The organism is Amycolatopsis sp. (assembly GCF_036008905.1).
GTDB lineage: Bacteria > Actinomycetota > Actinomycetes > Mycobacteriales > Pseudonocardiaceae > Amycolatopsis.
Map to the genome: position 1 here is coordinate 1 of NZ_DASYMU010000151.1, position 56,809 is coordinate 56,809.

Sequence of the window (56,809 nt, forward strand, 5' to 3'; positions counted from 1 at the left end):
GACCAAGAAAACCACCAAAGCCAAACCCAACGGTTAAAACTCAAGGGTCCGTTCATGCCACTTTTTTGGCTTAGGGGCGCGCTAGAAGACGACGGTTTTGTTGCCGTGGACCAGAACCCGGCTCTCCAGGTGCCAGCGGAGGCCGCGCGCCAGCGTCACCTTTTCGATGTCGCGGCCCTTGCGGACCATGTCCACCACCGAATCCCCGTGGTCGACGCGGATGACGTCCTGCTCGACGATCGGGCCGGCGTCGAGGTCCGCGGTGACGTAGTGGCAGGTCGCGCCGACGAGCTTCACGCCGCGTTTGTGCGCCTGGTGGTACGGCTTCGCGCCGATGAACGACGGCAGGAAGCTGTGGTGGATGTTCAGCGCGCGCCCGGCCCAGGCCTCGCACAGTTCGGCGGGCAGCACCTGCATGAAGCGGGCGAGCACGACGGCGTGCGGTTCGTGTTCGTCGACGAGTTTCGCGACGTGGGCGAAGGCTTCGGCCTTGCCGTCGGCGGGGAAGGGCACGTGGTGGAACGGGATGCCGTGCGCGCGGGTGATGTCGCCGAGCGACGCGTGGTTGCCGATCACCGCGCGGACGTCGACGTCTAGTTCCCCGGCGGCGACGCGGCCGAGCAGGTCGTAGAGGCAGTGGCCTTCCTTCGACACCAGGATCACCACGCGGCGGCGCTCGTCGGTGTCGTCCACCTTCCACGTCGACTCTGACGACAGCGACGCGGCGACCTCGGCGAAGCGGCTTCGCAGCTCTTCGACGTCGAAAGCCAGCGAGTTCGCGCGGACCACCTGGCGGGTGAAGAACCAGCCGGTGTCGGGGTCGGTGTGGTAACTCGCCTCCACGATCCAGCCGCCCGACTCGGCCAGGAACCCGGCGATCCGGGCCACGATGCCGGTGCGGTCCGGGCAGGCGAAGGTGATCACGTATCGGTGTTCAGAGGGAGGCACGGTCCGACATCTTTCCTTGTCGCGGCGTGCGCGGTCGAAGCCGCCTGCCGAACTCGATGCCCGCGACCAGCGCCAGCCCGATCCCGAACGAGAGCAGCAGGCCCTTTTCCGGCTCGTCGGCGAAGGTCGCGCCGCCCGCGTAACCGATGAGCACGCTGTACACGGCCCAGAGCGCCGCGCCCGCCGCGTCGAGCGGCACGAAGCGGCGAAGCGGGTAGCGCAGGGAGCCGGTCGCCAGCGCGCTGGCCACGCGGCCGCCGGGAACGTAGCGGGCGGCGATGATCAGCAGCACCGCGTGTTGCTCGATCCGTGTACGCGCCCACTCGTACCGCTGCCGGCCGCTCGGGCCGCGCTGGAGACGGGCGATCACGCGAGGTCCGGCGCTCCGGCCGATCGAGTACCCGAGGCAGTCGCCCGCCCATGCGCCGAGGGCGGCGACCAGCGCGAGCAACGCCAGCCGTGCCGGGTCATGTCCGAGGAGCACGGCGACGACGAGCACGGTCGTTTCGCTCGGCATGAACGGCAGCAGCGCGTCCAACCCGGACACACCGAACACGATCACCCACAACCACGGCGACCCCAACCTGTCCCCAACGATCTCGGCAACCTGCCCCAGTACCTCCACTCACCCATGGTGATCACCCAAAGCCACCCCCAGGTAACCCTCCGGCGCCCCCCACGTGAACACCACCCGCGAATATGTCGACACTTTCCCCAGCTCCGAACTTCAGAACATGTCGACATATTCGGAGGTTTTGCGCACTCGTGTGGCTGGTGGGGCTCCTGGGGTGAGTTTCTTCCGAATATGTCCACAACTTTTCGCGATAAGTTGTCGACATATTCGGGGGTTCAGGAGGGGGTGACGGAGGGGTAGGGGAAGGTGAGTTCGCCGAGGCGCCAGCGGGCGGGGGTGCCGAGGACGGGCCAGCCGCGGTCGACGAGCATGTGGATGGTTTCCATCCAGCGGGCGCGGGCGCCGAAGGCCTGGTGTGGCGCGGCGGCGGCCCAGCAAGTGTCCAAAGTAGACATAAGGTCGTGGACGCGTTCGCCGGGGACGTTCCGGTGGATGAGCGCCTTGGGGAGTCGTTCGGCCATTGTGGACGGACGGTCCAGTGTGGAAACCTTGCAGGACAACGTGAGCGTCTGCGGACCGTCTGCGGAGACCGTGATCCACGTACACAGCCGGCCGATCTCGTCGCAGGTACCTTCGACGAGTAAGCCGCCGGGCGCGAGCCGGTCGAGCATCACCTGCCAGGCGTCGGCGACCTCGTCCTCGGCGTACTGCCGCAGCACGTTGAACGCCCGCACGAGCACCGGCCGCGTCCCCGCCAGCTCGAACCCGCCGCGGCGAAAGTCGAGCCACGGCTTTTCGACCGCGCTCTGCGCGAAGGCGACCCGCTCGGCGTCCAGCTCCAGCCCGAGCACGCGGACGTCCGGATGCGCGGCTCGCAGCCTGCGACCCATCTCGACCGTCGTCACCGGGGACGCGCCGTACCCGAGATCCACCACGAGCGGGTCTGTCGTGCGCCGGAGAAGCGCGCCAACGGCCCGGTCGCCGGTCATCCAGCGGTCGACGCGCCGGAGCCGGTTCGGGTTGGTGGTGCCGCGGGTCGGCGCTCCGAGGAGCGCCCCCGGTTTCAGCCTCGGTCGGCCAGCCACTTCGCGGTGAATTCGGCTTCGTGCTGGAGCAGCTTGGTGACCTGTTCGGCGATGACGCTCTCCAGCTTCGCGCCGAACAGTGGGATACGGACCTTGACCTCGCCGAACGTGCGCAAAATGGTCTTGTCGTCCACGCGGGTCAGCGTGGTCTTCGCGGTGATCTCGCCGGGGACGCCGTTGACCGTGGCGTTCGCGGTACCGACATAGCCGTGCTCGTCGGCCTGCCAGACCTGGTCGCGGTGGACGATCAGGTCGCCCTTGTGCAGCGTCCGCACGGCCTGCGGCAGCTGTTCCGCGCCGATGCCCTGCGTCAGCTTGTACTTGACACCGTCCGGGGTCACCGTGTGCTCCTGCAGACCGCCGTGCTTGCCGCCGAGCTGGCTGAGCCGCGCGCGCAGCACGGACTCGTCAGACGAGGCGGCGTACACCTCACTGACGGCCTGCGTGAACTCTGCGCGGTGGTCGATACGGGATCCCATGTCCCGGACAGTACCGTTTGATGTTGTGAGCACTGTCGAAACTCCTACCCAGGCGACGCTGTCGAACCACACCACGCTGCGCCTCGGCGGTCCGGCGCGCCGATTCGCCGAGGCCGGGACGGCCGAGCTGCTCGTCGAGCTGGTGCGGGAGCTCGACGACGCCGGCGAGCCGCTGCTGCTGCTCGGCGGCGGTTCCAACCTCGTGGTGGGCGACGCCGGTTTCGACGGCACCGTGGTCCGCGTGGCCAACTCCGGCTGGCAGTTGGGCGACAACGGCATCCTCGACGTCGAGGCCGGGCAGAACTGGGACGAGTTCGTCGCGGCGACGGTCGAGGCAGGCGTCGGCGGGTTGGAGTGTCTCTCCGGGATCCCGGGCTCGGTCGGCGCGACCCCGATCCAGAACGTCGGCGCGTACGGCTGTGAGATCGCCGACTCCCTGCTCTCGATCGACCTCTACGACCGCCGCACCGGCGAGCGCCGCACGCTGAGCGCCGCGGAACTCGGCTTCGCGTACCGGACCAGCGTCCTGAAGGGCACCGACGCCGGAGTGGTCCTGAAAGTCCGATTCGGCCTCAAGGTGGACGGCCTGTCCTCGCCGATCCGCTACGCCGAACTGGCGCGGACGCTCGGCGTCGAGATCGGCACCCGGGTTCCCGCCGCCGACGCGCGCGCGGCCGTGCTCGAACTCCGCCGCGGCAAGGGCATGGTCCTCGACGCCGGCGACCACGACACCTGGAGTGCGGGCTCGTTCTTCACGAACCCGATCGTGCCCGCGGCCGATGCCCCCGCGGTGCTCGCGCGGATCACCGACGTCGTCGGCCCGGACGTCCGCGTGCCCGAATACCCGGCGGACGGCGGCGTGAAGCTCTCGGCCGCGTGGCTGATCGAGCGCGCCGGATTCGCCAAAGGACACCAAGGCCCCGGCGGCCGGGTTTCGCTTTCGACCAAGCACGCCTTGGCATTGACCAACCGCGGTTCGGCGTCTACAGCGGATTTGCTGGCACTCGCCGCCGAGGTTCGCGACGGCGTAATCGCCCGTTTCGGCGTCGAATTGCACCCGGAACCTCTCTTGATCAACTGCGCGCTGTAAGGCGTGCCCTAGTCTCCTTCACGGTCCATACATAATGCGGCCGTCCATTTCGGGTGAAGGAATTCTCAAATGTCCGTGTTCATCGTCGGCCTTAGCTGTGTGGCCGGCGCGGCAGCGATCATGGCCGCTATAACCTATTTCCTGCGGAAAAGTAAGTCACCCGATGAGGTGGAAGGCAGTGAGAACAACACGTTGTCGGGTCAGGTGTTCGGCATCGTCGGCGGTCTGCACGCGGTGCTCATCGCCTTCATTCTCATCGGCCTGCTCGACAACGCGAATTCGGCGAGCGACGAATCCTATCGCGAGGCAGGCGGCCTGATCGCGGTCGATTGGGCGGCCAAATCCCTGCCCACCGACGCCCGCGTCAAAATTCAACAGCTCACCCGCGCCTATGCCACCACGGTGAGCGAAAAAGAATGGCCCCGAATGGCTGACGGCGACAAGGTGGAAAAGCCGGGCTGGACGCAGCTGGAGCAGTTGAGCACGGTCGTGTCCGGCGTCGAGGTCTCCGAAGACTGGCAGAAGAGCCGTCAGCAGGAAGCGACCGAAAAGCTTTGGGACGTCTACGAAGCCCGCCAGGAACGGCTCAACGCGGTCAACAACGGCGGTGTCAGCCCGGTCATCTGGTTCGCGCTCGCGCTGGGCACCCTGCTGACCGTCGGGCTGCCGCTGCTCTTCGGCGGGACGAAGCTGCGCACGCACATCATCGTGGTCTCCACCCTGACGGCGACGCTGACGCTCCTCCTGTTCGCGATCTACCAGCTGCAGAATCCCTTCACCGGGGGAGCCGCGGTGGGTCCTGACGCGTTCCAGTCCGTACTGGAACGTCTGAAGTGAGCGCGGTGCTCGGCGTCGCGGCACTGCTGTTCGTCCTCGCGCCCCCGTCGACGCAGCCCGCGCTTCCCGACGAGTGCCGGAACCTTCAAGTCGCCGGGATCGAGATCACCGACGAACTGGCCCTCGGGCCGCTGGAGGTCGACCTGCACGAGCGGTGCGCCGCCGCGGCAGCCACCTCGTCAACGGGTGCCACGCCCTCACCTTTAGCGGGCAAAACGTCGCCGGTGTCCGCGACGCCGAGCGTTCCGCCCACGAGTGGTTCGTCGAGCACCAAGCCGTCGACGTCCGCACCGAAGACGCCACCAGTGCCGAAAGCCGCGCCTGTGCCCAAGCCGGAGTCGAACCCGGTCAGCCCGGCCAAGGCCCGCGCGCTGGCCAAGGCGGACGGGACGGAGAAGAAACGGCGCTGGGCGTTGGTCACGCTGCTCCTCGTCGTCGGCACCGGCGTGGTCATGCACCGTCGCTCCGCGTGAAGTGCCAGGCAACTCACAGGTACTTATGGGGCGGACCATGGCATCCTGGGATCCGCGGGACATATGCGGCAACCGACCACGGTCCCCGCGCGTCCACTGTTCGTGTGGTTCCGAAGGGGCGGATCGGGCCGCAAGTAACGTCGGAGCGCTCGCTAGCTATTTCTGCGTAGAAGCGCAGGTGGGGTGCCAACGGGAGGTTTGACGGTGATCGAACGGCGCACGGTGTTCAAGGCCGCGCTGGCTGTGGGGGCTTCGGTGCTCCTTGCTGCCTGTTCCAGTGACGGCGACAGTGTCGCGGGCACCCCTCAGCCAGCGGGACCTGCTGCCGACACGCCGTCGAAGGCCAAGATCACCGCGGAACCGGCGATCGACGCCAAGGACGCCGAGGTCGCGAAGCCCGTGGTGGTGAAGGTCACCGAAGGCAAGCTCACCGAGGTCAAGGTCTCCTCGGGTGGCAAGGACGTCAAGGGCGAGCTCGCCGCCGACGGTTTGAGCTGGACCAGCTCGGAGTCGCTCGGCTACGGCAAGACGTACACCTACGCCGCGAAAGCGAACGACGCCGAAAACAAGCCGGCCGAGCTGACGGGCAACTTCACCACGCTGAAGCCCGCCAAGGAGGTCCGCGCGACGGTCAACCCGTCGGACAACGCCGAGGTCGGCGTCGGCATGCCGGTCAAGGTCGAGTTCGCCTCGCCGGTGAAGGATCGGGCCGCGGCCGAAAAGGCGCTCTCGGTGAAGTGCTCCGGGGACGCCGAAGGCTCGTGGGGCTGGCTGAGCGACTCGGTGGTCTGTTACCGGACCAAGGACTACTGGCCCGCCAACAGCACCGTCACGGTCGAGGCGAAGCTCTACGGCGTCGACCTCGGCGGCGGCAGCTTCGGCAAGTCCGACGTCAGCACCAAGTTCAAGATCGGCCGCAACCAGGTCGTCAAGATCCACACGCCGGACCACGCCATGAACGTCACCCGCGACGGCGCGGCGCACAAGAGCTACCCGTGCTCCAACGGCCTCGACTCCGAGCAGGCCCGGAACACGCCGAACGGCACGTTCATCGTGATGGAGAAGAAGCCCGCCGCGGTCTTCAACAACGAGCAGTACCACTACACGAACGTCAACAAGAAATGGGCCTGCCGGATCTCCAACCACGGCGAGTTCATCCACGAGAACCAGGACAACGCGGCCAACATCGGCAAGGCGAACACCTCGCACGGCTGCGTCAACCTGCTCGAAGCCGACGCCAAGCACTACTTCGACTCGGCGCTGATCGGCGACCCGGTGGAGATCAGCGGCTCCACCCTGGCCAGCCCGGTCAACTCCGACGTCAAGGTCTGGTTCTTCGACTGGAAATCCTGGCAGAGCAAGTCCGCGATCAAGTGAACACCGAGGTCAGCGCAGCCGGCGTCCGGCTCGGGCTGCGGGTCGAAGGCATGGCCAACTCGCGGCCGATCGTGTTCGTGCACGGCTGGGCGCAGGCGTCGTCGGCGTGGGCTCCGCAGTTCGCGGACCCCGCGCTGACCGAGCGGTTCCGGCTGGTCGCGATGGACCTGCGCGGCCACGGGGCGTCCGACGTCCCGGCCGAGGGCTACGACGACCCGCGCAACTGGGCGGCAGACCTGTCCGCGGTGCTCGACTTCGCGGGTGAAGGCGCGATCGTCGTCGGCTGGTCGTACGGCGGGCTCGTCATCGCCGACTACCTGCGCACTTACGGCTCAGAACGGCTGGCCGGGATCGTGCTGGCCGGCGCGATCACGGAGATCGGCCGCGGGCGCCGGGGCGGCAAGATCGGGCCGGCCATGCGAACGGCGCTGCCCGCCGCGTTGTCCGACGATCCGCAGGTCGCGGTGCCCGCGCTGGTCGAGTTCAGCCGGGACATGGCGGTAAAGGCCGTGCCCGGCGGCTTCGCCCAGGCGTTGCTCGGCCACAGTTTGGCCGTGCCGCCTTCGGTGCGCGGGGCGCTGTTTCGGCGTGACATCGGCAGCGAGGACGTGCTCGCCGCCGTCGACGTGCCCACGTTGGTGATTCACGGGACCGCGGATCCTGTCGTGGATCCGAGTGCGGGAGAATTCGCGGCTGGGAAGATTCCGGGTGCCTCCACACGTTGGTTCGAAGGGGTGGGGCATCTGCCCTTCGTCGAAGCCGCGCCGGAGTTCACTACGGCGCTGCGGCAGTTCGCCGACGAAGCGACCACGTAGCACTTACAGGAGTGACCGAGTGACCATCTCCCTTCACGGGTTTCGTCATGCGCCGAGCCGGGTGGCGGTGATGTCGGTACACACGTCGCCACTGGAGCAGCCGGGTACCGGCGACGCCGGCGGCATGAACGTCTACATCAGCCAGACGGCAATGGAGATGGCGAGACGCGGGATCCAGGTCGAGGTGTTCACCAGGGCGACGTCGTCCGAGCAGCCACCGGTCGCGGAACTCGCGCCTGGCGTGCTGGTCCGGCACATCCCCGCCGGTCCGTTCGAGCCGCTCGGCCGCGACGAGTTGCCGGCGCAGCTGTGCGCGTTCACCTCCGGGGTACTGCGGGCCGAGGCGTTCCACGAGCCTGGGTACTACGACGTCATCGCCTCGCACTACTGGCTGTCCGGCCAGGTCGGCTGGCTCGCGCGGGATCGCTGGGGCGTGCCGCTCGTGCACACCGCGCATACGCTGGCGAAGGTGAAGAACGCCGCGCTCGCCGAAGGGGACACCCCTGAGCCGAGGACGCGGGTGATCGGCGAAGAGCAGGTCGTCGCCGAGGCGGACATGCTGGTCGCGAACACCGCTGTCGAGGCACGTGAGCTGGTCGGGCTGTACGACGCCGATCCGCGCGGGGTGGCCACGGTGTCGCCGGGGGTGGATCTCGAACGCTTTTCGCCCGGTTCCAAGACCGCCGCCCGTGATGCGCTCGGGCTTCCGCATGACGCCGTCGTGCTGGCGTTCGCGGGCCGGATCCAGCCGCTCAAGGCGCCGGACGTGCTGCTCTACGCGGCCGCCGAGCTGCTCGAACGGCGTCCGGAGTTGCGGGAACGGCTCGTCGTGATGATCGTCGGCGGGCCTTCGGGCACCGGTCTCGAACAGCCGCAGGCCCTGCGTGAGCTGGCCGTTTCCCTGGGCATCGAGCGGCAGACGCGGTTCCTGCCGCCGCAGCCGGGCGAGTCGCTGGTGAACGTCTACCGCGCGGCGGACGTCGTCGCCGTGCCGAGCTACAACGAGTCCTTCGGGCTGGTCGCGCTCGAGGCGCAGGCGTGCGGGACGCCGGTGGTCGCCGCGGAGGTCGGCGGGCTGCCGGTCGCGGTGGTGCACGGGGTTTCCGGGCTTTTGGTGCCCTCGCACAAGGCGTCGGACTGGGCGGGTGCGCTGGCGAGTGCGGCGCTGCGGCCGGACAGGCACGCGGAGCTGTCCGCCAACGCGGTGCTCCACGCGCGTCGTTTTTCCTGGCGCCGCACCACGGACGCGCTCTTGGAGACCTACGCGCAGGCGACGGGTTCGTTCCGCCGCGCGCTCGAACTGCGGGACGAGGTCGCGGTGTGAGTATCGACAAGATCATTCAGTCCACTTTGGACAACATGGAGCTGAAGTACGAAAAACGCGGCGAGGGCAAGTACTTCGTCACCTTGCCCGGCACCAAGAAACTGCAGACGAGTTGCTGGATGATCGCGGGCGACCACGCGTTCGCCGTCGAAGCCTTCGTCTGCCGCCGTCCCGACGAAGCGCATGAAGAGGTCTACCGGTTTCTGTTGCGCCGCAACGCCAGGCTGTACGGCGTGCACTACACGATCGACGAGTCCGGGGACATCTACCTCGTCGGAAAGTTCGGCCTGGACACGGTTTCCGGGGACGAGCTCGACAAGATCCTCGGCCAGGTACTGGAAGCGGCCGACGGCGATTTCAACACGTTGCTGGAGATCGGCTTCGCGAGTTCGATCAAGCGTGAATGGGACTGGCGGGTCTCGCGCGGCGAATCGCTGGCGAACCTGCAGGCGTTCAAGCATCTCGTCGAACCGGACAGTGGTTACGAACCGGGATCGGTGACCAACTCGTGACAGATCACGTGCAACCGCGCTGAGCCGCTGCGCCGTCTCACTCGCACCACTGGAGGGAGACAGGCAGATGAGATCGAGACTTGTGGCGGGACTGGTGCTGGCACTCGGGGTCGGCGCCGGGCTCGCGGGATGTTCGGCCGACAGCGGGACGTCGGTGAGTTCGGGTGCCTACTCGGGCGCGGATGCCAAGCAGATGGCGCCCGAGGGCGCGTCCGGTCAGGTGAGCACGCCCAGCCCGGCGAACGACAAGGCCCCTGCGGTGGCCTCCGGGCAGATCGCCACCGAACGCAAACTCGTGCGGTCGGCGAAGATCGGGCTGACCGCGCCGGACGTGAAGTCCGCCGTCGACCAGGCGCGGCAGATCGCGGTCATGGCGGGCGGGTTCACCGGCGCCGAGCGCACGGAGTCCGACTCGGCGTCGCTGACGCTGTCCGTGCCCGCCGACAAACTCGACGCGGTGCTCGGCCAGCTCACGAGCGTGCCGGGGACGACGGTGAAGACGCGCGAGCAGACCGCGCAGGACGTCACCGACCAGACCGTCGACGTCGAAGCACGCTTGACCACGCAGCGCGCGAGTGTCGAGCGGGTGCGCGCTTTGCTGGCGCGGGCGACTTCCGTGAGCGAGATCACGTCGATCGAAGGGGAGTTGACTTCGCGGGAAAGCGAGCTGGAGTCACTCCAGCGTCGGCGTGACTCGCTGGCGGGCAGCGTGGCGATGTCGACGGTGACGTTGAGTGTGAATGCCGAGTCCGCGCCGGTGGCGCCGCCGCCGGACCGCTCAGGGTTCCTCGGCGGTCTTGCCGGTGGCTGGGATGCGTTCCTGGGCTTCGGCGGTGGCCTGCTGACCGTGGTGGGCGCTGTGGCGCCGTTCCTGCTGCTGATCGGCGTGCCCGTCGCCGCCGTGGTCTGGTGGTTCCGCCGCCGGCGGCCCGCCCCCGCTGCTCCCGAATAGCCGCCATCTGTCGACAGATGGCGATCTCTTGGCGCCTAAGAGACCACGTGATGTCGACATCTCGCGGGGAGCCCCGAGGGGGTTTTAGGCGGGACGGCTCGAGAGGAGGGGGGAGTCGCGATCTCGAGCCGTCCCACTGAAGTTCCCGCCACAGTGGACCGGTTGGCGAGGGGGGTGCCAACGGGGCCGGCGGGTCCACGGCTCGGCAGGGGGGAGTCGAGCCGTGGTCCTTGTGTCCGCCGGGCCGGGGAGTGCGTGGAATCCGACCGAGCGGGACGGTAGTCAACCTGTCAGATCCCCACCTGTAATCACAAGACTACTCACTACTCCATTCGAGTGAATTTTTGAAACGGCGTTAACGGTCCGCGTTTTCGGAGTGCCGTGTCAGCGCTTTATTGCAGGTCACAAGCCAGATGAGTGAAGGTGTTACTCATGGGTAACGCACTCTCGGTAGATCGACGTCGATGGAATGCCTTAGTCGGGGTTCTGGCAGGCTGACGCTCATGGGCGACCTTGGGACCTTGGTACTGCTGCGACACGGCCAGAGCACGTGGAACGCGGAAAACCTGTTCACCGGCTGGGTGGACGTGCCTCTCTCGGAGCAGGGGGAGGGAGAAGCGCGCCGCGGCGGCCAGCTGCTGGCCGACGCCGGCCTGCTGCCGGACGTCGTGCACACCTCGCTGATGCGACGCGCGATTTCGACGGCCAACCTGGCCCTCGACGCGGCCGACCGGCACTGGATCCCGGTGCGGCGCGACTGGCGGCTCAACGAGCGGCACTACGGCGCGCTGCAGGGCAAGAACAAGAAGCAGACCCTCGACGAGTTCGGCGAGGAGCAGTTCATGCTCTGGCGCCGCTCCTACGACACCCCGCCGCCGCCCATCGCGCTCGGCGACGAGTTCGGCCAGGACGCCGACCCGCGCTACGCCGATCTCGGTGACGCGATGCCGCGCACGGAATGCCTCAAGGACGTCGTCGAGCGGATGCTCCCGTACTGGGATTCCGCGATCGTTCCCGACCTCCGGGCCGGGAAGAACGTGCTGGTCGCGGCGCACGGCAACTCGCTGCGCGCGCTCGTCAAGCACCTCGACGGCATCTCCGACTCCGACATCGCCGGACTGAACATCCCGACCGGTATCCCGCTGCGCTACGACCTCACCGAGGACCTCAAGCCGATCACCGCGGGCGGCCTGTACCTCGACCCCGTCGCCGCCAAGGAAGCAGCGGCAGCCGTCGCGAACCAGGGCCGCTAGCCCGCCAGGCTCAGGCGGCCGCGGTGACCGGCTGGATGGCGCTCACCTTCCAGGCGTCGCCGACCCGGACCAGGCTCAGCCTGAGCGAAAGCACCCGTGGCGGATCGGGCACAGCCGCCCGGGTGGTGGTGATCGAAGCCGCGACCAGGACGCTGGCCTTCGTGGCGTCGGCGCTGGTGGCCACGCAGAGCGGGTCCGGCACGACATTCGCCTTGACGGAGCTGGTCTTGAACGGTTCCAGCAGGTTGTCGCGATCGGTGCGGTACTGGGAGAGCAGCGGATCGGCCGACGCGGCCACCCAACGGGCGTACATGCGTTCCGTGTCCGCCGAATCGGCGTAGAGCAGGTCCGCGACCAGCGAGCGCGCCGCCGTGACAGCCGTGTCCCGATCGAAGCCGGGCCCGGGCCGGCTCGGGAGCGCTGGCGACGGCTTGTCGATCGGGTTCACCTTCATCGCGCTGATCCGCCACGACCCGTTCTCGCGGACGGCGTCGAGCCGCAGCTGGGCCAGCCCGGTGGTCGCCTGGCCGCTCCCGGTGTTGGTGCTGTGCTGGGTGACGAAGGCCAGCAGCGTCGCGGTATCCGAGCGCAGCGTGGCGACACCCACGTCCGTCGCCTTGGTCTCGACCTTCATCGAGGTGGTTTTCGCGGCTTGCCACACCGCCTCGAAGAGGTTTTTCATCTCGTCGGCGGCCGTCCCGGTCAGGTATTTCCGGACCGCGGCCGTCTGGGCCTCAGCGTTCGTGCTGTCGTAACTGAACACCGCTTCCGCGGCTTCCCGGACCGCCGCGGTGACCTGTTGCGTGGCGGCGGTGTCGACCAGCGCGAGGTTCGGTGCCGGTGACGCCGTGCCCGCCACCGGCGCCGAGCAGCCCGCGAGCGTCAGGACGAGCAGGCCCGCGAGGGTTGCCTTCTTCAAATGAGTCCCAGTTCTCGTGCACGCGCGCCCGCTTGAAAGCGCGAAGAGGCGTCCAACGCTGTCATGAGCTCGGCGACGCGACGCCGGTAGGTGCGCACTCCCAAGCCGAGCGTCCTGGCCGCGGTTTCGTCCTTGCAGCCCGACGCGAGCAGCTCGAGGATCTGTGGCGCGAGCAGGCGGATCTCCGCGATCCGGGCGTCGTAGACGGCCAGTTCGGTCGCCGCGCCCCAGGCGACTTCGAACAGCGAGAGCACGCCTTGCACGGTGTCGGGATTCGAGATGACGCTGTACGAACGCACGCCGTCGGTCAGCCCGCCCGCCAGGATCGCGACACGGTTGTCCAGCAGGATCGTCTCGTTGATGTCGACCCGCGTGATCTTGATCGTCGCGCCCATGTCCTGGACTTCGCGCAGATGCGCCGCCCCGCTCGGATCGAGCAGGACGCCGGGCCGGTAGATCTTGCGAATCCGCCTGCCGGCCACCCGTTCGAGGGGCGCCCGGCGTGGCCGGGACGTCGACCAGGTGTGCAGGTCGTTCGCGGCGCAGGCCATGTCGGTCACGCCCTCGAACAGGTGGCCCGCCCGGTCGAACAACTCCTGCTCACCGTGGACCACCACGACGTCGCTCACCGTCTTCATACCTCCAGTGTCCTCCAAAACTGGCAACAAGTTGCCGATCGATGACACCGTTTACGCCCGGCGCCAACCTTGGCCCATGACCAACGAAACGATCACCGCCGCCGCCGGCACCTGGAAGCTCGGCCAGTTCACCGTCAACCGGCTCGGCTTCGGCGCGATGCGCCTGATGAGCCGCGCGGACGGTGGCCCGTCGGACCGAGACCGCGCCATCAGCGTGCTGCGCCGGGCCGTCGAGCTCGGCGTGAACCACATCGACACCGCCGCCTTCTACTTCTCCCCGCTGCGTTCGGCGAACGAACTCGTCAACACCGCGCTCGCGCCCTACGGCGACGACCTGGTGATCGCCACCAAGGTCGGTCCTGGCCGGGGCCCTTCCGGCGACTGGGTGCCCATGGCCACCCCCGAACAGCTGCGCGGGCAGGTCGAGGAGAACCTCCGCCAGCTCGGCCGCGACCGCATCGACGTGGTCAACCTGCGCATCGGCGAAGGGCTGGAGCGGGGCGCCGGCTCGCTGGCCGACCGGTTCGGCGCGCTCTCCGAGCTGCGGGACGAGGGCCTGATCGGTGAGCTCGGCATCTCCAACGTCCAGCCGGCGCACCTCGCCGAGGCGCAGGCCATCGCGCCGGTCGTCTGCGTGCAGAACCAGTACGGCCTGACGGCCCGGCGCGAGGACGACGAACTCGTGCGTCTCTGTGCTGAACAAGGCGTCGCTTTCGTCCCGTTCTTCGCCGTCGCGAGCGGTGCCGAGGACGAGCGGGTCGACGCCGTCGCGAAGGCGCACGGCGTCTCCGCGGCTCAGGTCCGGCTCGCCTGGACGTTGCATCAGGGACCGAACGTGCTCGCCATTCCGGGCACCGGCGACCCGGCACATCTGGAGCAGAACGTGGCCGCCGGAGCGCTCGAACTGACCGATGCCGAACTCGCCGCGCTGAACTCGATCGCGAAGCCGTGATCAGCGCAGATGTCGCCGTTCGGTCTCGAAAGGATGAACTAGGCCTGACGGTGGAGCGAACAAGTACCCCACAGGTGTCACGGCCGTCACGAGAACGCATCCAGTACTAGGCCAACAGGCCACCTTCACGCTTACGATCCACTTGTGACCGCGCCTGTCTCAATCGCAATGGCCATCGGCGCATTGATCGTCGGCGTCGGTATCGGGTTCCTGATCGCCCGGACCAGGACGAAACGCGCCGAGCGTGCGCCCGTCGGACCGAGCGTCGCAGAACTGCTGCAACGCTTGGTGCGTTCCTCCAACAGCGGTGTCGTCGTCCTCAACAGATTCGGCGACATGGTGCTGCACAACCCGCGTGCCTACGAGCTCGGCCTGGTGGGGGTCAGCCAGGCCGACCCTCGTGCGCGGCAAGCCGCCGAGCACGTCGTCGAGACCGACGAGACGATGGAAATCGACCTTTCGCCGCTGGAAGCCCGCGGCCGTCAGCCGGAGGCCGTACTCGGGGAGGTACGGCCGCTCGGCGACGGCTTCACCGTGGTGGAAGCCGTGGACCACTCCGAAGCCGTCCGGCTCGAAGCCACGCGGCGTGACTTCGTCGCCAACGTCTCGCACGAGCTCAAGACCCCGGTCGGCGCGATCGCGCTGCTCAGCGAGGCCGTGCTGGACGCGGCCGAAGACGTCGAAGAGGTCCGCCGGTTCGGCAGCAAGATCCTTCGTGAGTCCACGCGGCTCGGTCATCTCGTCACCGAGCTGATCGCGCTTTCGCGACTTCAGGGCGCCGAGCGTCTGCCCGATCTCAACGTCGTCGAGGTCGACGCCGTGGTCCGCGAGGCTCTGGGCCGCACGGCGCTGTCGGCGGAGTCGGCCGAGATCGCCGTGACCACCGACGCCCCGAGCGGATTGCTCATCGAGGGCGACCGCACGCTTCTGGTCACCGCGTTGTCGAACCTGCTCGAAAACGCCGTCGCCTACTCGACGGCCGCCAGCCCGGTCTCGGTCAGCAGGCGCCTGGTCAACGGGCAGGTCGAGATCGCGGTGACCGACCGCGGCATCGGCATCGCCGAGGAAGACCAGCAGCGCGTGTTCGAGCGGTTCTACCGCGCGGACAAGGCGCGCTCGCGGGCCACCGGCGGCACCGGGCTGGGCCTGGCGATCGTCAAGCACGTCGCGGCCAACCACGGCGGTTCGGTGAGTCTGTGGAGCAGCCCGGGCACCGGCTCGACGTTCACCCTGCGCATCCCCGCGCACCGCGCCCCCGAAAAGTTCACCGGTGAGGCCGAGGCGAGCCCCAACCGCCCGGCCACCGGTATGCAGCTTCCGCCGGTACCACGGCAGGAGAAGAACCCCGAGCGGACAACCCGTCTCGTGGCGACCGGGCAAGAAAGCCCCGATGGAGGAACGTTGTGACGAGGGTTCTGATCGTCGAAGACGAGGAGTCGTTCGCCGACCCTCTCGCCTTCCTGCTGCGCAAGGAAGGCTTCACCGCCGCCGTCGCCGGCACCGGACAGCAGGCGCTCGAGGAGTTCGACCGCAACGGTGCCGACATCGTGCTGCTCGACCTGATGCTGCCCGGGATGAGTGGCACCGACGTCTGCAAGCAGCTCCGCCAGCGCTCCGCGGTCCCGGTCATCATGGTGACCGCGCGGGACAGCGAGATCGACAAGGTCGTGGGCTTGGAGCTGGGCGCCGACGACTACGTCACCAAGCCGTACTCGGCCCGTGAGCTCATCGCGCGGGTGCGTGCCGTGCTGCGGCGCGGCGGCGAGCCGGGCGCCGACGGCGACCTGGCCCCGCTGGTGCTTTCGGCCGGTCCGGTCCGGATGGACGTCGAACGGCATGTCGTGACCGTCGACGGCGTGGAGGTTTCCCTGCCGCTGAAGGAATTCGACCTGCTGGAGTACCTGCTGCGCAATGTCGGCCGGGTGCTGACCCGTGGCCAGCTGATCGACCGGGTGTGGGGGGCGGACTACGTCGGCGACACCAAGACCCTGGACGTGCACGTCAAACGCCTGCGGTCGAAGATCGAGCCCGACCCGGGCTCCCCGCGGCATCTCGTCACGGTCCGCGGCCTCGGCTACAAATTCGAGACGTAAACCACTCCCGCGCCAAAGCGATCGAAGGGACCTTTCGTCCAGATAATTCGGACGAAAGGTCCCTTCGGTCGCATCTGGAGGGTTACAAGTTCGAGACCTGGGCGAGCGCCGGGTACCGTAGCCACCTGTGCGCCTAGGGGTTCTCGACGTCGGATCGAACACTGTCCATCTATTGGTCGTGGACGCGCATCGTGGTGCGCACCCGACACCCATGCACTCCGAGAAGTCGGTCCTGCGGCTGGCGGAGCAGATCACCAAGGCCGGTGACCTGAGCCGGACCGGCGGGGACGATCTCGTGCGGGCGGTCGGCGCGGCGAAAGACGCGGCGATCCGGCTCGGTTGCGGCGACGTCATGGCCTTCGCCACTTCGGCGGTGCGGGAAGCCAAGAACTCGGCGAAGGTGCTCGGCAAGGTCGCCGACGAGACCGGGGTCGAGCTGCGGGTGCTCTCCGGGGTCGACGAAGCGCGGCTGACCTTCCTCGCCGTGCGCCGGTGGTTCGGCTGGTCGGCGGGGAAACTGCTGGTACTGGACATCGGCGGTGGCTCGCTCGAAGTCGCGATGGGCATGGACGAGGAGCCCGAGCTCGCGGAGTCACTGCCGCTGGGAGCCGGGCGGACGACCCGGACCAGGTTCTCGCACGACCCGCCCACGCGGTCGGAGCTGGTGGCGACGTCAGCGTGGCTGGAAGAGCAGCTCGCCGGGCTCGCGAAGAAGGTCACCCGGCTCGGGTCACCTGATCGAGTGGTCGCGACCTCCAAAACCTTCCGCTCGCTGGCCCGGCTGACCGGCGCGGCACCGTCCGCGGCCGGCCCGCGGGCCAAGCGCGTACTGACCGACACCGCGCTGAGTCAGCTCATCGCGTTCATCTCCCGCATGTCATCCTCGGATCTGGCCCATCTCGAAGGGGTGAGTTCGAGCCGGTCGCATCAGCTGGTCGCGGGCGCCCTCGTCGCGCAGGCCACGATGCGAGCGTTGTCACTCAAGGAACTCGAGATCTGTCCTTGGGCACTGCGAGAGGGTGTGATCCTTCGGCGGCTGGACCACGCGAACGGCGCGGACGAAGCTGTCAAGGGCGACACGGGCGTTTCATCGCGGATTTGGACCGGTGGCAGCAGCGCACTGGACTTGGCCGACGAACAACGGGCACGGTGAAAGGGATGACGGAAGACAACGCCGGCGAGCAGCCACAGAAGACCGTGGCAGAACTACTCGCCCAACACGGTGCTCAGGTCGACGGCGGACGCCGTCGACGACGCCGTGCTGCCGACGATGACGACGAACCCACCCCGCCGCCCGAGTCGAAGGGCGGTTCACGCCGCAAGCCCGAGACGGGTGACACGGCACCGCAGGCGATCATCAACCGGATCGCCGCCGACGGTGGCACGCCGCCGCCGAGCCGGCGCAGCGGGGGAAGCCGGCGCGCACCGGAAGCGGCTCCGCCGCCACCTATGCCGCCGTCGCGCCCGAAGCCGCCGCAGCAGGCCCACGAGTCCGGGCACTTCGCGCAGCCTCCCAAGGCACCACAGTCACCGCAGTCGCCGCAGGAGTCGGGCCACTTCGCGCAGCCGCCGAAGACCCCGCCGCCCTCCAATTCTCCGCAGGCGTCCGGGCATTTCGCGCGCCCGCCGCAGCCACCGCCCGAGCCCGCAAAGCGGCCGCAGAGCTCTGGCCCGCTCCCGTTGCCGAAGGACTCGGTCCAGCTGCCGCGTCCCGTGCCACCGCGCGAGTCCACGCAGCTCCCGCTGCCGCCGCAGGACTCCGCCCAGATGCCGCAGCCTCTGCGGGGCCGTGGGCCCCGTCAGCAGCCTCCGCCGCCCACCGGGGCGAACAGGATCCCGACGGCGCGTTCCCGCTCCGCCGCTCCGCCGCCTCCGCCCAGTCCGCTGGCGGCCCGTCTCGACGGGCTGGACGTCGATCAGGACGTCGCCGATCCGCAGTCCCCGATGGCCAGCGGGACCTTCAAAGCGCCGCCTAGACCGCCGCGGCGTCCGCCCGCGCGTCGGCAGGCGCCGCCGAAGTCCGAGGACCACACCGAGGTGTTCGACGCGGTCGTCGACAACGTGGCCGCCGAGCCCCAGCTCGACGACCCGCCGCCGCTCGACGCCCCGCCCGCCGGCCTCGCCGGCTGGCGCAAGCAGCGCAGCAAGGTCGCGATGGACGACACTGAGGTCGGTGTCATGCCGCCGGTCGGTGACCTGCCCGACATCGGCGTCGTCGAGCCGACGGGCCGGTTCGTCCCGCCGCCGCCGTTCGCGCCAGGGCGGGCGGCCCCGCCCGACAACGGACGGCTCGACGAAGGCAGTGTCAACAACGACACCAACGAAAACGACTATGGGTACGACTACGACGACGACCCGGTCGACGAGTACGACGACGATCTCGACGAGGACGTGGTCGAGGACGACCTCGACGAAGACGCCGAATCCCGGGTCCAGGAGTCACCGGCCAAGCAGTGGCTGATGCTCGGCGCGCAGCTCGCGCTCGGCGTCGTCGGCGGCGCGGCTGTGTGGCTCGGCTTCAACTGGCTGTGGGTCCAACTGCCCGCGGCCGCGTTGATCGCCGCGTTGCTCGTGGTCGCGGGCCTGGTCTGGATCGTCCGGAAGATCCGCCGGGCCGAGGACCTGCAGACAACGGTGCTCGCCGTGCTGGTCGGGCTCGTGGTCACCGTGTCACCGGCGGCGTTGCTGCTGGTGTCCCGCTAGCCGCGCGTGGACGAATCCCCTCGCGTGGACCAATCCCCTCGCATGGACCAATCGAAGGGAAAGCCCGTGCCGGTGGGGCTTTCCACGGCGTCGGTCTGGCCGTTGAAGGCGCCGGCCGGCTTCGAGCTGGCCGCCGACCTCGGCTACGACGGTGTCGAGGTGATGGTGTGGTCCGACGCTGTCAGCCAGGACGTCTCGGCGCTGCGGCGGTGCGCGCGTGACACCGGGATGCCGGTGCTGTCGGTGCACTCGCCGTCGCTGCTGATCACCCAGCGGGTGTGGTCACCCGATCCGGTGATCCGGCTGCGCCGGACCGTCGAGGCCGCCGTCGACCTCGACGCGCGGACTGTCATCGTGCATCCGCCGTTCCGCTGGCAGCGCCGCTACGGCGACGCGTTCCTCGATCTGGTGAACGAGCTGGAGGACGCCAGCGGGGTCGAGATCGCCGTCGAGAACATGTTCAAGGTGCGGCCACCGGGCGGCTCCCGGGATTCGCGTGTTTCGGCGTTCCGGCCGTCGATCGACCCGACGGACGTCGGTTATCGGCACTACACGCTTGATCTGTCCCACACGGCGGCCGCCGGGATGGACTCGATGGCGCTGGCCGATCGGATGGGCGCGGGCCTGCGGCATGTTCATCTGGCGGACGGCACCGGCATCCCGAAGGACGAGCACCTCGTGCCCGGCCGAGGTGGACAGCCCTGCGCCGAGCTGCTGGAAACCCTCGCCCGTGGCGGGTTCGACGGCCAGATCGTGCTCGAGATCAACACCCGGCACGCCGTCGCGCCGGTGCAGCGCGCGAAAGATCTGGCCGAGGCCCTACTTTTCGCCCGCCTCCATTTGGGTCAATGACCGGGTTTCAAGATCGTTTTCCCATCGGACACGGGGGAAGGTTTCTCCATTTCCCGCACCTGACACGTAAAGTTCCGACCGTGAACCCGCTGCGATCGTTGATCTTCGCCATCGCCGGAAATGACACGATTCGCCATTTCGTGTCAACCGTGCCCGGCAGCCGGAGCTTGGGGGGACGTTTCGTGGCCGGTGAGACCGGTACGGAAGCGGTCGCGACCGTGCAGCGTCTTGCCGACGAAGGCCTCTGTTCCACCTTGGACCGGCTGGACGTGCCGGGTGATCGAGCGAGTGCCGAACGGGCCGTCCAGGAGTACCTGCGGGTGCTGGACGCCGTCCACGCCGAGGGAATCTCGGAATGTGTCGAGGTCGGCGTCGCGCTCGCGGCCGTCGGCGGGGCTTTCGACGAGAAGCTCGCGCTCGACAACCTGTGGCGGATCTGTGCCGCCGCCGAGCAGTGCGCCACCGAGGTGACCCTCGACGTCGGCCTGGCCGTCATGGCGGAGCTGCGCCGGACCTGGCCCGCTGCCGGGGCCGTGCTGCGCGCTTCCGACCCCGGAGTCGAGGCCCAGGCCGCGGCGCTGGCCGTCAGCGGTTCCCGCGTCCGGCTGACCACCGGTGCGGCTTCGCACCAGGCCGACCTGGCCTATGTGCGGTGCGTCAACATCCTGCTCGCCGGGGACGGCCACCCGATCTTCGCCACCGCCGACCGCCGGCTGCTCGAGATCATCGCCGAGCGTGCCCTCTGGCACGGCCGCAAGCAGGGCGAATACGAGTTCCAGCTGCCCAACGGCGTCCGCTCCGACGAGCAGCTCGCGCTCGCCCAAGACGGCGAGACCGTGCGGGTCCACGTGCCCTTCGGCGGACATCTATGAGCGCCGCCGACGACACCACCACTTCGTTCGAGGTCGCCTCCGGCACCCGGAGCATGGGCGATGGCACGTTCACCGCGGTGCTGCGGCCCGAATGGTCGATCGGTGCGCACCCGCACGGCGGGTTCCTGCTGGCGCTGCTGGCCAAGGCCGGGATCTCCGCGTTGCAGGAGCGGGGCGAGCCACCGGCCGAGCCGCTCGCGATCAGCGCCGAGTTCCTGCGCCCGCCCGCGATCGGCCCGGTGCTGCTGCGCACCGACGTCCGCAAGGTCGGCAGGCGGGCCACGGTCATCGCCGTGCAGCTCGAACAGCGTGGCCGCAGCTGCGTCGAAGCCAGGGTCACCGCGGGCAGGCTGCCCATGCGGCGCCCGGAGTGGACCGAGCTGCCGTCGATGCCCGTCGAACCGCCCGCCGGGGCGATCTCGCTCACCGGCGAGACGGCCGAGGGCGCGTTCAACCTCGCCAAGGGCTGTGACGTGCGGCTCGACCCGGCGACCGTCGGCTACCTGAACGGCCGGACCAGTGACGCGCCGAAGATGCGCCTCTGGGTGCGGCCGCGCCAAGGCCTGCCCGACCCGTACTTCGCGCTGCTCGCCGGGGACGTCAACCCGCCGGTCGTGTTCAACCTTGGCCGGTTCGGCTGGACGCCCACGGTCCAGCTGACGGCGTTGCTCCGGACCCGGCCGGCGCCGGGCTGGCTGCGGGTGATCATCGAAAGCCGGTCGGTGCACGAGTCGTGGTTCGATTCCGATGCCACCGTGATCGATTCCCAGGGCCGTCTGGTGTGCCAGGCCCGTCAGCTCGCCCTCGCCCCGGCACCGGGCGCGTGAGCGTGGTTTGACACCCTGAAGCCCATGAGCGTTATCGCGGTTGTGGGTGCGGGAAAAATCGGCGAAGCCCTGCTGTCGGGCCTGCTGCATGGCGGCCAGAGCGCCGGGGAGCTGTTCTTCACGGAGCGTTCCCCGGAACGGGCGGCCGAGCTGACCGAGCGTTACGGCATCAGCGGGGTGACGGTCACGGACGCGGCCAAGCGCGCGGACGTGCTCGTGGTCGCGGTGAAGCCGCAGGACATCGACCCGGTGCTGGACGATCTGGCGCCGCTGCTCGACCCGGGCTCACTGGTCGTGTCGCTGTGCGCAGGCCTGCCGACGGCCCTGTACGAGCGCAGGCTGGCCGAGGGCGTCCCGGTGGTCCGGGTCATGCCGAACACGCCGATGCTCGTCGGTGAGGCCATGAGCGCCATCTCCGCGGGCAAGCACGCGACTCCCGAGCACTTGTCGGTCGTCGAGGAGCTGCTGTCGCACGTCGGCAAGGTCGTGCGCGTGCCGGAGTCGCAGCAGGACGCCGTCACGGCGCTGTCGGGATCCGGGCCCGCGTACTTCTTCTACCTGGTCGAAGCCATGATCGACGCCGGGATCCTGCTCGGCCTGCCGCGCGCGCTCGCCGGTCAGCTGATCATCCAGTCGGCCGTCGGCGCGGCGAAGATGCTGGCCGAGTCCGGCGAACACCCGGTGATCCTGCGCGAGGCCGTCACCTCACCCGCCGGGACCACCATCAACGCCATCCGCGAGCTGGAGAACCACGGCGTCCGCGCGGCGCTGCTGGCCGCCATCGAAGCCGCACGGGACCGCTCCGAAGAACTCGGCAAGGCCCACGACATCCCCTGAGCGCCCAAGCCGCGCCATCTGTCGACAGATGGCGAACTGGGTGTGCCCCGTTCGGCCGCGACACGAACGGGTGGGCAATATTTGCCGCGGGGGGTCGCAAGGGCTCGACGTGGGGTTTTCGGTGGCATCCGGGTGGAGGTGCGGCCCATCTTGATGACAGGCGTCGCACTAGCCCCACCTGTCCCGCTACTCTCGGAAAGAGCACGTGCGTGTCGGTACCACAGGTGGGGAAGCCTCGTGGCGCGACACGTGTCGAAGGACACGGTGAAATATGTCGCCGAACAAAAAGGAAGACCTGCCCACAGTGGGACAGGTGCAATTTCTGACGGTCGCCGAGGTGGCCACGCTGATGCGTGTCTCCAAGATGACCGTCTACCGCCTGGTGCACTCGGGCGAGCTGCCAGCCGTGAGGGTGGGCAAGTCGTTTAGAGTGCCTGAAAAAGCAGTGCACGACTACCTCGAAGGTGCCTACTTCGACGTCGGTTGAGCGGTCGGCGGGCTCGCTAGCGGGCCCGTCGGTTACCCGCCGGACGGTCACGGGTAACCTGGAAGACCGCTCGTGCCTGTGCGCTCCACCCGTTGGACGCTGCGCCGGGCAGCGTTACCGACGACGACTATAAGGAGCGCCCATGGGTTCTGTGATCAAGAAGCGCCGCAAGCGCATGTCGAAGAAGAAGCACCGCAAGCTGCTTCGCCGCACGCGTGTGCAGCGAAGGAAAGCCGGTAAGTAGTTCTTCGGCGCTGTGGTGAGTAACACAGCGTAGTTTTCAGATGGCCCGTCCAGTCTCTGGACGGGCCATTCTGTATACACAAAGGGTTTTCGGACGGTTTGGCCCCCATTCGAGTGAGGCTGGCGTCGCATTTGCTGACCTGCGGGTTAAGACCTTGTAAGAGCCCTTCGGGGGCTACCTAATGGGCGGTAACATCCAGGGGGTCTCAGCGCGATGCTTCAATGAGTGCAGATTCGCGCACCCTCGGTGATCGTCATCTCGCCGGGACCCTCACGCCCTATCGCCCCAGGGAGTCTCATGCCGTCCAACATCGTGCTCGTGACCGGGGTCGGCGGTGAGCTCGGCGGGAAACTACTGGCCAGGCTCGGCAACAACCCGGAGTTCGAGCGCGTGATCGGCGTCGACACGACCCCGCCGTGCAAGTCCGTCCTGCAGCGCATGGGCCACGCCGAGTTCGTCCGCGCCGACATCCGCAACCCGCTGATCGCCAAGGTCATCAGCTCCGCGAAGGTCGACACCGTGGTCCACGCGTCGACCACGGCCCACCCGGCCGGCCCGAGCCGCCGGATGGCGATCAAGGAAGTCAACGTCATCGGCACCATGCGGCTGCTCGCCGCCTGCCAGCGTTCGCCGCTGGTCCAGAAGCTGATCGTGAAGTCGACGGCCGCGGTGTACGGCGCCGGGGCGCGTTCGCAGGCCGTCTTCACCGAAGAGTCCGAGCTGATCCCGACCTCGGCCAGCGGTTACGCCAAGGACGCCGTCGAGATGGAGGGGTACGTGCGCGGGCTGTCCCGCCGCCGGCCCGACATCACCGTCACCATGGCGCGGTTCATCAACCTGATCGGCCCCGAGGTCGACACCGTGCTCTCGCGGTACTTCGCGCTGCCGGTGGTGCCGACGGTGTTCGGCTACGACGCCCGCATCCAGCTGCTGCACTCTTCGGACGCGCTGGCCGTATTGGAGCTGGCGACCCTCAGCGACAAGCCCGGCGTGTTCAACGTCGGCTCGGACGGGGTACTCACCCTGTCACAGGCGATCCGCCGGGCCGGTCGCCTCGAGCTGCCGATGCCGCGTGGCGCGATGCCGTCCATCGGCAAGGTGCTGCGCGGTGCGCGGGTGGTGGACTTCTCCGAGGACCAGGTCCGGCTGCTCAACTTCGGCCGGGTGGTCGACACGACCAAGCTCAAGCAGGAGTTCGGGTACACCCCGCGGTGGACGACCCGCGAGGCTTTCGACGACTACGTGCTGGGCCGGGGGTTGCGCCCGATCGTCGACGGCAACAGGCTGGCAGGCCTGGCGAACAAGGTGATGATGGCCGCCGCGACCGGACAGGCGGCGACGAGGTGAGCAGGCCGAGCGATGTCGAGCGGCCAAGGGGGCACAGGGGTCTACAGAATGAGGCGGAGAACGTGAGCAGCGCCGAAGCACAGATCATCCAGCTCCACGGACCAGGCCGCGAAAAGCCGGTGAACCCACCCGCCGAGGCCGAGGCGAGGTCCGACGAAGCCGAACGTGTGCTCGAAGCTCCTGTCGTCAACTTCCCGGTCGTCCCCGCCGCCGCCCAGGAGCGCGCTCCGCGGCCGGAGGACGGCGAGCTGTCCAGCGGCGTCACCAACGCCCTGCGCTTCCTCCGCCACCGGCTGACCGGCGACTACACCGTCGATGAGTTCGGCTTCGACGCCGAGCTGACCGACGCACTGGTCCTGCCGCCGCTGCGCGCGTTGTACGAGAAGTGGTTCCGCGTATCGGTCCACGGCGTCGAGAACCTGCCGGCCGACGGCGGCGCGCTGCTCGTGTCCAACCACTCCGGCACGTTGCCCCTGGACGCGCTCATGACGGCGGTCGCCGTGCACGACGAGACCCCCGGGCACCGCCACCTGCGCGGGCTCGGCGCGGACCTCGTGTTCAAGGTGCCGCTGGTCGGTTCGCTCGCCCGTAAGTCAGGGCAGACGCTGGCCTGCAACCCCGACGCCGAGCGCCTGCTGCGCCAAGGCGAGCTCGTCGGCGTCTGGCCGGAGGGCTTCAAGGGCATCGGCAAGCCGTTCGCGTCGCGGTACAAGCTGCAGCGCTTCGGGCGTGGCGGGTTCGTTTCGGCGGCGCTGCGCACCGGCGTGCCGATCATCCCGGTGTCGATCGTCGGCGCCGAGGAGATCTATCCGAAGATCGGTGACATCAAGCTGCTCGCGCGGACACTCGGCCTGCCGTACTTCCCGGTGACGCCGTTCTTTCCGCTGCTCGGCCCGCTCGGCGCGATCCCGCTGCCGACGAAGTGGAGCATCGAGTTCGGCGAGCCGATCCGCACGGACACGTTCGACGCGGGCGCCGAGGAAGACCCGATGCTGGTCTTCAACCTCACCGACCAGGTCCGCGAGTCCATCCAGCAGACCCTCTACCAGCGCCTTTCCCAGCGCCACTCCGTCTTCCGAGGCTGACCCCCCCGGGGAATATGTCGACACTTTCCCCGGAAAAGTTGTGGGCATATTCGGGAGAAAGATGCCTCAGGAGCCCCACGAGTCACACCAGGACTCAAAACCTCCGAATATGTCGACATCTTCTGGGGCGCGAGCCGGAAAAGTTGTGGACATATTCGGGGGTTCGGGGGTTAGCGGCGGCGGTAGGCGAGGGCACCGGCGACGGCGCCCGCAACGGCACCGGCGCCGAGGACGGTCGGGACGCCGATCTTCGCGGCCTTGCGGCCGGTCCGGAAGTCGCGGATCTCCCAGCCACGGGCACGCGCGACATCGCGCAGCCCCGAGTCCGGGTTGATGGCGACGGCGGTGCCCACCGCGGAAAGCATCGGCACGTCGTTCTGCGAGTCCGAATACGCCGTGCAGCGCTTGAGGTTCAGGCCCTCCTGTGACGCCAGTGCCCGGATCGCGTGTGCCTTCGCGCGGCCGTGCAGCATGTCGCCGACGAGCCTGCCGGTGTAGACGCCGTCGACGTGCTCGGCGACCGTGCCCAGCGCGCCGGTCAGGCCGAGTCGCCGGGAGATGATCGCGGCGAGCTCGACGGGCGTCGCCGTCACCAGCCACACCCGCTGCCCGGCGTCGAGGTGCATCTGCGCCAGCGCGCGGGTACCCGACCAGATCTTGTCGGCCATCAGCTCGTCGTAGATCTCTTCGCTGATCTCGGTCAGTTCCCGCACGGTCCGACCGGCCACAAAGGACAGTGCCTGCTCGCGGCTGGACTTGATGCTTTCCTTGTCCTCACGCCCGACGACCCGGAACTTCGCCTGCTGCCAGACGAATCCCGCGAGGTCGGAGGTGGTGAAGAACTTGCGCGCGGCGAGGCCGCGGGCGAAGTAGAAGATCGACGCGCCCATCATGATCGTGTTGTCCACGTCGAAGAACGCGGCCGCGGTCAGGTCTGGCGGGGCCGGCGGCGACGGGGGCTCGTTGGCCGCGGCGATCTCCATCGCGACGGCGGCGTCGGCCGAGGCCTGGCCCGCGAGCTCGGCGAGCCGCTCGAGCTCCTGACTTTTATCCTTGCCACGCCACGATGACACGCACACCGCCTCCAGGTTTGCCGAATAGGCGCCTGCGCACAGAGTAGCGACCCCGGAACTCGGTTGTCCGCGCCGCCGGTCCGGATCAGGGGATCACGATCGGTGGCAGTCCTGGCAGCAGGGGCGGGATGGAGATGACCGGCGGGCGTGGCGTCGACGGGGTCGGCAGTCGCGGGCCGGTGGTCGGCAAGATCGGCGGAGTGATCACGGGCGGTGGGATGGGGTTCGACGTCGCCTGCAGCGGCGCTGTCGGCTGGGCGGGCGTTTCGGGACTGGGCACGTTCTCCGTCGACAGGTAGCTCTTCGCGGAGTCCTCGGGCGCAGCGGGCTCGCTCGGTGTGCCACCGGAGGACGGCTTCTCGGCGCCAGGCAACGGACGTTCGTCGCAGTCGCCCTCGGCGGGCAGCGCGCCGAGCTCGTCCGATGTGCCCAAGGTGATGCTGTAGCAGCCGAGCCGCTGGGACAACGCTGTCACGCGCGTTTCGATGTCGGCGAGCAGCGACTGCATCGCGGAGAACCGGCCTATGGCGGCGGCGGGGATCGCCGCGCTTTCGGCGTGGAGCCGGTTGGCACTCTCCTGGGCCCACTTTCGCAGGCTCGCCAGCTGCTCACCGCTGTTCGAGGTGGCGAGTGCGGTCAGCTGCGCGACACCGGCGCGCGCGTCGGTCTCGAAGTCCGTGAGGCCGGTCAGGTAGTCCGCGCTGTCGCCGCCCGAGTCCTTGAGCTCCGCGAGCTCCTCAAGCCGGTTGTCGGCGAACTGGAGATGCTTCTCGGCCTTCGCCTGCTGCCCGAATGTCAGCCCGAGCGCGGTCGACTCGCCGGCCCGTTTGACGCCGTACAGCGGATCGCCCGGCAGCGCGTCCTTCGACAGCAGCATGCCCAGCCCGCCCAGCGCGATGAGCACCGCGGCCGCCGCGACCAGCAGCCCGCCGATCGCGGAATGTTTCCGTCGCCGCTCGACCGGTTCTTCGGAAAGTTCATCGGGTTCGCTCAGCCACTCGACGATGCCCGCGCGGATCCGGCGGCGGGTCTCCTCGTCCATCGATTCCGACGTCCCGAGCTCTCGCAGACCGCCCACGAGCGCCAGTTCGGCCGCGAAATCGCCGTTCCCGGACTTGGGGTCCTCAACGGCACGGGCGAAGCGTTCGCTTTCCGCTCGTTCGTCGGAGAACCACCTGGGCACGCCGTCTCCCCTTGCCCCGCCGACCCTGACATGAATCGGTCTAGTAGAGGAACGACAGTACGGCACCCTCGGTTACGGAAATGGGCGATTACCCACCCGGAACGGGGACAAAGACACCGGATCAGCGCAGTCCCGAAGGCAGCAGCTGGGCCAACCGGCGTACCGCGCGGTGCTGCAATGCCTTGATCGCGCCTTCGTTGCGCTTCATCAGCGTGGCCGTCTCGGCGACCGACAGGCCCTGCATGAACCGCAGCACGATGCACTCCCGCTGGTCCTCGCCCAGCTCGGCGACGGCCCGCAGCAGTTCGGTCCTGGTCGCGCTGCTGATCGCGAGCGCTTCCGGGCCGGCCTGGGCCTGCGCGCCGATCCCGGACACCGGGGCCGCCCGCGGCTCGGAGACCTCGTCGGTGACGACCTCGAGCCGAAAGCGGCTGGACTTCACATGGTCGAGGATCAGGTTGCGGGCGATGGTGACGAACCACGCGCCGACGTCGCGGCCCTGGTAGCTGACCGAGGTGATCCGGCGCAGCGCGCGGAGGAAGGTCTCGCTGGTGACGTCCTCGGCGAGGTCACGGTCACCGATGCGGAAGAGCACATATCGGTAGACGACATCGACGTAGCGGTCGTAGAGCTGCCCGAACGCGGAGGTGTCGCCGGCTTGTGCGGCGCTGACGAGTTCCCAGGCTTCGGCGGACACCGTTTCGGCGCGCTCGGTGTCTTCCTTCGTGGCGTTGCGGCGGCCCGACGGCGCGGAGCCGGCGGCCGGACGTCGCGCGATGCGTCCGGCGAACAGACCGGCCGGGCCCCGGGTGGCTGCTACTTGCAGGGTCATATCGCACCTCCGGCAGCCTTCACAGCGACTCGCTTCCTGCCCGCGGAGTGATCAACACCACCCTGGGACGTAGAGGAGCATACGTGTTGTTACTGCGAAGTAGGTAGTTCGGGTTTCGTCGGTGTTACCCGGCGGAGATGCGACGTGCCGAACCTGTCCCCATGACGGGGGATGACAACTGGTATTCGGTCCGTCCGTGATCTCGGCGTTTTCTCGAGTGGTCGGGATTTGTCGATGGCTCTAGGTAGTGTCCGGACCGTGATCGTCACGCAGGGTTATCGGTTCGCGCTGGACTCGACTCCGCGCAGCAAGCGGCGTTGGTGCGGCATTGTGGTGCGGGGCGGGTGTCGTTCAACTGGGGCCTCGTAAAGGTCAAGGCGAACTTGGCGCAGCGGGAGGCGGAGCGTTCCTATGGCATCGCCGAAGCGGAGTCGACGCCGGCAGTGTCGTGGTCGATGTACTCCCTGCGTAAGGCGTGGAACAAGGTGAAGGGCGAGGTGGCGCCATGGTGGGCCCGAGTGCTCTAAGGAGGCCTACGCCAGCGGGTTGGACCGCCTCGCGGCAGCGTTGGCGAACTGGGACGATTCAAAACGCGGTAAGCGCGCTGGGGCAAGGGTCGGTTTTCCGCGGTTCAGGTCCAGGCGTAGGTCTGTAGCGTCAGTGCGGTTTACGACTGGCGCGATCCGTGTTGAGCAAGATCGGCGACATGTCACGTTGCCGGTGTCTCGACCTTGGCGGTGTTCTCCGACGGGCGTCCGGCGATTCCGCTTGGACAAGACGGGGACCCTCGCCCGGTAACAGGCGAATCACTGAGACTCATGGGACCCCGTGAACGGATGAGAGTGTCAAACTGGCCACGTCAAGCTGAGGGCGGTTTGGACCGAGATGGACAGTGAGAGACAGGGGCCGGAATTGAGCGGCGAACACGTCAGCGAGGGGCGGCACGGTGTCTCTGAACGCAGTGTCTCGGACCTACTGTCCGCGGCCGCCGGGAAGTGGCCGGACGCGGTGGCGCTGGTCGACTCCGAATCGACGGCCGCCCTGTCCTGGGCGGAGTTCGACGCACTGGTGAACGGGCAGGCCAGTCGGCTGATCGCCGCTGGGGTGGAACCCGGCGACAGGATCGCGCTGCGGCTGCCGACCTCCGCCGATTTCGCCGTCGCGCTGTTCGCGGCGCTGCGGGCGGGCGCTGTCGCGGTGCCGATCTCGCCGCAGGCGCCGGCCGCCGAACTGCTGCAGCTGTTGGACCACAGCGGGGCCAAAGTTCTCGTTGAGCGGGACGTTACCGCTGCGTTGCCCGGCGATGTGGCCTCTTTCACACTGGATGCGGAGCGGTCCGAAGCCGTCGAAGCGATCGGCGGCGGGGAAGACATCGCTGTCATTTCCTATACGTCCGGAACCACCGGGCCACCTCGTGGCGTGATGCTGTCCCACCGCGCGCTGCTGGCGAACGTCGACCAGCTCGCCGAGGTCCGCCCGGCCGTGCTGGACCACACCGACCGCGTCCTGCTCGCCATCCCGCTCTTCCACGTCTACGGCCTCGGCCCCGGGCTCCTGCAGTCCGTCGCCGTCGGCGCGACGGTGGTGCTCGCCGAGCGGTTCAACGCCGTGCGCGCGCTGCAGGACTGCGCCCAGTACCGGGTGACCTCCGTGATCGGCGTGCCCGCGATGTACGTCGAGTTCGCCGCGCTGACCCCGGACGAGCTGGGCGAAGGCCTTTCGACCGTCCGGCGCCTGACCTCCGGCGCCGCGCCACTGCACCCCAAGGTGCTCGCCGCGATCCGCGAGGGGACCGGGCTGGGTGTCTTCGAGGGCTACGGCTTGACCGAATGCGCGCCCGTGGTCACCACGACGATGGTCACCGGCTACCCGAAGCCCGGCTCGGTCGGGCGCCCGCTGCCCGGGATCGAACTCCGGCTCGTGGACAACGACGGCGAGGTCGAACTCGACGAGCTCGACCCGGCGGACATCGCGGACGCGTTCGCCGAGGAGGCGGGTGGCACCGGGCTGGTCTCGATCCGCGGCGCGAACCTCTTCTCCGGCTACTGGCCCGACGGCTCGGACGGGCCCGACGACGAAGGCTGGTTCCGCACGGGCGACGTCGGCTACCTCGACGTCGACGGCGATCTGCACCTCGTGGACCGGGCCAACGACCTGATCATCGTCAACGGCTTCAACGTCTACCCGCACGAGATCGAGAACGTCATCGCCGAGCTGCCCGAGGTGGTGGAAGCGGCCGTGATCGGCGTGCTGGATGAGCGCAGCGGGGAAGCGGTCAAGGCGTTCGTGGTGCCGGCGCCGGGTGCTTCGCTGTCCGAACAGCAGGTCGTCGAGCACTGCGCGGGCAAGCTCGCGGGCTACAAGGTGCCGCACCTGGTCGAGTTCGCCACCGAGCTCCCGCACTCGGCCACCGGCAAGCTCCGCCGCCTCCGGCTCCGCTGAACCGAGTGGCAGGATGCCGTAGTGGTTGAATTAACGCATGTCGCACCAGGTGACCGTGATGACCAGGCAGGGCTGTTCCTCGTGTGTCAAAGCCGAGGCCGAGATCGAGCGGATCTGCGGTGAGCTCGGTGTCGAGTGGGCCACGGCCGACGTCGACAGCGACCCGGAATGGCGTGCCGAATACGGCGACAGGGTGCCGGTGATCCTCGTCGACGGTGACGAGCACGGGTACTGGAAAGTCGAAGAAGACAGGCTTCGCAAGGCTCTGAGTGACCCGAAAGACCGGCCGTAAGGCACTCGTAAGGACGACTAGGCCAATCGGGATCGCGTTTCGCTCCGAAGATAGGAGTGTGAGTGATCTGAAAGATGTCCCCGTCGACGTGGCTGAAGCGCCGCCGCGCCGCCTGCCCCTGCTTTCCGCCGCGCTGATCGGAGTTCTCTCGCTGGCCGCCGCGCTGGCGTCGGGACATCTGGTGGCCGCGTTCATCGGCCCGAACGGTTCGCCGTACGTCGCGGTGGCCAACGCCGTGATCGACAACAGTCCCCAGTCCATCGTCGAGTGGGCGAAGGACACGTTCGGGACGGCCGACAAGCTGATCCTGAAGGTCGGGATGGCCGTGGTCATGGTCCTCGTCGCGATCGGGGCCGGGCTGATCTCGCGCCGCAAACCGCTGCCGGGCCAGATCGTGTTCGGGATCTTCGGTGTCGTCGGTGTCCTGGCCGTCTACAACCGCCCCGACCTCGGCCAGATCGCCGTGCTCGCGCCGATAGTCAGTTTGCTGGCTGGCGTTCTCGTGTTCGCCTGGCTGCACCGGATCCTGCTGCCGGAGACGTTCGGCGGCGTGTCGCGCGAAGAAGGCCCGAACCGCCGGAAGTTCCTGGTCACCAGCGCGGGCGTCGCTGTCGGTGCCGGTGTCGCCGGGCTCGGTGGTCAGCTCATCGGCTCCAGCAAGGACGCCGAAATCTCCCGGCAGGCCGTCGGCCCGCTGGTTCCGGTGAAGAGCGCGCCGATGATCCCGGCCGACGCCGACTTCGCCAAGCTCGGCACACCGACGTTCATCACGCCGAGCCGTGACTTCTACCGCGTCGACACCGCGCTGGCCATCCCGCAGGTGCGCACGGAGGACTGGAGCCTGCGCATCCACGGCATGGTCGACAAGGAGCTCACCTTTTCCTACGCGGACATCCGCAACCGCCCGCTGATCGAGCGCACGGTCACCATGACCTGCGTCTCGAACCCGGTCGGCGGCCCGTACATCTCCACCGCGAACTGGGTCGGCATCGACCTGGCCGAACTGCTGGCCGAAGCCGGCGTCAAGCCGGGCGCCGAGCAGCTGTTTTCGACCAGCGTGGACGGCTGGACCTCGGGCTCGCCCGTTCCCGTCGTGACCGACCCGAACCGCGGCGCGATGCTCGCGATCGGGATGAACGGCGAACCGCTGCCGATCGAGCACGGCTTCCCGGCGCGGCTGATCGTGCCCGGTCTGTACGGGTACGTCTCGGCGACCAAGTGGGTCACCGACATCGAGCTCACCACCTGGCAGGCGCGCGAGGGGTACTGGCTCAGCCGGGGCTGGGGCGTGTTCGGCCCGATCAAGACGGAGTCCCGCATCGACCGGCCGCAGGGCTTCGAGGACGTCCCGGCCGGGAAGGTGACCGTTTCGGGGATCTCGTGGGCCCAGCACACCGGGATCGCCAAGGTCGAGGTCCGGCTCGACCAGGGCCAGTGGCGGACAGCGGAGCTCTCGGCCGAGGTCAACGTCGACACCTGGCGCATGTGGTGGCTCGACCTGGACGTGCCCAAGGGCGAGCACCAGGTGTTCGTCCGCGCCACCGACAAATCGGGATATACGCAGACGGAACAGCGTGCCGACACAGTTCCCGACGGCGCCACGGGCTGGCACACGACGTCGTTCAGCACGCGCTGAGAAGGTCGAAAAAGATTGCTGAAGTTATTCCAATCCAACTCCATAGTGGCGGCGAATCCCACCTGACAAGTGAGAGTGATCGGGCGTCGTCCCGAACCGAAATGGAGTGATTTTCAGTGAGGAACGTTCGAGGCGTCGCAGGAATCGGCATCATGGCCGCCGCGGTTTTGACCCTTGCCGCCTGCAGTGGCAGTGACACCGCTTCCACCGCCACCAGCTCCACCCCCGTCCCGGCTCCGGCCCCGATGAGCTCGCCCGCCGCGGCGGGCAACGCCGGCTCGTCGGGTGACGGTGTCACCACCGCCGCCGACGTGTTCGGCGACGCCTGCAAGCTGGTCCCGACCTCCGGTGAAGGTTCCGTCGGCGGCATGATCGACGACCCCGTCGCGACCGCTGCCGGCAACAACCCGCTGCTCACGAAGCTCGTCGCGGCGGTCGGCAAGGCCGGTCTGGTCGACACGCTGAACTCGCAGCCGGCCATCACGGTGTTCGCGCCGGCCGACGACGCGTTCAAGGCGCTCGGTGACGAGGCCTTCAACGCGCTCGCAGCCGACCCGGCCAAGCTCGCCCCGATCCTCAAGTACCACGTCGTCGGCAAGCGCTACGACGCCAAGGGCCTCGTGGCCGCCGGCACCCTTCCGACGCTCGACTCCGCCGGTGGCGACCTGAAGATCGGTGGTACCGCCGACGCCCCGACCGTGAATGGGAACCCCGTTCTTTGTGGCAACATCCCCACCAAGAACGCGACCGTTTTCGTGATCGGCAAGGTGCTCACCCCGGGCGCGAACAAGTCCTGATCAACTGATTGATCTCACCGAGCCGCGCTTTTCCCAGGAATTGTATTCCGGGGGAGGGCGCGGCTTTGTGCGCGCGATCACGATCGTGAGTGGTTACCGAAGTTTTCACCCCCGTGGCCACTCAGGAGACGCCGAAGAGGGCTCCGACCAGTGACTTTGTGCCTGCGTTCACAAGTGGCTACCGTAGTGGCATCGCTTCCGCGGTGCGCGGTATCGAACCGGACAGCGCCTGCCGGGTCAAGAGCCAGATTCTTGAAGCGATGCAAGCCTGGTAGTGAGCAGTGGTCGCAGTGGTCGTCGGTGAGCAGTTTCGGTGAGGAGAGCCAGCGTGGTGGCACAGCGAGGCCGGCGGAACGGGGCCGGCGCTCCGGATCAGCCGATCGTGACGCCGGATGCGGACAACGCACCCACCGCCGAGATGCCGGCCGTGCCGGCGAACGGCGTCGAACCCGAGGTAGCCGTCCGCGCGAAGTCCATCCCTGAAGCCGCCGTCGCCAGACTTGCCGTTTACCTGCGGGTTCTCTCCGCGATGGCGGAGCAGGGCGGTACCACGGTCTCCAGTGAGGAACTGTCGGCCGCGGCTGGGGTCAATTCCGCGAAATTGCGCAAAGACCTCTCCTATCTTGGCTCGTACGGCACGCGCGGCGTCGGTTACGAGGTCCAGGTGCTCGTCGACGAGATCGAGCGCATCCTCGGGCTGACCCGCAAGCACAAGGTCGCCGTGGTCGGGATTGGTAATCTTGGTCACGCGCTCGCCAATTACGGCGGCTTCCCAGGGCGGGGCTTCCCGGTCGAGGCGCTGTTCGATCTGGACCCGGATTTGATAGGTGTGCCGGTAGGCGGCCTGCCGGTGTCCCATCTGGACGATATTCCGGCCATCTGCGCCGAGCGCCAGATCTCCATCGGGGTCATCGCGACCCCGCCCACCGCGGCCCAATCGGTCTGCGACCGTTTGGTTGCCGGCGGCGTTCAGTGCATCCTGAACTTCGCGCCGGTGGTTCTGCAGGTGCCGGCGCATATCGAGGTCCGCAAGGTCGACCTCGCGGTCGAACTTCAGATTCTTTCGTTCCACGTGGCCCGACGAGCCGACGCGGAGTCGAACGGGAACGGATTGGTGGTCGGGTCATGAGTGTCCTCGCCGTCGGGCTTTCGCATCGCAGCACCGATATGACCACGCTGGAACGAGCCGCGGTCGGGGTCGGGGAGCTGGGCAAGGTGCTGCACCAGCTGCAGCAGGCGCCGCACGTCAGTGAGGTCATGGTGGTCTCGACGTGCAACCGCACCGAGGTCTACGCGGTGGTCGAGACGTTCCACGGCGGGCTCAACGACGTTTCCGAGGTGCTGGCCGGGCAAGCGGGCCTGGAGCCGGCAGACCTCTACGACAGTCTGTATGTGCACTACGCGGGTGCCGCTGTCGAGCACATATTCTCCGTCGCCTCCGGCCTGGACTCGATGGTCGTCGGCGAGACGCAGATCCTCGGCCAGGTCCGTGGCGCGTATGCCGACGCGAGGGAGGCCGGCACGGTCGGCCGCACCCTGCACGAGCTGGTCCAGACGACGTTGCGCGTCGGCAAGCGGGTCCACTCCGAGACCGGGCTGGACAAGCTCGGCGCGTCGGTCGTGTCCCAGGCGCTCGCCGAGGCTCCTCAGCTCGCCGGCAAGCACGCCGTCATCCTCGGCGCCGGTTCGATGGGCGCGCTGAGCGCCAGCCAGCTCCGCAAGGCGGGCATCGGCGAGATCACCGTGGTCAACCGCACCGAGAGCAACGCCGCGCGGCTCGCCGAGTCGGTCGCCGCACACGGGATCCGTGCGCAGGCCAGGCCCATGGACGAGCTCGCGGACGCCATCGCGCTCGCGGACGTCGTGGTCGCCTGTACCGGTTCGCAGGACGCGGTTCTCCTGCCCGCACACATTCTTCCGCGTGCCGGCCGCTCGCTGGTCATCTGCGATCTGGGCCTCCCGCACGACGTCGACAAGGCCGTTCGCGAGATCGAGGGCGTGCTGCTCGTCGACCTCGACACGGTCCGCCGCCGCATGGACGAGGTCGCCGCCGGAACCGGTGGCACGAGCACCGCGAAGCAGACGGCCAAGGCCAACGGCATCGTGCTCGACGAGGTACGCGAGTACCTCGCCGGCCAGCGCAGCGCCGAGGTCACCCCGACGGTCACCGCGCTGCGCCGCCGCGCGGCCGAGGTCGTCGACGCCGAGCTGCTCCGCATGGACAACCGGTTGCCCGATCTCGACGGAGCCGTGCGCGAAGAAGTGGGTCGCACGGTCCGCCGCGTGGTCGACAAGCTGCTGCACGCGCCCACTGTGCGCGTCAAGCAGCTGGCCGCCGAGACGGACGACACCGATTACGCCAACGCGTTGCGCGAGCTGTTCTGCCTGGATCCGCAGGCGCCGGCCGTCGTCGCCAGCCCGTCGGCCAAGCCCGAGACAGGACAAGAAGTTCAGTGACCAGAACCATCCGGATCGGTACCCGCGGCAGCGCGCTCGCACTGGCGCAGACGGGGACCATCGCGGCCGCGCTCGAGCAGGCGGGCGAAGTCGTCGAAATCATCAAGATTTCCACCCCTGGTGACCTTTCCAGCGCGCCGATCCCGCAGATCGGCGTCGGCGTGTTCACCTCCGCGCTGCGCGAAGCCTTGCTGCGCGAAGAGATCGACGTCATCGTGCACTCCTACAAGGACCTGCCGACAAAGCCCGAGCCCGGTATCGTGCTGGCCGCGGTGCCCGTGCGCGCCGACCCGCGTGACGCGCTGGTCGCGCGTGACGGCCTCACCCTTGGCGAGCTCCCGGCGGGTTCGAAGGTCGGCACCGGGTCGCCGCGGCGCACCGCTCAGCTGCACGCGCTGGGCCTCGGTTTGGAAATCGTGCCCATCCGGGGCAATATCGACACACGCATGCGCAAGGTCGCCGACGGTGAGGTAGATGCCGTCGTGCTGGCCCGCGCAGGCCTGGTCAGGATCGGCCGGGGTGAGGAGATCACCGAGACCCTGGATCCGATCCAGATGCTGCCGGCACCCGCGCAGGGTGCGCTGGCGGTGGAATGCCGCGTCGACGACGTGGACATCGAACACTTGCTCAGGTCCACTGTGGACGATGAGACGACCAGGTTCGCGGTGACGGCCGAGCGCGCTTTGCTGGCGGCGCTCGAAGCAGGCTGCAGCGCGCCCGTGGGCGCTTTGGCCGAGGTCGTCGAGGATCTGGACGACGACGGCAAGGTCATCATGCGGATTTCGCTGCGTGGTACCGCCGCCGTCGACTTCGGCAGCGATTCGGTGGAGATGTTGCGAGCCTCCGCGATCGCCGAGACGCACCAGGCCGAGGAGCTCGGGCGGACTGTCGCCGCCGAACTGCTCGACCTCGGCGCCGGAGCGCTCTCCGGCACCACCCCTTAGACCGCTGGATACAAATAGTTCGGCCGGTTCAGGAAACGGCCGCATAAGAGGAGAAACGCACAGATGACCCCCGCGCGTAAGACCACAGGGCGTGTCGCCTTCGTGGGCTCGGGCCCTGGTGACGCCGGACTGCTGACGGTCCGGGCCCAGGAGCTGCTCGTCAAGGCCGAGGTCGTGGTGACCGATCCGGACGTGCCCGCCGGTGTGCTGGCCTTCGCCAGCGCCGACGCCGAGGTCCGCCCGGCCGTCGGTGAGCCCGCCGAGGTCGCCAAGGACCTGGTCAACGAGGCCAAGGCCGGTCGCCTGGTGCTCCGGCTCGTCGCCGGTGACCCGCTGACCCAGCCCGCCGCCGTCGCCGAGGTGCAGGCCGTGGCCCGCACCAGCGCCGTGTTCGACATCGTCCCGGGTGTTTCCCCGGGCGCGGCTGTGCCGGCGTATGCCGGTGTCGCGCTCGGTGGCACGCACACCGAGGTCGACGTCCGTGGCGAGGTCGACTGGGCCGCGGTCGCCGCGACCCCCGGCACGCTCGTGCTGCACGCCACCTCCAGCCACCTCGCCGAGGCGGCTTCCCGCCTGGTCGAGCACGGCCTCCCCCCGCAGACCGCGGTCGCGGTGACCTCGAACGGCACGATCAACACCCAGCGCACCCTCGACACCACGCTCGCGTCGGTGTCGCAGGACGCCGGTGAGCTCGTCGGCCCGCTCGTCGTGACCGTCGGCCAGGCCGCCGGCCAGCGCTCGAAGCTCTCCTGGTGGGAGTCGCGCGCGCTCTACGGCTGGAAGGTCCTGGTGCCGCGCACCAAGGAGCAGGCCGGTGAGATGGCGGAGCGGCTTCGCGGCCACGGCGCCACCTCGCACGAGGTCCCGACCATCTCGGTCGAGCCCCCGCGCAGCCCCGCCCAGATGGAGCGCTCGGTCAAGGGCCTCGTCGACGGCCGCTACCAGTGGATCGTGTTCACCTCCACCAACGCCGTTCGCGCGGTGTGGGAGAAGTTCGAGGAGTTCGGGCTCGACGCCCGCGCGTTCTCCGGCGTGAAGATCGCCTGTGTCGGCGAATCCACCGCGGCGAAGGTGCGCTCGTTCGGCATCATCCCGGAGCTCATCCCGACCGGCGAGCAGTCCAGCGAAGGCCTGCTGGCCGAGTTCCCGCCGTACGACGACGTGCTCGACCCGGTCGATCGCGTTCTCCTGCCGCGGGCGGACATCGCCACCGAGACGCTCTCCGCCGGTCTTCGTGACCGTGGCTGGGAGATCGACGACGTCACGGCCTACCGGACCGTCCGGGCCGCGCCGCCGCCAGCCGACACCCGCGAGATGATCAAGACCGGCGGTTTCGACGCGGTCTGCTTCACCTCGTCTTCGACCGTGCGGAACCTCGTCGGCATCGCCGGCAAGCCGCACACCCGCACGCTGGTCGCGTGCATCGGACCGAAGACCGCGGAAACCGCCGTGGAATTCGGGCTCAGGGTCGACGTCCAGCCCGAGATCGCCGACGTCCCGCACCTGGTCGACGCGCTCGCCGAGCACGCCGCCCGGCTTCGCGCCGAAGGCGCCCTGCCGCCGCCGCGCAAAGCCAAGCGAGCCCGCCGCTCGTAAGTCTCTGTAGTGCCACCATGGCCACCTTGGTTGCGTCCACGCAACCCCAAGGTGGCCATGGTGGCACTTAGGGCGCGGAGTAACCTCGGTGAGGTGTTTCCTGAGCATCGTCCTCGCAGGCTCCGCACCACCCCGGCTATGCGTCGGCTGGTGGGTGAAACCACGCTGCGGCCGCGCCAGCTGATCCTCCCCATGTTCGTCGCGGAGGGGGCCGTCGAGCCGCGCCCGATCTCGAGCATGCCGGGTGTCGTCCAGCACACGCGTGACTCGCTGCGGAAGGCCGCTGTCGAGGCCGTGCGCTCGGGCGTCGGCGGGCTGATGCTGTTCGGCGTTCCGCAGACGCGGGACGCGGTCGGTTCCGGGGCCACCGACGAGAACGGCATCCTCAACGTCGCCCTGCGTGACCTGAAGGCCGAGCTCGGTGACGACACCGTCTTGATGGCGGACACCTGCCTCGACGAGTTCACCGACCACGGCCACTGCGGCGTGCTCGACGCCGATGGTGGCGTGGACAACGACGCCACGTTGCGCGTCTACGCCGAGATGGCCGTCGCGCAGGCGGAATCCGGCGCGCATCTGCTCGGGCCGAGCGGGATGATGGACGGCCAGGTCGCCGCGATCCGGCAGGCGCTCGACGTCGCCGGTCTGGTCGACACGGGCATCCTCGCCTACTCCGCGAAGTACGCCAGCGCGTTCTACGGCCCGTTCCGCGAGGCCGTCGATTCGCAGCTCAAGGGCGATCGCAAGACCTACCAGCAGGACCCTGGCAACGCGCGGGAAGCGTTGCGGGAGATCGAACTGGACGTCGCCGAGGGCGCGGACATGATCATGATCAAGCCCGCACTGTCCTATTTGGACGTTCTGCGCGCGGCTGCCGACGTCTCCCCGGTTCCGGTGGCGGCGTACAACATCTCCGGCGAGTACGCCATGGTCGAGGCCGCGGCGGCGAACGGCTGGCTCGACCGGGAGCGCACGATCTTGGAAGTATTGACCTCGATCCGCCGCGCGGGCGCGGACATGATCCTCACGTATTGGGCGGCCGAAGCCACCGCGTGGCTGGACTGACGCCCGTACCCCGATAGAGTTCCCGCGTGACCGAGGACAGCAACGCCGCAGATCAGACGGACGACGAGCGCCGCAAAGCGGGGCTTTCGCCCAACGCGCTTCCGCCCGGTGAGCCCAGCCCGGGTTCGCTGGCGCCGACGGAGGTGAAGGTTTCCTTCTGGCTGTGGATCACGGCCGGGATCGTCTACGTCATCGGGTACGTCATCTTCCTGCTGAACAAGCAGGAGATCGTCGACACGATCGTCAAGGGCAACACCGATCCGAAGATCACCCCGGCGACGATCGAGTCGAGCATCACCACGCTGCTCTGGATGCTCGTCGTCGGCGCTGTGGTCTTCGCGCTGCTGTTCGCGCTGTTCGCCTACAAGGCCAGGGAGGGCACGCGTTCGGCACGCTCGATCCTCGCCGTGCTGGTCGTCCTGGTCGTGCTGTTCCAGTTCCTGCTGCAGTTGTTCAGCCTGGTCACGCTGTTCGGCGTGCTCATCGCGCTGTTCGCGCTCGGCCTGCTGTTCTGGCCCGCCGACAACGTCCGGGCCTACTTCCCGAAGGTCGGCCGCAAGCTGTCATGACCGAACAGTTCGAACAGGCCGAGCCGCTCGAAGCCACCACGGTCTACCGCGAAGCCGGGGTTCGCTGGGCCGCGGTGCTTTGGGGGCCGCTGTTCGCACTCATCGGGTACCTGACGGAGCTGCTCACCGCGGGGCCGCGCCACGGCGTCGGCTGGTTGCTGGTGGCCATCGGGCTGTTCGCGATCACCGCACCCTGGGTCCACGCGCGCCGGAAGTTCATGACCGTGAAGCTCACCCGCGCGGCGCTCTGGCAGGGCCGTGAGGCGCTGGAGGTCAAGCGGATCGCGGAGGTGACCGATGTCGGCGCTCCCGTCGGCGCACGGGTGCTCGGCGGCGGCTGGTCCGTGCCGCGGAAGTACGACGAGCTGCCGCTGAAACTCGATGACGGCACTGTTGTGCTCGCTTGGGCGCGAGACGTCCAGGCGTTGCAAGCCGCATTGGGCCGCGTCGTGGTGCCACCAAGCGCTGAGTCATGAGAGGCTGCTCTACGTGATCGACCTTCCTCAGCCCACCGGCTCGCACCTCTGGCCGACCGAAGAGCCGGGAAACCTGGCGCCGCTGCACCGCCCTCGGCGCGCGTTCGTCGCGCTCGCCGAAGTGGTGGTCGCCGGGGTGGTCATCTGGCTCGCGCTTCTGGTCTGGGACGCGAGCAGCGTGACGCTCACGACCACGCTGACAGACGGCACGCAGCTGATCTCCACGCGTGACTTCGGCGGGCGGATCGCCGGTGCCATCGGACTCGGTGTGCTCGCCGCGTTACTGCTCGTCGACGCCGTCCGTCAGCTCCTGCTGGCGACCCGGACCCGGCACCGGAAACCGAAATCGCGATCCACAGGGTTCTCACAGCCAACCCCTAGCTGACTGCTAACCAGCGGGACAAATCTTGCCGCATGATGCGGCGTCGGACATGGGTAATCAACGGTGTACTGATCGTGCTGCTGTGCGGCGCGGGTTTCGGTATCTACCAAGCTTTTTCGCCGGCGGAGAGCACCGCCCAGGCGCAGACCCGCAGTTCCCCGGTGACCCGCGGCACGGTGACCGAAACGATCTCCGCGGCGGGCACCGTTTCGAGCAGCTACACCGGTAGCGCCGACTTCAGCGGTTCCGGCAAGGTGACAGCCATCAACGTCGCCGTCGGCGATGTGGTGACCGCGGGCCAGAAACTGGCCACGCAGGACAACACCGTCGCGACGAAACAGCTTCAGCTGGCCAAGGCCAATCTCGCCGTCGCCGACGAAAACCTGACCACCGCCGAGGACGCGCCGACCACCACCACGGGGAACAACTCCGCCGGCACTTCGGGCGCACAGACCACCAGCATCACTTCGTTGCAGGCCAAGGTGGATCAGGCGCAGCTCGACGTCGACACCGCGCAGACGGCGTTGGCGGACACGGTGTTGACCGCTCCGGGCGCGGGCACGGTCACCGCGATCAACGGTGCGGTGGGGCAGTCCGCCGGGAGTGGCACGTCCAACCCGTCCTCGACTTCGGGCGCTGGGCAGGCCGCTGGCTCTGCTTCCTCGTCGACGACCACGTCGTCGTCTTCCAGCTCCGGGTTCATCGTGCTGACGAACATGAGCGATCTGCTGGTGAACACCTCGGTCGCGGAGATCGACGTCAGCAAGGTCAAGGCGGGCCAGAAGGCCACCGTGACCATCAACGCGCTGCCGAACGCTCCCGTGCAGGCGACCGTCAGCAAGGTCGACCTGACCCCGACAACGAGCGGCAACGTTGTTTCCTACGGCACGCAGCTCGCGCTGACCAGCCCGCCGGAAGGTCTGCGCCCCGGGCAATCGGCCAGCGTGGTGATCACCGTCGCCGAAGCCGACAACGTGCTGAGTGTGCCCGCCGCGGCGGTGCAGACGGCCGGGAACACGAGCGCGGTCGTGGTGGAGGAGAACGGGCAGAACGTGACGCGCCCGGTGCAGGTCGGCGTCCGCGGCGAGTCGACCGTGGAGATCACTTCCGGGCTGACCGAAGGCGAACGTGTCGTGCTCACCGCCGCTTCGCCCGGCGCCACCACCGGCCGTACCGGCACGGGTACCGGTGGTCTCGGTGGCACCGGCGGGTTCCCGGGCACCGGCACGGGTGGTACCGGTGGCCAGCGGACGGCAGGCGCGGGCGGTGGCCGCGGATGAAACCGGTCATCGAGGTCACCGGGCTGACGAAGACCTACGGCTCCGGTGACACCGCGGTGCACGCGCTGCGCGGGGTGGATCTCATGGTGATGCCGGGGGAGTACGTGGCGATCATGGGCGCGTCCGGCTCCGGGAAGTCGACGCTGCTGAACATGCTGGGCTGCCTGGACGTGCCGACTTCGGGGGAGTACGCGCTGGACGGGTTCCCGGTCAGTGAACTCAACGAGCGTCAGCTTTCCTTGCTGCGCAACAGGAAGATCGGCTTCATCTTCCAGTCGTTCAATCTGGTGCCGCGTACTTCGGCGTTGTCCAATGTGGAGCTTCCATTGGTCTACTCCGGACTCCGCCGGGCAGCTCGGCGTACGCGTTCGCTGGCCGCGCTGGAAATGGTCGGACTTTCCGATCGTGCCAAGCATTTGCCGAACGAACTCTCCGGTGGTCAGCAGCAACGAGTCGCCGTCGCCCGCGCTTTGGTCACCGGTCCCGCGATGCTGCTCGCCGACGAACCGACCGGAAACCTCGACCGCGCAAGCACAACCGATGTGCTCGGCGTGTTCGACCGGCTCAACGCGCTCGGCCGTACGGTCGTGATGATCACCCACGAGGACGAGGTGGCCGCGCACGCGCACCGCGTGATCCGGGTCGACGATGGGCTCATCGTCGCCGACGACCGGCGCTGGGTGGGAGTGGCGTGAACTTCCTCGAAATCATGCGGTTCGCCGTGCGCGGGCTGACCGCGAACAAGCTGCGCTCGGCGTTGACCACGCTCGGCATCACCATCGGTGTCGCCGCGGTGATCCTGCTGGTGGCTGTCGGCAACGGCGCGTCGGCGTCGATCACGGCGTCGATCCAAGGCCTGGGCACCAACGTGCTCAACGTTTCCCCGGCGCGCGGCGGCGGCCAGGGTGCGGTGACCCGCCCGCTCACCGCGCAGGACGCGCACGCGCTCGTCGATCCCGTCGGCGCGCCGGACGTCAAGGCCGCGTCGCCGGTGGTGACCACCACGGCGACGGCGACCTACGGCCAGACCAGTTACGACATCTCTTCGGTCACCGGGACCGAGCCCGCGTACTTCGGGACCACGAACCGCGAAGTCGCCGACGGCTCGCTGTTCACCACCGAAGATGTCACGGCCGCAAGGAAAGTCGTCGTGCTCGGGCCGACCGCGGCGCAGTCGATCTTCGGCAACACCGAGGCCGTCGGGAAGAACGTGCTGCTCAACAGTATCCAGTTCACCGTCGTCGGGGTGCTCGAGGCAAAGGGCGCCACCGGACTGCAGAACGCCGACGACGTCGCCATCGCGCCGCTGACCGCTGTCCAGAACTCCCTTACCGGGTACGGAAACCTGAACCAGATTGCCGTGCAAGCCACTACGGCCGACTCGGTTTCCTTGGCACAGGCCGAAGTCACCGCGATCCTCAACGCGCGGCACGGGATCCGCGCCGGCGGCACCGCCGACTACCAGATCCAAAACTCAGAACAACTCCTGGCGACGCGCACCGCGACCACGGACACGTTCACCGTTCTTCTTGGCGCGGTGGCCGCGATTTCGCTGTTGGTAGGCGGAATCGGGGTCACGAACATCATGCTGGTGACGGTCACCGAGCGAATCCGCGAGATCGGCATCCGCAAGGCGATCGGCGCGCCACGCTCGGCGATCCTGGGGCAGTTCCTCGCGGAGGCGACCATGCTGAGCCTGTTCGGCGGGCTGCTGGGCGTGCTGATCGGGGTGGTCGGCAGCCGGTTCACCATCGCCGGGATCGCGCCGGTCATCGTCCCGCCGTCGATCGTCCTCGCCTTCGCGGTCTCCGCGCTGATCGGATTGTTCTTCGGCAGTTACCCGGCGAACCGGGCCGCGTCGCTGCGCCCGATCGACGCCCTCCGCCACGAATAGGAGCTCCACCCATGTCCGACCCCACGCCCACCGCCGAAGAGATCGTGGCCAGCCCGGCCAACGCCGGTGATCTGGACAAAGAGATGAAACAGGTCGCCCAGCCGTTCGGAAAGCTGACGCTCTGGCTCGGTGCGATCGTCGTACTGGCCGTGGCTTTCGGCGGTGGCGCCTGGACTCATTCGGCTCTCGCCGGCACCAGCACTTCGGCCGCTCCGGCTCGCGCCGCGGGTCAAGCGGGGCAGGCCGGCCAGGCTCAAGGTGGCCAGCCCGGCACTGGACGTCAAGGCGCCGGCGGCGGTTTCGGGCGCGGCACGACCGGGACGATCGATCGGGTCGACGGCACCACGGTCTACGTGAAAACCCAGCAGGGGACCGAAGTCGCCGTGTCCACATCGGACACGACCACGGTCAGCGTAGCCACTCCCGGCACGGTCGCGGATCTCAAGCCCGGCAGCACGGTCGTCGTCCAAGGCGCCACGGGCGAAGACGGCAAAGTGACCGCGCAGTCGATCACCCAGTCACCCGCTCGCGCTGGTGGGTGACCGACTGGTTTCTGTTTGAGTTGTTGGTGTTGTTAGATGTCCTGGTTCTGTTTGAGTTGTTGGTGTTGTTAGATGTCATTGTCATACCGACTGGTTGGTATTACGTTGAGCCGGTGACGATCACCTTCGACGAAGAAGTGGCCCGTAAGACCTGGCGAGTGCTCGAGGTCTGCCACGGCATGATCTATTTCGCACCCGAGGCGACGGAGGCGTACGCCGAACTCGGCCTCTCCGCGTCGCAGGGCTACTTCGCGTCGCGGTCCGCCGCGCTCGGCGAGGTCGCGCCGGAGGTCGTCATCGCGACCTTCTACAACTTCAACCCGCGGTTCGTCAGCGAGTCGATCACGGGCGTGTGGGCGAAAACGACCCCCGAGGCCGTCCTCGCCGCCCGTCATGGCGCCGCGGGCAAAACCCTCCGCCGCGTGTTCGGTGACACCGACGTGACCCGCGTCGCCGAACTCCTCCGCGAAGCCGCCACCGCCGTCGCCGACGACTTCGCAGGCCGCCCGCTCTACGCCGCCCATGCCGCGCTGCCGTGGCCGACGGAACCGCAGATGGTCCTGTGGCATGCGCAAACCCTGCTGCGCGAATACCGCGGCGATGCCCACGTCGCCGCGCTCCTCGCCGCGGGACTGAGCGGCATCGACGCCCTCGTCACCCACGCCGCCGGCGGTGGCGTCGCCGCGGAAACCCTGCGGAAATCCCGCAACTGGAGCGAAACAGAGTGGCAGCAGGCCGTCGAGTCACTGCGCGCCCGCGACTGGCTCACCGACGCCCCCGACCCCACCTTCACCACCGCCGGCCAGTCCCGACGCGAGGCACTGGAACTCGCCACCGACCGCAACGCCGTCGCCCCCTATGCCCACATCGGCCTCGCCGCCTGCGAAGAACTCCAAACCCTGGGCCGCCCCCTAAGCCGAGCCGTCGCCGAAGCCGTCATGCCCTGGGCCCTCACCCGCACCTGAACGCACCCTGTGCACACCCAAGTGCAATCTGTGCACACTCAAGTGCGATTTGTGCACGCGAACCAAGCCTACGTCACCGGGAAACACGACTACGTGGACGTGTAACACGGCTACACAGAAGGGAAACAGGTGTGTCTCCCGTTCCGGTAGGTGTGTTGCACGGTGGCGTAGGTGCGTTTCCCGCGTTGGTCCACCGTGTCGAGATGACTCCCTGAGCTGGGTACCCAGTCGCGATTTGCGAGACTGGCACCTGTGACATCTGGAGTCGATCATTCCAAGGCATGGTTCGAGCGGGCGAAGGCGGCCACTCCGGGCGGGGTGAACTCCCCGGTCAGGGCGTTCAACTCGGTCGGCGGGACCCCGCGGTTCATGGTGTGTGGCGAGGGCCCGTATCTGTGGGACGCCGACGACAACCGGTACGTCGACCTGGTGTCGTCGTGGGGGCCGATGATCCTCGGCCACGCCCATCCGGACGTCGTGCGCGCGGTGCGGGAGGCCGCGGTGTCGGGGCTCTCCTTCGGCACGCCGACGCGCGGTGAGGTCGAGCTCGCCGAGGAGATCATCGGCCGGGTCGACCCGGTTCAGCAGGTGCGGCTGGTCAACTCCGGCACCGAGGCGACGATGAGCGCCATCCGCCTCGCGCGCGGGTTCACCGGCCGGTCGAAGATCATCAAGTTCGCCGGGTGTTATCACGGTCACGTCGACGCGCTGCTCGCCGAGGCGGGGTCCGGGCTCGCGACGCTGGGGCTGCCGACGTCGCCAGGAGTTACCGGTGCGCAGGCCGCCGACACGATCGTCCTGCCGTACAACGACCTCGAAGCGGTCAGGAAGTCCTTTGTGGACAATCCGGGCTCGATCGCGGCGATCATCACCGAGGCCGCCGCCGGCAACATGGGCGCGGTGGCGCCGGTCGAGGGGTTCAACGCCGGGCTGCGTGACATCGCCGAGGCCGACGGCGCGCTGCTGATCATGGACGAGGTCATGACCGGGTTCCGCGTCTCGCGGTCCGGTTGGTACGGCCTCGAAGGCGTCGCGGGCGACCTCTACACCTTCGGCAAGGTCATGTCCGGCGGGTTGCCGGCGGCGGCGTTCGGCGGTCGCGCGGACGTCATGGCGCGGCTGGCGCCGGGCGGTCCCGTTTACCAGGCCGGGACGCTGTCCGGGAACCCCGTGGCCGTCGCCGCGGGCCTCGCGACACTCAAAGCTGCCGACGAGGGCGTGTATCGCCAGCTGGACGTCAACTCCCAGCGCCTCGGCGCCCTGTTCCGCGAGTCGCTCACCGCGGCCGGGGTCGCGCACACCGTGCAGTTCGCCGGCAACCTGGTCAGCGTGTTCTTCAGCGAGAACCCGGTGACCGACTACCCGGGCGCGCAGGCCGCCGAGACCTGGCGCTTCCCGCGCTTCTTCCACGCCCTGCTCGACGCCGGCGTCTACCCGCCGCCGAGCGCGTACGAAGCGTGGTTCGTCAACGCGGCCATGGACGACGCCGCGTTCGACGTCATCGAGAAGGCGCTGCCCGAAGCGGCCCGCGCGGCGGCTGCGGCGGTCAAGCCATGACGACGATCGTGCACATGCTGCGGCATGGTGAAGTACACAACCCCGACAAGATCCTCTACGGCCGTCTCGAGGGCTACCGGCTTTCCGAGCGTGGACAGCGGCAGGCGCTGACTGTCGCCGAGGCCGTCGCCGGGCACGACATCGTGCACGTCGTCGCGTCCCCCTTGCAGCGCGCGCAGGAGACGGCGTCGCCGATCGCCGGGGCCCACCGCCTCGACGTCGCGACCGACGACAGGCTCATCGAGGCCGGTAACCAGTTCGAGGGCCTCCGCGTCGCGGTCGGCGACGGCGCGCTGCGGCAGCCGAAGCACTGGCCGAAGATGCGCGACCCGTTCACGCCGTCCTGGGGCGAGCCGTACGTCGAGATCGCGCATCGCATGCTCGGCGCGGTCTACCGGGCGCGCGCCGTGGCGGACGGCCACGAGGCGTTGTGCGTCTCACACCAGTTGCCGATCTGGACGCTCCGCCGGTTCCTGGAAGCGAAGCGGCTGTGGCACGACCCGCGCAAGCGGCAGTGCTCGCTCGCGTCGCTGACGAGCCTAGTCTTCGAGGGAGAAGAGCTCGTGGACATCATCTACAGCGAGCCCGCGGGTTCGACCGATCCCAAGGTGACGGGCGCGTGAAACGCGGGCTGGCGATCATCGCGGCGGCACTGTTGTTCGTCGCGGGATGTTCCACGGGCAAGGACGCCGTTTCGCAGGGCAGCAGCTTTTCGTTCGTGGCGCCCGGCGGCAAGGTCGACATTGCTTATGACGAAGCAGAGCGTCAGCCCGCGCCCAAGATCTCCGGCGACGACCTGATGAACGAGGGCAAAAAGGTCGGACTCGAGGACTTCCCCGGCAAGGTCGTCGTGCTGAACCTCTGGGGTCAGTGGTGTGGTCCTTGTCGCACCGAGGCACCCGAGATGGAGAAGGTCTACCAGCAGACGGCGGCGTCCGGGGTGCAGGTGCTCGGGCTCGACGTCCGTGACGACAGCCGCCAGGCACCGCAGGACTTCATGCGCAACCGCGGCCTGACCTACCCGTCGATCTGGGACCCGTCCGGCCGCGTTCTGCTGCAGCTTTCCGGTTATCCGCGCAACATCATCCCGTCGACGATCGTGCTCGACAAACAGCATCGTGTCGCCGCGGTGTTCCTGCGCGAACTGCTCGCGACGGACCTGCTGCCGACGGTCCAGCGCCTGTCCGCAGAGCCGTGAACGGCAGCCGGTCAGCCTCACAAGAAGCTCACTGCCTACCCTGGCCAGGGTGAACTCCGTGATGGCGCTGGCGACCTCGGGTCCGCTGCTGCTGGCGGCGTTGGTCGCGCTGCTGGCGGGCGCGATTTCCTTCGCCTCACCGTGTGTGGTTCCGCTCGTCCCCGGTTACCTCGCGTATCTCGCCGCGCTGGTCGGCGCGGAAGCTCCGGCGGTCAGCGCGGACGAGGAGCGTAAGAAGGGGCGGTTCGCCGTCGTCGGGGCCGCGGGCCTGTTCATTCTCGGCTTCACCGTGGTGTTCGTCGCGGGGCTGGGCACGCTGGTCTGGCTCGCCGACGCCTTGCTGCTCAACGAAGAACTGCTCCAGCGCATCGGCGGCGTGCTGACGATCGCGATGGCGCTGGTCTTCCTCGGCTGGATTCCCGGCCTGCAGCGGGAATTCCGCTCGCACCAGGTCCCGCGCGGCGGGTTGTGGGGCGCACCGGTGCTCGGCGCGATCTTCGGGCTCGGCTGGACGCCGTGCATCGGCCCGACGCTGTCCGGCGTCACGGCGATGGCCACCGCGACCGGCGGCGACGCCGTCCGCGGGTACGTCCTCATCCTTATCTACTGCCTCGGGCTCGGCCTGCCGTTCCTCCTCATCGCGGTCGGCGCACGCTGGGCCGTCCGCGCCACCGACTGGCTGCGCCGCAACGGCCGTCGCGTGCAGATCTTCGGCGGCGCGCTCCTCATGGTCGTCGGCATCCTGCTCGTCACGGGCCTCTGGACCGAGCTGGTCGGCTGGATGCGCGACGCGTTCATCTCCGACGTCAGGTTGCCGCTGTGACCACCACCGAAGCGCCGCCTGAACCCAAGCAGCCGTACCGGAACTCGCCGGTCAAGCGGGCGCTGGCGTTCGTCCGCAACACCTGGCGCGGCCTGACGTCGATGCGTACCGCGCTCGTCCTGCTGTTCCTGCTGGCGCTCGCCGCGTTGCCCGGCGCCCTGCTGCCGCAGCGCAAACTGAACGCCCCGAAGACCGACGACTACATCGCGGCGCACGGCTGGTGGGGCGAGCTGCTCGACAAGCTGCAGTTTTTCGCCGTCTATTCCAGCGTCTGGTTTTCCGCGATCTACCTGCTGCTGATGGTGTCGCTCGTCGGCTGCCTCGCGCCGCGCAGCATCGACTACATCCGGTCCATGCGCGCCAAGCCCGTGCTCACCCCGCGGAACCTGTCCCGCATGCCGCATTACCGCCGCGCGGTCGTGGCTTCCTCACCCGAGGAAGTTCTCAAGGCCGCGAACGCCCGCCTTTCCGGCTGGCGCCGCGCCGAGCAGGACAACAGCATCAGCGCCGAGCGCGGTTACCTGCGCGAGACCGGCAACCTGGTCTTCCATTTCGGCATGCTCGGCCTGATCGTCTTCTTCGCCCTCGGCGCGATGTTCAGCTACGAAGGCCAGGTCATCGTCCAGGCCAACGGCGGCCAGTTCTGCAACGGCGGCATCTACAACTACGACTCGTTCGACGCCGGCTTGCAGATCGACGGCACCGAGCTGAACCCGTGGTGCGTCAAGGTCGACGACTTCAAGGCGCAGTACACCGACATCGGCCAGCCCGAGCACTACGAATCGTCGATCGAGTACCAGTCCGGGGAAGACCTCCAGACCGGCACCTGGCGGCCGTACCACCTCGAGGTCAACTCGCCGCTGCGCACCGCGGGTGACCGGATCTACCTGCTCGGCCATGGCTACGCGCCGAAGTTCACCGTGACCTACCCGGACGGCACGAGCCGCAGCCTCGCCACCCAGTGGCGCCCGGTCGACCAGGCGACGCTGCTGTCCGAAGGCGCCACGAAGTTCCCCGACCCGCCGGGCATCACCGACGAGACGATCCGTCGCACCAAGCAGCTCGCCATCACCGGTCTCTTCGCGCCGACGTCGTTCGTGCACGGCAACGTGCTCACCTCGTCCGGCCCCCAGCTGACCAAGCCCGGCGTCGCGATCGACGTCCTGCGCGGGGACATCGGCACCGATTCCGGTCGCGGGCAGTCGATCTTCGAGGTCGACCAGTCGCAGGTCGACAAGGGCGCGCTCAAGAAGGTCGCGCGGGAGAACCTCGACGTCGGGCAGGACCTGACGCTCGACGGTGGCACCAAGATCCGCTTCGACGGCGTCCAGCAGTGGGTGTCGCTGCAGATCTCGCACGATCCGACGCAGGTTTTCGTCCTCGGTTTCGCTATTGCCATGTTCGTCGGCCTCGCCGGGTCGCTGCTGGTCAAGCGGCGCCGGGTGTGGGTGCGGGTCACGCCGGCCGACGGCGACGCGGGCGGTACCGTGGTCGAGGTCGGGGGGCTGGCACGTACCGATCAGGCGGGGTACGGCGAAGAGTTCGGCCGTATCGCGGAGCAGCTTGTCTCCGGTAAGAAAGGGACTTGAGTATGCCGATCGACGAGACCTTGTCGCGGTTCAGCGACTGGTCGTTCACCACGGCCGCGGCGATCTACGTGCTGGCGCTGGTGTTCTTCCTGATCGAGCAGTCCTTCGGAGCCAAGGGGCGCCAGGCCGCCGAACGGCAGAAGCAGCGCGTCCGTGAGCTCGCCGGGGCGGGTGGCCCGTCGGTCACCGTCATCGAACCGGCCACCCCGGCCACCCCGGCCGCGCCTGTCCAAGGCGGCCGCGCGGAGCGGATCGGCAAGATGGGCGCCGCGCTGCTCGTGCTCGGCGTGCTCATGCACTTCGCCGCGCTCCTGCTGCGCGGGCTCGCGACGCATCGCGTGCCCTGGGGCAACATGTACGAGTACGGCATGGCCGTGACCTTCGTCGCCATGGTCACCTGGCTCGTGGTGATCAAGAAGTTCGACGTCCGGCACCTGTCCGGGTTCATGCTGCTGCCCGTCGTCATCCTGATGTTCGTCGACGGCACGATGCTCTACACCGTGGCGGCGCCGGTCCAGCCCGCGCTGCAGTCGTACTGGCTGGTCATCCACGTCGCCGCGGCCGCGAGCTCGGCGGGCCTGTTCCTGGTGCCCGGCGTGGCCAGCGTGCTGTACCTGTTCCGCTCGGCGCACGACCGCAACCCGGCGAAGTTCCCGCGGTTCGGCCCGAAGCTGCCGAGCGCGGACATCCTCGACCGCATCGCCTACCGGACCACGATCATCGCGTTCCCGATCTTCACCTTCGGCGTGCTCTGCGGCGCGGTCTGGGCCGAAGCCGCCTGGGGCCGGTTCTGGGGCTGGGACCCGAAGGAGACCGTGGCGTTCATCGCGTGGGTCATCTACGCCGCGTTCCTGCACTCCCGTGCGACGGCGGGCTGGCGAGGCACCCGCGCCGCTGTGATCAATGTCATCGGCCTGTCCGCGACGGTGTTCAACCTCTTCTTCATCAACCTCGTCACAACGGGCTTGCACTCATACGCCGGGGTCGGCTGACACCGGGCAGTCCCCCCGACTACCGTCCCCATCACAGGCGGGAGTTGTTACGACGTTCCAGGAGGACCCCAGCGGTGACCGGACCCAACGACGAAAAGGCTCCAGAGCACCCCGAGCCCACCGGAGCTGAGCCCGCCGCCGAGCAGAAGCCGGCGGTGTTCACCGATGACCGCACGGATTCCACGCCACACCCGCATTCGGGCAGTTACCAGGTGAACCCGGCGACCTCCGGGCCGCACCAGGTGCCGGTGAACCCGGCGGTTTCGGGCCCGTACCCGGTTCCTGGCGCGCAGCAGCAGGCGTACTACTCCGAGGCGACGCCTTCGGGCCCCCAGCAGCAACAACAGATTCCCCAGCAGCACTACCAGCAGCAGTACGACCAGAACCTGCCGCCGCTGCAGCCCCAGTACCAGCAGCAATACCCGCAGCAGGCGCAGCCGGGCCAGATCCCGCTGCCGCAGCCGCAGCACGGGCGTCACACCCAGGGCGGTCCCAACGGCGACCTGTCGACAGCGCACCTGGTGAAGCAGATCAAGCGCCGCCCGCAGTCCGGCTGGCGCAAGGCCGTCTACGTCGGCAGCGGAAAGCTGATCAACCCGGGGGAGAGCCCGGCCGACACCCAGCGCCGCGAGCTGATCGCGCGCGTCAACCAGCCACTGCGCGGCTGCTACAAGATCGCGATGCTGAGCCTCAAGGGCGGGGTGGGCAAGACCACCACCACGACCACACTGGGCTCGACGTTCGCCTCACTGCGCGGGGACAGGGTCGTCGCCGTCGACGCGAACCCGGACCGCGGCACGCTGTCGCAGAAGATCCCGATCGAGACCACCGCCACCGTGCGGCACCTGCTGCGCGACGCGGACAAGATCACCCGCTACAGCGATGTCCGCTCGTACACCTCACAGGGTTCGAGCCGGTTGGAGATCCTCGCCAGCGAGCAGGACCCGGCCGTCTCCGAGGCGTTCTCCGAGGACGACTACCGGCGCGCGGTCAACCTGCTCGAGCACTTCTACAATATCGTGCTCACCGACTGCGGGACCGGCCTGATGCATTCCGCGATGAAGGGCGTCCTGGACGTCGCCGACTCGCTGGTCATCGTGTCTTCCGGCTCTGTCGACGGCGCGCGCAGTGCCTCGGCGACGCTCGACTGGCTCGAGGCGCACGGCTATGGCGACCTGGTCAAGCGCTCGGTCGCGGTGATCAACTCGGTGCGGCCCAAGGGCGGCTCCGTGGACCTCGACAAGCTCACGGCCCACTTCGGTGCGCGAGTGCGCGCGGTGTGCCGGATCCCGTTCGACCCGCATCTCGAAGAGGGCGCGGAAATCGAGCTCGACAGGCTGAACCCGGACACCAGGCTCGGCCTGCTCGAACTCGCCGCCACGGTTGCCGACGGCTTCACGAGGTAAAATTAAAGGACTACTTGGGGTCGGGCTCGTCGCGGCGCTTGCGCTGCTGCTCGCCCAGTTTCCGCAGGAAGTCGGGGTCGTCGTCAGGCGCGATCTGCGGTGGGTGTGAGGCCACACCCACCCTTTCGGCGCCGAAAGCCCGCCACAACAGTACGGCGATGGTGAGACCACCAATCGCCGCGAGCAGGTAGATCATGCTCGCTCCTTTCCGTGTGCAGGCTGGCTTCGTTCACCCCGAGGTTAGCCCTTTTGTCGGTATTTGGGGCCAGGGGGCTCCGGCTTTCACCGAACGACTACGGGGCCGGAAGCATCGCGGCCGGTGAAAACCGGTCGTGCTGCTTCCGACCCCGTAGTGCGGTTGTGGACGTTTACGTCCGTGTGGGCTCGCTGGCGTCGGTCGTGAGCTCCGCAAGGAGCTCGTTGACCTCGGACTCGCGGAACCGGCGATGGCCGCCCGGTGTCCTGATCGAGCCGATTCGGCCTGCAGTCGCCCACCGGGTCACCGTCTTCGGGTCGACTCGGAACAACGCGGCGACCTCACCTGGGGTGAGAAGTCGCCCTCCCATGGTCGCGGTCACTTTCCGCCTCCTTCACGACTTCGCTGCTATACCGGAGGCAGCCAGGCCCTGTTGCCTGACCGCGTCGGGTAGCGAACTCTCACAATCGTTGCATCTCACCCGCCAGGTACTCGAACGGTTGTCTTAGAGTAAAGAGCCCTTAAAGGGCAAAGCCCCCGAAAACGGGCACCCAAACACCCAGTCCAACCACGCGGCCCCCGCCTCCAAACCCAGCCACGCGGGTCCTTAGTCCGTAAACCCAGTCACCACGACTCACGTCCGCCCAACGGGCGGGAGTCTTCACCGCGCCTGCCAATAAACACAGGCTTCTAGCCGTGCCTCTGTACCCAGCCACCAGCTTTGAGCCGGACAAGCCAGAGGCCAACCACAACCAGCGCAATCAACCCCATCCCGCACCCCAACCAGATCAGCCTTAGATTAACCACGTGGATCAGCTGGACAGAAAGATCATCGCCGCTCTCCGTGTCAACGGCCGCGCCTCCTACGCCGAACTCGGCCGTGTGGTGGGCCTCTCGGCGTCCTCGGTCCACGAGCGGGTGGGCAAACTCGAAACCAACGGGGTCATCACGGGCTATCACGCTGTGGTGAACGCCAGTGCCGTCGGCTTGGGGGTTACCGCGCTGGTCGGCATCCAGCCCACCGACACGGCCACGGACGAGGACGTTGCCGAGGCTTTAGGTGAGCTTGACGAAGTCGAGAGCTGCTACGCGGTCGCAGGTGACGAAGCGTTCGTAGTCAAGGTGCGCGTCGCCACAGTCGACGACCTGGAACGCTCCCTGGGACGACTCCGGCGCATCCCTGGCGTGGCCAGGACCCACACCACGGTTGTGCTCTCCACCAGGTTCGAAGGCCGCGCGAACAACGCGGGGCTGGGCGACGGGCTCCAGGGCGGCGCGTAACCTGCGTTGATGTGAGCTCTGAACGTTCTGGACACCTGGCCCGTGACTTGGTGATCTATGTGCTGGCACGGTTCGTCATCGTCGCCGCGGTCGTTGTGGTGCTGGTGCTCGTCAACGTCCCGCTGCTGGTCGCGCTCGCCGTGGGCCTGGTCGTGGGACTGCCGATCGGTCTTCTCGTGCTGCGGCCGCTGAACGTCCGCGTGACCGCCGGCCTGGCCGAGCGCAACAGGGGCAGGGCGACAGAGCGCGCGAAGCTGCGAGCTCAGCTGCGCGGCGATTTGTGAGCCGCCTGCACAGCCGTGCCTGGGTCCGCGAGGCCATCCGGCTTCTCGAAGCCGACGCCAACCGCAGCGCCGACACGCATCTCCACGTCTTCCCGCTGCCGCTCGACTGGGGCATCGACCTTTACCTGAAGGACGAGTCGGTCCACCCGACCGGCTCGCTCAAGCACCGGCTGGCCCGTTCGCTGCTGCTGTACGGCCTGGTCAACGGTCAAATCGGCGCGGACACCGTGCTCATCGAGGCGTCCAGCGGGTCCACCGCGGTCTCCGAGGCGTATTTCGCGCGCATGCTCGGGTTGAAGTTCGTCACGGTCGTGCCGCGCCGGACCAGTCCGGAGAAGATCGCGCTCATCGAGTTCTACGGCGGCACCTGCCACTTCGTCGACGCGCCGCCGGCGATGTACACCGAGGCCGAGCGGCTCGCGTCGGAGTGCAACGGGCATTACCTGGACCAGTTCACCTACGCCGAGCGGGCCACGGACTGGCGCGGGAACAACAACATCGCCGAGTCGGTCTACGCCCAGATGCGTGCCGAACGTCACCCGATCCCCACCTGGATCGTGGTCGGCGCGGGCACCGGCGGGACAAGCGCGACCTTCGGCCGGTACGTGCGCTACCGGCGGCACACCACGAAGGTCGCCGTCGTCGACCCGGAGAACTCGTCGTTCTACGGCGCTTGGCAAACCGGCGCGCTCGACTACGGGACGGGCATGTCGTCGCGGATCGAGGGGATCGGCCGTCCGCGCGTCGAGCCGTCGTTCGTGCCCGGGGTGATCGACGAGATGCTCCGGGTGCCCGACGCGGGCTCCCTGGCGGCCATCCGGCTGCTGCGCGAGCGGACCGGTCACTGGGCCGGCGGGTCGACCGGAACGAACCTCTACGGCGCTTTCCAGCTCATCGCGGGCATGCTCGAAGAAGGCCAGGCAGGCAGTGTCGTCACCCTGCTGTGCGACGGCGGCGAGCGCTACGCGAACACGTACTACAACGACTCGTGGCTCACGGAACAGAACCTCGACATCGAGCCGTACACGGCGAAGTTCGAGGAGTTCCTGACCAGCGGAAAGTTCACCCCGGAGATCCTCCCGGAGTGACATGAACGGACCGTTCCTAGCGAAAAACGCCAGGAACGGTCCGTTCATAGCGCTTTAGAGCGCGAGCCCCACACCCGTCAGCACGGCCCAGGCGAGCATGGCGAGACCGGTGTCGCGCAGCGCCGGGATGAGCTCACGGCCCACCTTGTTGCCCGCGACGGCCTTCACCGAGCTGATCAGCAGGGGCGCGCAGAGCAGGCCCCCCAGCAGGATCGGGTGCCAGATGCCGAGCAGCACGCTGATCACGAACGGGACGGTCACGAGCGCGAGGTAAAGCCGCCGCGTGCCGGTGTTGCCGAGCCGCGTCGCCAGGGTGCGCTTGCCGGATTCGATGTCGGTCGGGATGTCGCGCAGGTTGTTGGCCGTCAGCACACCGGTCGAGAAGCAGCCGACGG

62 protein-coding genes (1 of these 62 cut by a window edge) are annotated in these 56,809 nt (G+C 68.3%); 50 read left to right on the forward strand and 12 right to left on the reverse strand.

From position 1 onward, the window contains the following. Positions 1-81 precede the first annotated feature (81 nt). The 4 genes from purU to VGP60_RS26370 all read right to left on the reverse strand — a co-directional run bounded on the left by purU (position 82) and on the right by VGP60_RS26370 (position 3,086). Entirely contained in the window at positions 82-924 is an 843-nt protein-coding gene (gene purU / locus VGP60_RS26355) for a formyltetrahydrofolate deformylase (protein WP_327550859.1), read from the reverse strand. Positions 925-934: 10 nt separating this feature from the next. Next, positions 935-1,573 (reverse strand): DedA family protein, encoded by a 639-nt coding sequence (locus VGP60_RS26360; RefSeq protein WP_327550789.1) that lies wholly within the window; start codon positions 1,571-1,573, stop codon positions 935-937. Between the two features lie 224 nt (positions 1,574-1,797). Continuing rightward, a complete protein-coding gene (locus VGP60_RS26365; RefSeq protein ID WP_327550790.1) occupies positions 1,798-2,607 on the reverse strand; it encodes a class I SAM-dependent methyltransferase in 810 nt (269 codons plus the stop codon). Beyond that, on the reverse strand, positions 2,586-3,086 hold the full coding sequence (locus VGP60_RS26370; RefSeq protein WP_327550791.1) for a DUF2505 domain-containing protein: 501 nt from the start codon (positions 3,084-3,086) through the stop codon (positions 2,586-2,588). The genes VGP60_RS26365 and VGP60_RS26370 overlap by 22 nt, the downstream gene beginning before the upstream one ends. A 25-nt stretch (positions 3,087-3,111) precedes the next feature. On the opposite strand from VGP60_RS26370, the gene VGP60_RS26375 reads away from it, so the two are divergent. From VGP60_RS26375 to VGP60_RS26415, 9 genes are all read left to right on the forward strand, one after another. After that, positions 3,112-4,176, forward strand: a complete 1,065-nt coding sequence (locus VGP60_RS26375; protein WP_327550792.1) for a UDP-N-acetylmuramate dehydrogenase — start codon at positions 3,112-3,114, stop codon at positions 4,174-4,176. Positions 4,177-4,245: 69 nt separating this feature from the next. Further along, positions 4,246-5,013, forward strand: a complete 768-nt coding sequence (locus VGP60_RS26380) for a hypothetical protein (protein ID WP_327550793.1) — start codon at positions 4,246-4,248, stop codon at positions 5,011-5,013. Further along, a complete protein-coding gene (locus VGP60_RS26385) occupies positions 5,010-5,486 on the forward strand; it encodes a hypothetical protein (RefSeq protein ID WP_327550794.1) in 477 nt (158 codons plus the stop codon). The genes VGP60_RS26380 and VGP60_RS26385 overlap by 4 nt, the downstream gene beginning before the upstream one ends. 204 nt (positions 5,487-5,690) lie before the next feature. After that, on the forward strand, positions 5,691-6,863 hold the full coding sequence (locus VGP60_RS26390) for an Ig-like domain-containing protein (protein WP_327550795.1): 1,173 nt from the start codon (positions 5,691-5,693) through the stop codon (positions 6,861-6,863). After that, positions 6,860-7,678: an alpha/beta fold hydrolase gene (locus VGP60_RS26395; RefSeq protein ID WP_414640408.1), complete on the forward strand. Its 819-nt coding sequence runs from the start codon at positions 6,860-6,862 to the stop codon at positions 7,676-7,678. The genes VGP60_RS26390 and VGP60_RS26395 overlap by 4 nt, the downstream gene beginning before the upstream one ends. Positions 7,679-7,697: 19 nt before the next feature. Then, positions 7,698-9,002: a D-inositol-3-phosphate glycosyltransferase gene (gene mshA / locus VGP60_RS26400; RefSeq protein ID WP_414640409.1), complete on the forward strand. Its 1,305-nt coding sequence runs from the start codon at positions 7,698-7,700 to the stop codon at positions 9,000-9,002. After that, the gene (locus tag VGP60_RS26405) at positions 8,999-9,514 is read left to right on the forward strand and encodes a YbjN domain-containing protein (RefSeq protein ID WP_327550797.1); all 516 of its coding nucleotides are present in this window, start codon (positions 8,999-9,001) and stop codon (positions 9,512-9,514) included. Before mshA ends, VGP60_RS26405 begins: the two co-directional genes overlap by 4 nt. A 67-nt stretch (positions 9,515-9,581) precedes the next feature. Continuing rightward, entirely contained in the window at positions 9,582-10,466 is an 885-nt protein-coding gene (locus VGP60_RS26410; protein ID WP_327550798.1) for a DUF4349 domain-containing protein, read from the forward strand. A 503-nt stretch (positions 10,467-10,969) separates the two neighbouring features. Continuing rightward, on the forward strand, positions 10,970-11,719 hold the full coding sequence (locus VGP60_RS26415) for a phosphoglyceromutase (RefSeq protein WP_327550799.1): 750 nt from the start codon (positions 10,970-10,972) through the stop codon (positions 11,717-11,719). A gap of 10 nt (positions 11,720-11,729) precedes the next feature. On the opposite strand, the gene VGP60_RS26420 is transcribed toward VGP60_RS26415, so the two are convergent. Then, positions 11,730-12,638 (reverse strand): hypothetical protein, encoded by a 909-nt coding sequence (locus VGP60_RS26420; protein WP_327550800.1) that lies wholly within the window; start codon positions 12,636-12,638, stop codon positions 11,730-11,732. After that, positions 12,635-13,276 carry a DNA-binding response regulator gene (locus VGP60_RS26425; RefSeq protein ID WP_327550801.1) on the reverse strand — a complete coding sequence of 214 codons (642 nt, stop codon included), beginning with the start codon at positions 13,274-13,276 and terminating at the stop codon, positions 12,635-12,637. The genes VGP60_RS26420 and VGP60_RS26425 overlap by 4 nt, the downstream gene beginning before the upstream one ends. A gap of 76 nt (positions 13,277-13,352) precedes the next feature. Here VGP60_RS26425 and VGP60_RS26430 point away from each other — a divergent pair, with 76 nt between their 5' ends. The 13 genes from VGP60_RS26430 to VGP60_RS26490 all read left to right on the forward strand — a co-directional run bounded on the left by VGP60_RS26430 (position 13,353) and on the right by VGP60_RS26490 (position 25,575). Further along, complete coding sequence (locus tag VGP60_RS26430; RefSeq protein ID WP_327550802.1) at positions 13,353-14,228, forward strand: oxidoreductase; 876 nt, start codon at positions 13,353-13,355, stop codon at positions 14,226-14,228. 144 nt (positions 14,229-14,372) lie between these two features. Further along, positions 14,373-15,635, forward strand: coding sequence for a sensor histidine kinase (locus VGP60_RS26435; RefSeq protein WP_327550803.1), 1,263 nt, complete (start codon positions 14,373-14,375; stop codon positions 15,633-15,635). Next, positions 15,632-16,321 (forward strand): response regulator transcription factor, encoded by a 690-nt coding sequence (locus VGP60_RS26440; protein ID WP_327550804.1) that lies wholly within the window; start codon positions 15,632-15,634, stop codon positions 16,319-16,321. The genes VGP60_RS26435 and VGP60_RS26440 overlap by 4 nt, the downstream gene beginning before the upstream one ends. 127 nt (positions 16,322-16,448) lie before the next feature. Then, on the forward strand, positions 16,449-17,474 hold the full coding sequence (locus VGP60_RS26445) for a Ppx/GppA phosphatase family protein (protein WP_327550805.1): 1,026 nt from the start codon (positions 16,449-16,451) through the stop codon (positions 17,472-17,474). A 5-nt stretch (positions 17,475-17,479) separates the two neighbouring features. Beyond that, entirely contained in the window at positions 17,480-19,024 is a 1,545-nt protein-coding gene (locus tag VGP60_RS26450; protein ID WP_327550806.1) for a hypothetical protein, read from the forward strand. A 42-nt stretch (positions 19,025-19,066) separates the two neighbouring features. After that, on the forward strand, positions 19,067-19,876 hold the full coding sequence (locus VGP60_RS26455; RefSeq protein ID WP_327550807.1) for a sugar phosphate isomerase/epimerase family protein: 810 nt from the start codon (positions 19,067-19,069) through the stop codon (positions 19,874-19,876). A gap of 80 nt (positions 19,877-19,956) precedes the next feature. After that, positions 19,957-20,748: a proline dehydrogenase gene (locus tag VGP60_RS26460; RefSeq protein WP_327550808.1), complete on the forward strand. Its 792-nt coding sequence runs from the start codon at positions 19,957-19,959 to the stop codon at positions 20,746-20,748. Further along, positions 20,745-21,575, forward strand: a complete 831-nt coding sequence (locus VGP60_RS26465; RefSeq protein WP_327550809.1) for a thioesterase family protein — start codon at positions 20,745-20,747, stop codon at positions 21,573-21,575. Before VGP60_RS26460 ends, VGP60_RS26465 begins: the two co-directional genes overlap by 4 nt. Positions 21,576-21,599: 24 nt before the next feature. Then, entirely contained in the window at positions 21,600-22,412 is an 813-nt protein-coding gene (gene proC, locus VGP60_RS26470) for a pyrroline-5-carboxylate reductase (protein WP_327550810.1), read from the forward strand. A gap of 271 nt (positions 22,413-22,683) precedes the next feature. Then, entirely contained in the window at positions 22,684-22,899 is a 216-nt protein-coding gene (locus VGP60_RS26475) for a helix-turn-helix domain-containing protein (RefSeq protein WP_327550811.1), read from the forward strand. 142 nt (positions 22,900-23,041) lie between these two features. After that, positions 23,042-23,143 carry a 30S ribosomal protein bS22 gene (locus tag VGP60_RS26480; protein WP_007030867.1) on the forward strand — a complete coding sequence of 34 codons (102 nt, stop codon included), beginning with the start codon at positions 23,042-23,044 and terminating at the stop codon, positions 23,141-23,143. Positions 23,144-23,440: 297 nt separating this feature from the next. Further along, a complete protein-coding gene (locus VGP60_RS26485) occupies positions 23,441-24,490 on the forward strand; it encodes an NAD-dependent epimerase/dehydratase family protein (protein ID WP_327550812.1) in 1,050 nt (349 codons plus the stop codon). After that, positions 24,487-25,575 (forward strand): lysophospholipid acyltransferase family protein, encoded by a 1,089-nt coding sequence (locus tag VGP60_RS26490; RefSeq protein ID WP_414640410.1) that lies wholly within the window; start codon positions 24,487-24,489, stop codon positions 25,573-25,575. Before VGP60_RS26485 ends, VGP60_RS26490 begins: the two co-directional genes overlap by 4 nt. Positions 25,576-25,745: 170 nt before the next feature. On the opposite strand, the gene VGP60_RS26495 is transcribed toward VGP60_RS26490, so the two are convergent. From VGP60_RS26495 to VGP60_RS26505, 3 genes are all read right to left on the reverse strand, one after another. Beyond that, the gene (locus VGP60_RS26495; protein WP_327550814.1) at positions 25,746-26,648 is read right to left on the reverse strand and encodes an HAD-IB family hydrolase; all 903 of its coding nucleotides are present in this window, start codon (positions 26,646-26,648) and stop codon (positions 25,746-25,748) included. An 85-nt stretch (positions 26,649-26,733) separates the two neighbouring features. Beyond that, on the reverse strand, positions 26,734-27,831 hold the full coding sequence (locus VGP60_RS26500; RefSeq protein ID WP_327550815.1) for a DUF5667 domain-containing protein: 1,098 nt from the start codon (positions 27,829-27,831) through the stop codon (positions 26,734-26,736). 121 nt (positions 27,832-27,952) lie between these two features. Further along, positions 27,953-28,663, reverse strand: a complete 711-nt coding sequence (locus VGP60_RS26505; protein ID WP_327550816.1) for a sigma-70 family RNA polymerase sigma factor — start codon at positions 28,661-28,663, stop codon at positions 27,953-27,955. Between the two features lie 344 nt (positions 28,664-29,007). Here VGP60_RS26505 and VGP60_RS26510 point away from each other — a divergent pair, with 344 nt between their 5' ends. The 25 genes from VGP60_RS26510 to VGP60_RS26630 all read left to right on the forward strand — a co-directional run bounded on the left by VGP60_RS26510 (position 29,008) and on the right by VGP60_RS26630 (position 53,565). After that, positions 29,008-29,190: a hypothetical protein gene (locus VGP60_RS26510; RefSeq protein WP_327550817.1), complete on the forward strand. Its 183-nt coding sequence runs from the start codon at positions 29,008-29,010 to the stop codon at positions 29,188-29,190. A gap of 358 nt (positions 29,191-29,548) precedes the next feature. Further along, positions 29,549-31,105 (forward strand): AMP-binding protein, encoded by a 1,557-nt coding sequence (locus VGP60_RS26515; protein ID WP_414640411.1) that lies wholly within the window; start codon positions 29,549-29,551, stop codon positions 31,103-31,105. A 37-nt stretch (positions 31,106-31,142) separates the two neighbouring features. Further along, entirely contained in the window at positions 31,143-31,397 is a 255-nt protein-coding gene (locus VGP60_RS26520) for a glutaredoxin family protein (protein ID WP_327550819.1), read from the forward strand. Between the two features lie 58 nt (positions 31,398-31,455). Next, the gene (locus tag VGP60_RS26525) at positions 31,456-33,033 is read left to right on the forward strand and encodes a molybdopterin-dependent oxidoreductase (protein WP_414640412.1); all 1,578 of its coding nucleotides are present in this window, start codon (positions 31,456-31,458) and stop codon (positions 33,031-33,033) included. A 152-nt stretch (positions 33,034-33,185) separates the two neighbouring features. After that, positions 33,186-33,830 carry a fasciclin domain-containing protein gene (locus VGP60_RS26530; RefSeq protein ID WP_414640414.1) on the forward strand — a complete coding sequence of 215 codons (645 nt, stop codon included), beginning with the start codon at positions 33,186-33,188 and terminating at the stop codon, positions 33,828-33,830. Between the two features lie 328 nt (positions 33,831-34,158). Then, positions 34,159-34,959 (forward strand): redox-sensing transcriptional repressor Rex, encoded by an 801-nt coding sequence (locus VGP60_RS26535; protein WP_327550821.1) that lies wholly within the window; start codon positions 34,159-34,161, stop codon positions 34,957-34,959. Then, positions 34,956-36,287, forward strand: coding sequence for a glutamyl-tRNA reductase (locus tag VGP60_RS26540; protein ID WP_327550822.1), 1,332 nt, complete (start codon positions 34,956-34,958; stop codon positions 36,285-36,287). The genes VGP60_RS26535 and VGP60_RS26540 overlap by 4 nt, the downstream gene beginning before the upstream one ends. Then, positions 36,284-37,231 (forward strand): hydroxymethylbilane synthase, encoded by a 948-nt coding sequence (hemC, locus tag VGP60_RS26545; RefSeq protein WP_327550823.1) that lies wholly within the window; start codon positions 36,284-36,286, stop codon positions 37,229-37,231. The genes VGP60_RS26540 and hemC overlap by 4 nt, the downstream gene beginning before the upstream one ends. A gap of 63 nt (positions 37,232-37,294) precedes the next feature. Further along, a complete protein-coding gene (locus VGP60_RS26550; RefSeq protein WP_327550824.1) occupies positions 37,295-38,827 on the forward strand; it encodes a bifunctional uroporphyrinogen-III C-methyltransferase/uroporphyrinogen-III synthase in 1,533 nt (510 codons plus the stop codon). A gap of 93 nt (positions 38,828-38,920) precedes the next feature. Next, entirely contained in the window at positions 38,921-39,892 is a 972-nt protein-coding gene (gene hemB, locus VGP60_RS26555) for a porphobilinogen synthase (protein ID WP_327550825.1), read from the forward strand. Between the two features lie 26 nt (positions 39,893-39,918). After that, positions 39,919-40,461, forward strand: coding sequence for a hypothetical protein (locus VGP60_RS26560; RefSeq protein WP_327550826.1), 543 nt, complete (start codon positions 39,919-39,921; stop codon positions 40,459-40,461). Then, the gene (locus VGP60_RS26565) at positions 40,458-40,937 is read left to right on the forward strand and encodes a hypothetical protein (protein WP_327550827.1); all 480 of its coding nucleotides are present in this window, start codon (positions 40,458-40,460) and stop codon (positions 40,935-40,937) included. Before VGP60_RS26560 ends, VGP60_RS26565 begins: the two co-directional genes overlap by 4 nt. A gap of 13 nt (positions 40,938-40,950) precedes the next feature. Continuing rightward, the gene (locus tag VGP60_RS26570) at positions 40,951-41,322 is read left to right on the forward strand and encodes a hypothetical protein (RefSeq protein ID WP_327550828.1); all 372 of its coding nucleotides are present in this window, start codon (positions 40,951-40,953) and stop codon (positions 41,320-41,322) included. 29 nt (positions 41,323-41,351) lie between these two features. Continuing rightward, positions 41,352-42,599: an efflux RND transporter periplasmic adaptor subunit gene (locus VGP60_RS26575; protein WP_327550829.1), complete on the forward strand. Its 1,248-nt coding sequence runs from the start codon at positions 41,352-41,354 to the stop codon at positions 42,597-42,599. Further along, positions 42,596-43,294 (forward strand): ABC transporter ATP-binding protein, encoded by a 699-nt coding sequence (locus VGP60_RS26580; protein ID WP_327550830.1) that lies wholly within the window; start codon positions 42,596-42,598, stop codon positions 43,292-43,294. Before VGP60_RS26575 ends, VGP60_RS26580 begins: the two co-directional genes overlap by 4 nt. After that, the gene (locus tag VGP60_RS26585; RefSeq protein ID WP_327550831.1) at positions 43,291-44,493 is read left to right on the forward strand and encodes an ABC transporter permease; all 1,203 of its coding nucleotides are present in this window, start codon (positions 43,291-43,293) and stop codon (positions 44,491-44,493) included. Before VGP60_RS26580 ends, VGP60_RS26585 begins: the two co-directional genes overlap by 4 nt. An 11-nt stretch (positions 44,494-44,504) precedes the next feature. Beyond that, positions 44,505-45,035 (forward strand): hypothetical protein, encoded by a 531-nt coding sequence (locus tag VGP60_RS26590; protein WP_327550832.1) that lies wholly within the window; start codon positions 44,505-44,507, stop codon positions 45,033-45,035. Between the two features lie 113 nt (positions 45,036-45,148). Further along, positions 45,149-46,000, forward strand: a complete 852-nt coding sequence (locus tag VGP60_RS26595; protein ID WP_327550833.1) for an SCO6745 family protein — start codon at positions 45,149-45,151, stop codon at positions 45,998-46,000. A 252-nt stretch (positions 46,001-46,252) separates the two neighbouring features. Further along, a complete protein-coding gene (hemL, locus tag VGP60_RS26600) occupies positions 46,253-47,557 on the forward strand; it encodes a glutamate-1-semialdehyde 2,1-aminomutase (protein ID WP_327550834.1) in 1,305 nt (434 codons plus the stop codon). Next, a complete protein-coding gene (locus tag VGP60_RS26605) occupies positions 47,554-48,180 on the forward strand; it encodes a histidine phosphatase family protein (RefSeq protein ID WP_327550835.1) in 627 nt (208 codons plus the stop codon). Before hemL ends, VGP60_RS26605 begins: the two co-directional genes overlap by 4 nt. Continuing rightward, on the forward strand, positions 48,177-48,755 hold the full coding sequence (locus VGP60_RS26610) for a TlpA disulfide reductase family protein (protein WP_327550836.1): 579 nt from the start codon (positions 48,177-48,179) through the stop codon (positions 48,753-48,755). Before VGP60_RS26605 ends, VGP60_RS26610 begins: the two co-directional genes overlap by 4 nt. A 49-nt stretch (positions 48,756-48,804) precedes the next feature. After that, a complete protein-coding gene (locus tag VGP60_RS26615) occupies positions 48,805-49,578 on the forward strand; it encodes a cytochrome c biogenesis CcdA family protein (RefSeq protein ID WP_327550837.1) in 774 nt (257 codons plus the stop codon). Continuing rightward, positions 49,575-51,167: a cytochrome c biogenesis protein ResB gene (gene resB, locus VGP60_RS26620; protein ID WP_327550838.1), complete on the forward strand. Its 1,593-nt coding sequence runs from the start codon at positions 49,575-49,577 to the stop codon at positions 51,165-51,167. Before VGP60_RS26615 ends, resB begins: the two co-directional genes overlap by 4 nt. A 2-nt stretch (positions 51,168-51,169) precedes the next feature. Further along, positions 51,170-52,159 (forward strand): c-type cytochrome biogenesis protein CcsB, encoded by a 990-nt coding sequence (gene ccsB / locus VGP60_RS26625; RefSeq protein WP_327550839.1) that lies wholly within the window; start codon positions 51,170-51,172, stop codon positions 52,157-52,159. A gap of 74 nt (positions 52,160-52,233) precedes the next feature. After that, the gene (locus VGP60_RS26630) at positions 52,234-53,565 is read left to right on the forward strand and encodes a MinD/ParA family protein (protein WP_327550840.1); all 1,332 of its coding nucleotides are present in this window, start codon (positions 52,234-52,236) and stop codon (positions 53,563-53,565) included. Positions 53,566-53,575: 10 nt separating this feature from the next. Here VGP60_RS26630 and VGP60_RS26635 read toward each other — a convergent pair whose 3' ends face one another. Next, complete coding sequence (locus VGP60_RS26635; protein WP_327550841.1) at positions 53,576-53,761, reverse strand: hypothetical protein; 186 nt, start codon at positions 53,759-53,761, stop codon at positions 53,576-53,578. Positions 53,762-53,933: 172 nt separating this feature from the next. Beyond that, a complete protein-coding gene (locus VGP60_RS26640) occupies positions 53,934-54,143 on the reverse strand; it encodes a BldC family transcriptional regulator (RefSeq protein ID WP_414640413.1) in 210 nt (69 codons plus the stop codon). A gap of 425 nt (positions 54,144-54,568) precedes the next feature. Here VGP60_RS26640 and VGP60_RS26645 point away from each other — a divergent pair, with 425 nt between their 5' ends. The 3 genes from VGP60_RS26645 to VGP60_RS26655 are packed head-to-tail and all read left to right on the forward strand — an operon-like array spanning position 54,569 to position 56,414. Further along, entirely contained in the window at positions 54,569-55,042 is a 474-nt protein-coding gene (locus VGP60_RS26645; protein ID WP_327550842.1) for an Lrp/AsnC family transcriptional regulator, read from the forward strand. An 11-nt stretch (positions 55,043-55,053) separates the two neighbouring features. Further along, positions 55,054-55,326, forward strand: a complete 273-nt coding sequence (locus VGP60_RS26650) for a DUF4229 domain-containing protein (protein WP_327550843.1) — start codon at positions 55,054-55,056, stop codon at positions 55,324-55,326. After that, positions 55,323-56,414, forward strand: a complete 1,092-nt coding sequence (locus tag VGP60_RS26655) for a PLP-dependent cysteine synthase family protein (RefSeq protein WP_327550844.1) — start codon at positions 55,323-55,325, stop codon at positions 56,412-56,414. The genes VGP60_RS26650 and VGP60_RS26655 overlap by 4 nt, the downstream gene beginning before the upstream one ends. Positions 56,415-56,468: 54 nt before the next feature. On the opposite strand, the gene VGP60_RS26660 is transcribed toward VGP60_RS26655, so the two are convergent. Next, positions 56,469-56,809 carry the end of a 1,4-dihydroxy-2-naphthoate polyprenyltransferase gene (locus tag VGP60_RS26660; RefSeq protein WP_327550845.1) on the reverse strand. 529 nt of this gene lie beyond the right edge of the window, so only the last 341 of its 870 coding nucleotides appear in the window; the start codon falls outside the window, past its right edge; it ends in the stop codon at positions 56,469-56,471.

What these genes read in the sequence shown, in the direction of transcription:
- VGP60_RS26370 (WP_327550791.1), bottom strand. Translation starts at nt 3,086, where the DNA reads ATGGGATCCCGTATCGACCACCGCGCAGAGTTCACGCAGGCCGTCAGT.
- VGP60_RS26380 (WP_327550793.1), top strand. Translation starts at nt 4,246, where the DNA reads ATGTCCGTGTTCATCGTCGGCCTTAGCTGTGTGGCCGGCGCGGCAGCG.
- VGP60_RS26410 (WP_327550798.1), top strand. Translation starts at nt 9,582, where the DNA reads ATGAGATCGAGACTTGTGGCGGGACTGGTGCTGGCACTCGGGGTCGGC.
- VGP60_RS26415 (WP_327550799.1), top strand. Translation starts at nt 10,970, where the DNA reads ATGGGCGACCTTGGGACCTTGGTACTGCTGCGACACGGCCAGAGCACG.
- VGP60_RS26425 (WP_327550801.1), bottom strand. Translation starts at nt 13,276, where the DNA reads ATGAAGACGGTGAGCGACGTCGTGGTGGTCCACGGTGAGCAGGAGTTG.
- VGP60_RS26430 (WP_327550802.1), top strand. Translation starts at nt 13,353, where the DNA reads ATGACCAACGAAACGATCACCGCCGCCGCCGGCACCTGGAAGCTCGGC.
- VGP60_RS26450 (WP_327550806.1), top strand. Translation starts at nt 17,480, where the DNA reads ATGACGGAAGACAACGCCGGCGAGCAGCCACAGAAGACCGTGGCAGAA.
- VGP60_RS26455 (WP_327550807.1), top strand. Translation starts at nt 19,067, where the DNA reads ATGGACCAATCGAAGGGAAAGCCCGTGCCGGTGGGGCTTTCCACGGCG.
- VGP60_RS26465 (WP_327550809.1), top strand. Translation starts at nt 20,745, where the DNA reads ATGAGCGCCGCCGACGACACCACCACTTCGTTCGAGGTCGCCTCCGGC.
- proC (WP_327550810.1), top strand. Translation starts at nt 21,600, where the DNA reads ATGAGCGTTATCGCGGTTGTGGGTGCGGGAAAAATCGGCGAAGCCCTG.
- VGP60_RS26475 (WP_327550811.1), top strand. Translation starts at nt 22,684, where the DNA reads ATGTCGCCGAACAAAAAGGAAGACCTGCCCACAGTGGGACAGGTGCAA.
- VGP60_RS26480 (WP_007030867.1), top strand. Translation starts at nt 23,042, where the DNA reads ATGGGTTCTGTGATCAAGAAGCGCCGCAAGCGCATGTCGAAGAAGAAG.
- VGP60_RS26485 (WP_327550812.1), top strand. Translation starts at nt 23,441, where the DNA reads ATGCCGTCCAACATCGTGCTCGTGACCGGGGTCGGCGGTGAGCTCGGC.
- VGP60_RS26505 (WP_327550816.1), bottom strand. Translation starts at nt 28,663, where the DNA reads ATGACCCTGCAAGTAGCAGCCACCCGGGGCCCGGCCGGTCTGTTCGCC.
- VGP60_RS26515 (WP_414640411.1), top strand. Translation starts at nt 29,549, where the DNA reads ATGGACAGTGAGAGACAGGGGCCGGAATTGAGCGGCGAACACGTCAGC.
- VGP60_RS26520 (WP_327550819.1), top strand. Translation starts at nt 31,143, where the DNA reads ATGTCGCACCAGGTGACCGTGATGACCAGGCAGGGCTGTTCCTCGTGT.
- VGP60_RS26530 (WP_414640414.1), top strand. Translation starts at nt 33,186, where the DNA reads ATGGCCGCCGCGGTTTTGACCCTTGCCGCCTGCAGTGGCAGTGACACC.
- VGP60_RS26540 (WP_327550822.1), top strand. Translation starts at nt 34,956, where the DNA reads ATGAGTGTCCTCGCCGTCGGGCTTTCGCATCGCAGCACCGATATGACC.
- VGP60_RS26550 (WP_327550824.1), top strand. Translation starts at nt 37,295, where the DNA reads ATGACCCCCGCGCGTAAGACCACAGGGCGTGTCGCCTTCGTGGGCTCG.
- VGP60_RS26565 (WP_327550827.1), top strand. Translation starts at nt 40,458, where the DNA reads ATGACCGAACAGTTCGAACAGGCCGAGCCGCTCGAAGCCACCACGGTC.
- VGP60_RS26575 (WP_327550829.1), top strand. Translation starts at nt 41,352, where the DNA reads ATGATGCGGCGTCGGACATGGGTAATCAACGGTGTACTGATCGTGCTG.
- VGP60_RS26580 (WP_327550830.1), top strand. Translation starts at nt 42,596, where the DNA reads ATGAAACCGGTCATCGAGGTCACCGGGCTGACGAAGACCTACGGCTCC.
- VGP60_RS26590 (WP_327550832.1), top strand. Translation starts at nt 44,505, where the DNA reads ATGTCCGACCCCACGCCCACCGCCGAAGAGATCGTGGCCAGCCCGGCC.
- VGP60_RS26605 (WP_327550835.1), top strand. Translation starts at nt 47,554, where the DNA reads ATGACGACGATCGTGCACATGCTGCGGCATGGTGAAGTACACAACCCC.
- ccsB (WP_327550839.1), top strand. Translation starts at nt 51,170, where the DNA reads ATGCCGATCGACGAGACCTTGTCGCGGTTCAGCGACTGGTCGTTCACC.
- VGP60_RS26635 (WP_327550841.1), bottom strand. Translation starts at nt 53,761, where the DNA reads ATGATCTACCTGCTCGCGGCGATTGGTGGTCTCACCATCGCCGTACTG.